General features: G+C 66.3%; 51 protein-coding genes, 1 tRNA gene, 1 pseudogene and 1 riboswitch (1 of these 54 running past the window's edge). Of the genes and pseudogenes, 34 read left to right on the top strand and 19 right to left on the bottom strand.

Annotated features, from left to right (window positions below; all coding sequences use genetic code 11):
• The 7 genes and pseudogenes from ACWRN3_RS14815 to ACWRN3_RS14845 all read right to left on the bottom strand — a co-directional run.
• Positions 1 to 169, bottom strand: a pseudogene (locus ACWRN3_RS14815) (amino acid permease); the annotation flags it as partial.
• Between the two features lie 45 nt (positions 170 to 214).
• Positions 215 to 1,168, bottom strand: coding sequence for a glutaminase (locus tag ACWRN3_RS14820; RefSeq protein WP_255174380.1), 954 nt, complete (start codon positions 1,166 to 1,168; stop codon positions 215 to 217).
• On the bottom strand, positions 1,165 to 2,760 hold the full coding sequence (locus tag ACWRN3_RS14825; RefSeq protein ID WP_476741126.1) for a PucR family transcriptional regulator: 1,596 nt from the start codon (positions 2,758 to 2,760) through the stop codon (positions 1,165 to 1,167). Before ACWRN3_RS14825 ends, ACWRN3_RS14820 begins: the two co-directional genes overlap by 4 nt.
• A gap of 243 nt (positions 2,761 to 3,003) precedes the next feature.
• A complete protein-coding gene (locus ACWRN3_RS14830) occupies positions 3,004 to 3,762 on the bottom strand; it encodes a maleylpyruvate isomerase family mycothiol-dependent enzyme (protein ID WP_324644060.1) in 759 nt (252 codons plus the stop codon).
• Positions 3,762 to 4,589 carry a fumarylacetoacetate hydrolase family protein gene (locus ACWRN3_RS14835; protein ID WP_324644061.1) on the bottom strand — a complete coding sequence of 276 codons (828 nt, stop codon included), beginning with the start codon at positions 4,587 to 4,589 and terminating at the stop codon, positions 3,762 to 3,764. The genes ACWRN3_RS14830 and ACWRN3_RS14835 overlap by 1 nt, the downstream gene beginning before the upstream one ends.
• Positions 4,589 to 5,719 carry a cupin domain-containing protein gene (locus tag ACWRN3_RS14840; RefSeq protein WP_476741127.1) on the bottom strand — a complete coding sequence of 377 codons (1,131 nt, stop codon included), beginning with the start codon at positions 5,717 to 5,719 and terminating at the stop codon, positions 4,589 to 4,591. Before ACWRN3_RS14840 ends, ACWRN3_RS14835 begins: the two co-directional genes overlap by 1 nt.
• A gap of 118 nt (positions 5,720 to 5,837) precedes the next feature.
• A complete protein-coding gene (locus ACWRN3_RS14845; protein WP_476741128.1) occupies positions 5,838 to 6,644 on the bottom strand; it encodes an IclR family transcriptional regulator in 807 nt (268 codons plus the stop codon).
• Positions 6,645 to 6,692: 48 nt separating this feature from the next.
• Between ACWRN3_RS14845 and ACWRN3_RS14850 the strand changes: the two genes are divergently transcribed.
• The 4 genes from ACWRN3_RS14850 (at position 6,693) to ACWRN3_RS14865 (ending at position 11,050) form a co-directional block, all read left to right on the top strand.
• A complete protein-coding gene (locus tag ACWRN3_RS14850; RefSeq protein WP_476741129.1) occupies positions 6,693 to 7,988 on the top strand; it encodes an MFS transporter in 1,296 nt (431 codons plus the stop codon).
• Entirely contained in the window at positions 7,981 to 9,228 is a 1,248-nt protein-coding gene (locus tag ACWRN3_RS14855; protein WP_476741130.1) for an FAD-dependent oxidoreductase, read from the top strand. The genes ACWRN3_RS14850 and ACWRN3_RS14855 overlap by 8 nt, the downstream gene beginning before the upstream one ends.
• 117 nt (positions 9,229 to 9,345) lie before the next feature.
• Entirely contained in the window at positions 9,346 to 10,386 is a 1,041-nt protein-coding gene (locus tag ACWRN3_RS14860) for an LLM class flavin-dependent oxidoreductase (protein ID WP_476741131.1), read from the top strand.
• 37 nt (positions 10,387 to 10,423) lie between these two features.
• Positions 10,424 to 11,050 (top strand): alpha/beta hydrolase, encoded by a 627-nt coding sequence (locus tag ACWRN3_RS14865; protein WP_476741132.1) that lies wholly within the window; start codon positions 10,424 to 10,426, stop codon positions 11,048 to 11,050.
• A 12-nt stretch (positions 11,051 to 11,062) separates the two neighbouring features.
• Here ACWRN3_RS14865 and ACWRN3_RS14870 read toward each other — a convergent pair whose 3' ends face one another.
• From ACWRN3_RS14870 to ACWRN3_RS14890, 5 genes are read right to left on the bottom strand one after another with little or no spacing between them, the layout of a single operon-like run.
• Positions 11,063 to 11,677: a TetR/AcrR family transcriptional regulator gene (locus ACWRN3_RS14870; RefSeq protein ID WP_476741133.1), complete on the bottom strand. Its 615-nt coding sequence runs from the start codon at positions 11,675 to 11,677 to the stop codon at positions 11,063 to 11,065.
• A 58-nt stretch (positions 11,678 to 11,735) separates the two neighbouring features.
• Positions 11,736 to 12,908, bottom strand: coding sequence for an NAD(P)/FAD-dependent oxidoreductase (locus tag ACWRN3_RS14875; RefSeq protein ID WP_476741134.1), 1,173 nt, complete (start codon positions 12,906 to 12,908; stop codon positions 11,736 to 11,738).
• Positions 12,905 to 13,102, bottom strand: a complete 198-nt coding sequence (locus ACWRN3_RS14880) for a ferredoxin (protein ID WP_476741135.1) — start codon at positions 13,100 to 13,102, stop codon at positions 12,905 to 12,907. The genes ACWRN3_RS14875 and ACWRN3_RS14880 overlap by 4 nt, the downstream gene beginning before the upstream one ends.
• Positions 13,099 to 14,268, bottom strand: coding sequence for a cytochrome P450 (locus ACWRN3_RS14885; protein WP_476741136.1), 1,170 nt, complete (start codon positions 14,266 to 14,268; stop codon positions 13,099 to 13,101). The genes ACWRN3_RS14880 and ACWRN3_RS14885 overlap by 4 nt, the downstream gene beginning before the upstream one ends.
• Positions 14,269 to 14,309: 41 nt before the next feature.
• Complete coding sequence (locus ACWRN3_RS14890; RefSeq protein WP_476741137.1) at positions 14,310 to 16,034, bottom strand: MFS transporter; 1,725 nt, start codon at positions 16,032 to 16,034, stop codon at positions 14,310 to 14,312.
• Between the two features lie 202 nt (positions 16,035 to 16,236).
• Between ACWRN3_RS14890 and ACWRN3_RS14895 the strand changes: the two genes are divergently transcribed.
• Genes ACWRN3_RS14895 through ACWRN3_RS14920 form a run of 6 tightly spaced genes read left to right on the top strand, consistent with a single transcriptional unit; the run spans position 16,237 to position 23,062 of the window.
• Positions 16,237 to 17,250 (top strand): phosphotriesterase family protein, encoded by a 1,014-nt coding sequence (locus ACWRN3_RS14895; protein ID WP_476741138.1) that lies wholly within the window; start codon positions 16,237 to 16,239, stop codon positions 17,248 to 17,250.
• A gap of 38 nt (positions 17,251 to 17,288) precedes the next feature.
• Entirely contained in the window at positions 17,289 to 18,242 is a 954-nt protein-coding gene (locus tag ACWRN3_RS14900) for a phosphotriesterase family protein (protein ID WP_476741139.1), read from the top strand.
• A 59-nt stretch (positions 18,243 to 18,301) separates the two neighbouring features.
• Positions 18,302 to 19,444 (top strand): FAD-dependent oxidoreductase, encoded by a 1,143-nt coding sequence (locus ACWRN3_RS14905; RefSeq protein WP_476741140.1) that lies wholly within the window; start codon positions 18,302 to 18,304, stop codon positions 19,442 to 19,444.
• 3 nt (positions 19,445 to 19,447) lie between these two features.
• Positions 19,448 to 20,383: an alpha/beta hydrolase gene (locus ACWRN3_RS14910; protein WP_476741141.1), complete on the top strand. Its 936-nt coding sequence runs from the start codon at positions 19,448 to 19,450 to the stop codon at positions 20,381 to 20,383.
• Positions 20,380 to 21,342, top strand: coding sequence for an MBL fold metallo-hydrolase (locus tag ACWRN3_RS14915; protein ID WP_476741142.1), 963 nt, complete (start codon positions 20,380 to 20,382; stop codon positions 21,340 to 21,342). Before ACWRN3_RS14910 ends, ACWRN3_RS14915 begins: the two co-directional genes overlap by 4 nt.
• Positions 21,335 to 23,062 (top strand): CocE/NonD family hydrolase, encoded by a 1,728-nt coding sequence (locus ACWRN3_RS14920; protein WP_476741143.1) that lies wholly within the window; start codon positions 21,335 to 21,337, stop codon positions 23,060 to 23,062. Before ACWRN3_RS14915 ends, ACWRN3_RS14920 begins: the two co-directional genes overlap by 8 nt.
• 50 nt (positions 23,063 to 23,112) lie before the next feature.
• Here ACWRN3_RS14920 and ACWRN3_RS14925 read toward each other — a convergent pair whose 3' ends face one another.
• A complete protein-coding gene (locus ACWRN3_RS14925) occupies positions 23,113 to 24,144 on the bottom strand; it encodes a LacI family DNA-binding transcriptional regulator (RefSeq protein WP_476741144.1) in 1,032 nt (343 codons plus the stop codon).
• Positions 24,145 to 24,355: 211 nt separating this feature from the next.
• Between ACWRN3_RS14925 and ACWRN3_RS14930 the strand changes: the two genes are divergently transcribed.
• The 14 genes from ACWRN3_RS14930 to ACWRN3_RS14995 all read left to right on the top strand — a co-directional run bounded on the left by ACWRN3_RS14930 (position 24,356) and on the right by ACWRN3_RS14995 (position 43,063).
• Positions 24,356 to 25,198, top strand: a complete 843-nt coding sequence (locus tag ACWRN3_RS14930) for a sugar phosphate isomerase/epimerase family protein (RefSeq protein WP_476741145.1) — start codon at positions 24,356 to 24,358, stop codon at positions 25,196 to 25,198.
• Positions 25,195 to 26,205: a Gfo/Idh/MocA family protein gene (locus tag ACWRN3_RS14935; RefSeq protein WP_476741146.1), complete on the top strand. Its 1,011-nt coding sequence runs from the start codon at positions 25,195 to 25,197 to the stop codon at positions 26,203 to 26,205. Before ACWRN3_RS14930 ends, ACWRN3_RS14935 begins: the two co-directional genes overlap by 4 nt.
• A 146-nt stretch (positions 26,206 to 26,351) precedes the next feature.
• A complete protein-coding gene (locus tag ACWRN3_RS14940; RefSeq protein ID WP_476741147.1) occupies positions 26,352 to 27,881 on the top strand; it encodes an ABC transporter substrate-binding protein in 1,530 nt (509 codons plus the stop codon).
• Between the two features lie 78 nt (positions 27,882 to 27,959).
• Entirely contained in the window at positions 27,960 to 28,901 is a 942-nt protein-coding gene (locus ACWRN3_RS14945) for an ABC transporter permease (RefSeq protein WP_476741148.1), read from the top strand.
• Entirely contained in the window at positions 28,898 to 30,730 is a 1,833-nt protein-coding gene (locus ACWRN3_RS14950) for a dipeptide/oligopeptide/nickel ABC transporter permease/ATP-binding protein (protein ID WP_476741149.1), read from the top strand. The genes ACWRN3_RS14945 and ACWRN3_RS14950 overlap by 4 nt, the downstream gene beginning before the upstream one ends.
• Positions 30,727 to 31,602 carry an ATP-binding cassette domain-containing protein gene (locus ACWRN3_RS14955; RefSeq protein WP_476741150.1) on the top strand — a complete coding sequence of 292 codons (876 nt, stop codon included), beginning with the start codon at positions 30,727 to 30,729 and terminating at the stop codon, positions 31,600 to 31,602. Before ACWRN3_RS14950 ends, ACWRN3_RS14955 begins: the two co-directional genes overlap by 4 nt.
• Before the next feature lie 45 nt (positions 31,603 to 31,647).
• A complete protein-coding gene (locus tag ACWRN3_RS14960) occupies positions 31,648 to 32,508 on the top strand; it encodes a sugar phosphate isomerase/epimerase family protein (protein WP_476741151.1) in 861 nt (286 codons plus the stop codon).
• Positions 32,509 to 32,565: 57 nt separating this feature from the next.
• Positions 32,566 to 33,732 carry a Gfo/Idh/MocA family protein gene (locus ACWRN3_RS14965; RefSeq protein WP_476741152.1) on the top strand — a complete coding sequence of 389 codons (1,167 nt, stop codon included), beginning with the start codon at positions 32,566 to 32,568 and terminating at the stop codon, positions 33,730 to 33,732.
• A 110-nt stretch (positions 33,733 to 33,842) separates the two neighbouring features.
• Positions 33,843 to 34,901 carry a LacI family DNA-binding transcriptional regulator gene (locus ACWRN3_RS14970; protein WP_476741153.1) on the top strand — a complete coding sequence of 353 codons (1,059 nt, stop codon included), beginning with the start codon at positions 33,843 to 33,845 and terminating at the stop codon, positions 34,899 to 34,901.
• A 75-nt stretch (positions 34,902 to 34,976) separates the two neighbouring features.
• The gene (gene uxaC, locus ACWRN3_RS14975) at positions 34,977 to 36,401 is read left to right on the top strand and encodes a glucuronate isomerase (RefSeq protein ID WP_476741154.1); all 1,425 of its coding nucleotides are present in this window, start codon (positions 34,977 to 34,979) and stop codon (positions 36,399 to 36,401) included.
• Positions 36,398 to 37,852 carry a mannitol dehydrogenase family protein gene (locus ACWRN3_RS14980; RefSeq protein WP_476741155.1) on the top strand — a complete coding sequence of 485 codons (1,455 nt, stop codon included), beginning with the start codon at positions 36,398 to 36,400 and terminating at the stop codon, positions 37,850 to 37,852. The genes uxaC and ACWRN3_RS14980 overlap by 4 nt, the downstream gene beginning before the upstream one ends.
• Positions 37,853 to 38,067: 215 nt before the next feature.
• A complete protein-coding gene (uidB, locus tag ACWRN3_RS14985) occupies positions 38,068 to 39,453 on the top strand; it encodes a glucuronide transporter (protein WP_476741156.1) in 1,386 nt (461 codons plus the stop codon).
• 71 nt (positions 39,454 to 39,524) lie between these two features.
• Positions 39,525 to 40,754 carry a D-mannonate dehydratase ManD gene (gene manD, locus ACWRN3_RS14990; RefSeq protein WP_255174400.1) on the top strand — a complete coding sequence of 410 codons (1,230 nt, stop codon included), beginning with the start codon at positions 39,525 to 39,527 and terminating at the stop codon, positions 40,752 to 40,754.
• 29 nt (positions 40,755 to 40,783) lie between these two features.
• Positions 40,784 to 43,063, top strand: a complete 2,280-nt coding sequence (locus ACWRN3_RS14995) for a gluconokinase, GntK/IdnK-type (RefSeq protein ID WP_476741157.1) — start codon at positions 40,784 to 40,786, stop codon at positions 43,061 to 43,063.
• Between the two features lie 69 nt (positions 43,064 to 43,132).
• Here the strand turns inward: ACWRN3_RS14995 and ACWRN3_RS15000 are convergent, their stop codons facing one another.
• On the bottom strand, positions 43,133 to 43,753 hold the full coding sequence (locus ACWRN3_RS15000; RefSeq protein ID WP_476741158.1) for a Rho termination factor N-terminal domain-containing protein: 621 nt from the start codon (positions 43,751 to 43,753) through the stop codon (positions 43,133 to 43,135).
• 457 nt (positions 43,754 to 44,210) lie between these two features.
• On the opposite strand from ACWRN3_RS15000, the gene ACWRN3_RS15005 reads away from it, so the two are divergent.
• A complete protein-coding gene (locus tag ACWRN3_RS15005) occupies positions 44,211 to 44,774 on the top strand; it encodes an SRPBCC family protein (protein ID WP_476741159.1) in 564 nt (187 codons plus the stop codon).
• An 11-nt stretch (positions 44,775 to 44,785) separates the two neighbouring features.
• Here ACWRN3_RS15005 and ACWRN3_RS15010 read toward each other — a convergent pair whose 3' ends face one another.
• Positions 44,786 to 45,172 (bottom strand): DUF7793 family protein, encoded by a 387-nt coding sequence (locus tag ACWRN3_RS15010; protein ID WP_476741160.1) that lies wholly within the window; start codon positions 45,170 to 45,172, stop codon positions 44,786 to 44,788.
• A gap of 188 nt (positions 45,173 to 45,360) precedes the next feature.
• On the opposite strand from ACWRN3_RS15010, the gene ACWRN3_RS15015 reads away from it, so the two are divergent.
• Both ACWRN3_RS15015 and ACWRN3_RS15020 read left to right on the top strand, forming a co-directional pair.
• Entirely contained in the window at positions 45,361 to 45,897 is a 537-nt protein-coding gene (locus ACWRN3_RS15015; protein ID WP_324644082.1) for a GNAT family N-acetyltransferase, read from the top strand.
• Positions 45,898 to 46,075: 178 nt separating this feature from the next.
• Complete coding sequence (locus ACWRN3_RS15020) at positions 46,076 to 47,110, top strand: zinc-dependent alcohol dehydrogenase family protein (RefSeq protein ID WP_324644083.1); 1,035 nt, start codon at positions 46,076 to 46,078, stop codon at positions 47,108 to 47,110.
• A 117-nt stretch (positions 47,111 to 47,227) separates the two neighbouring features.
• Here ACWRN3_RS15020 and ACWRN3_RS15025 read toward each other — a convergent pair.
• Positions 47,228 to 47,317: transfer RNA gene (locus tag ACWRN3_RS15025), tRNA-Ser, on the bottom strand.
• A 110-nt stretch (positions 47,318 to 47,427) separates the two neighbouring features.
• Here ACWRN3_RS15025 and ACWRN3_RS15030 point away from each other — a divergent pair.
• From ACWRN3_RS15030 to ACWRN3_RS15045, 4 genes are all read left to right on the top strand, one after another.
• On the top strand, positions 47,428 to 48,966 hold the full coding sequence (locus tag ACWRN3_RS15030) for an HNH endonuclease signature motif containing protein (RefSeq protein ID WP_476741161.1): 1,539 nt from the start codon (positions 47,428 to 47,430) through the stop codon (positions 48,964 to 48,966).
• Positions 48,967 to 49,036: 70 nt separating this feature from the next.
• Positions 49,037 to 50,077, top strand: coding sequence for a zinc-dependent alcohol dehydrogenase (locus ACWRN3_RS15035; RefSeq protein ID WP_476741162.1), 1,041 nt, complete (start codon positions 49,037 to 49,039; stop codon positions 50,075 to 50,077).
• Between the two features lie 3 nt (positions 50,078 to 50,080).
• Positions 50,081 to 50,476, top strand: a complete 396-nt coding sequence (locus ACWRN3_RS15040; protein WP_476741163.1) for a 6-pyruvoyl trahydropterin synthase family protein — start codon at positions 50,081 to 50,083, stop codon at positions 50,474 to 50,476.
• Between the two features lie 2 nt (positions 50,477 to 50,478).
• A complete protein-coding gene (locus tag ACWRN3_RS15045) occupies positions 50,479 to 51,561 on the top strand; it encodes a glycosyltransferase family 4 protein (protein ID WP_476741164.1) in 1,083 nt (360 codons plus the stop codon).
• Here the strand turns inward: ACWRN3_RS15045 and ACWRN3_RS15050 are convergent.
• Entirely contained in the window at positions 51,518 to 52,066 is a 549-nt protein-coding gene (locus ACWRN3_RS15050) for a nucleoside deaminase (protein ID WP_255174410.1), read from the bottom strand. The genes ACWRN3_RS15045 and ACWRN3_RS15050 overlap by 44 nt on opposite strands.
• Before the next feature lie 55 nt (positions 52,067 to 52,121).
• Here ACWRN3_RS15050 and ACWRN3_RS15055 point away from each other — a divergent pair, with 55 nt between their 5' ends.
• The 3 genes from ACWRN3_RS15055 to ACWRN3_RS15065 are packed head-to-tail and all read left to right on the top strand — an operon-like array spanning position 52,122 to position 54,058.
• On the top strand, positions 52,122 to 52,946 hold the full coding sequence (locus tag ACWRN3_RS15055; RefSeq protein ID WP_255174411.1) for a phosphatase PAP2 family protein: 825 nt from the start codon (positions 52,122 to 52,124) through the stop codon (positions 52,944 to 52,946).
• Between the two features lie 12 nt (positions 52,947 to 52,958).
• Entirely contained in the window at positions 52,959 to 53,594 is a 636-nt protein-coding gene (upp, locus tag ACWRN3_RS15060; protein ID WP_141158139.1) for a uracil phosphoribosyltransferase, read from the top strand.
• Positions 53,595 to 53,638: 44 nt separating this feature from the next.
• Positions 53,639 to 54,058 carry a glyoxalase superfamily protein gene (locus ACWRN3_RS15065; RefSeq protein ID WP_476741165.1) on the top strand — a complete coding sequence of 140 codons (420 nt, stop codon included), beginning with the start codon at positions 53,639 to 53,641 and terminating at the stop codon, positions 54,056 to 54,058.
• Positions 54,059 to 54,280: 222 nt separating this feature from the next.
• On the opposite strand, the gene ACWRN3_RS15070 is transcribed toward ACWRN3_RS15065, so the two are convergent.
• Together ACWRN3_RS15070 and ACWRN3_RS15075 are read right to left on the bottom strand one after the other, a co-directional pair.
• Positions 54,281 to 54,976, bottom strand: coding sequence for an aggregation-promoting factor C-terminal-like domain-containing protein (locus tag ACWRN3_RS15070; RefSeq protein ID WP_476741166.1), 696 nt, complete (start codon positions 54,974 to 54,976; stop codon positions 54,281 to 54,283).
• A gap of 5 nt (positions 54,977 to 54,981) precedes the next feature.
• Positions 54,982 to 55,142: riboswitch (cyclic di-AMP (ydaO/yuaA leader) on the bottom strand.
• Positions 55,143 to 55,371: 229 nt separating this feature from the next.
• A protein-coding gene (locus ACWRN3_RS15075; protein ID WP_476741167.1) for an ArnT family glycosyltransferase crosses the window boundary here: on the bottom strand, positions 55,372 to 56,921 show its 3' portion. Its footprint extends 577 nt past the window's final position; 1,550 of the gene's 2,127 nt are visible here — the last part of the coding sequence; its start codon lies off the right edge, out of view — the gene reads right to left on this strand; its stop codon occupies positions 55,372 to 55,374.

The raw sequence follows: 56,921 nt of genomic DNA on the forward strand, positions 1-56,921 counted from the left end.
ACAGGCCGGTACCGATCGCACCGCCGATCGCGATCATCTGGATCTGCCGCGGCTTGAGGTTCTTGTGGTAACCCTTGTCCTCCGCGTGCAGGGAGGTCTCGGACGCATGCGCGTGACCACCATCAATAACGTGGTCGAACTCAACCTCTTCATTGGGGTTGTTGGGCATGGGTATTCCTTTCGATCCGGGGAAGATCTTGCTGGATGGGGAAACTTAGAAGACTGACCAGCCGGTGCGGTCGGAGAGGTCGGCCAGGGCGGCGGTGCCGGCAAGGGAGTTGCCTTTGGCGTCCAGGCGGGGGCTCCAGACGCAGATGGCGCACTGGCCCGGGACGATCACCAGGATCCCGCCACCTACTCCGCTCTTGCCGGGCAGGCCCACCCGGTAGGCGAACTCGCCGGCGGCGTCATACATGCCGCAGGTCAGCATGATGGAACCGATCCGCTTGGCCTCGCTGGGGGACAGCACCCTGCCGGTTGTTCCCTGGCCGTCGTTGGCGAGGAACAGGCCGGCCCTGGCCAGCTGGACGCAGGTCATCATGATGGAGCACTGGCGGACGTAGTTCTCCACCACTGCCGCGGCCGGCTGGGTGAGGTTGCCAAAATCCTTGAGGAAGTGCGCCAGGGCCAGGTTGCGGCTGCTGCTGGCCAGCTCGCCGGCAGCAGCGGCTTCATCGATGAACGGTGCGCGGGAGCCTCGCTCCGCCTCATGGCTCCCCGCTTGTTCGGTGAGGAACCGCAGGAGCTGCGTGGCGGCGTCGGGCGTCTCTTCCAGTAGGTGGTCGGTGACCACCAGGGCGCCGGCGTTGATGAACGGATTGCGGGGGATGCCCTTCTCGGCTTCCAGCTGGACCAGCGAGTTGAAGGACGTTCCGGAGGGTTCGCGCAGCACCCGGGACCAAAGAGCGGTGGATCTGCCGCCCTGCAGGGCCATGGCCAGGGTGAATACCTTGGAAATGCTTTGGATGGAAAAGGGAACGCCGGCGTCCCCGGAGCTGAAGACCTCGCCGGAGGTGGTGGCGACAGCGATGCCGAAGCGGTCGAACGGGACCGTGGCAAGGAAAGGGATGTTTCCGGGAACGCTGCCGGCGTTCTGCCTGGGCCGGTGGCGCCGGACGATGTCCTCAAGGAGGACGCCCAGGGGCGGTGCGCTGAGTATGGTGCTCATTTCCTGCCTGAATTGTCGGTGGAGGCGGCCCACTCCTGGAGATGGAGCAGGGCCACCAGTGAGTCGCGGGGGTTGCCGAAGTCCAGGCCGGTGACCCTGGCCGCCTTGGCAACGCGGTAGTAGACGGTGTTTTTGTGCAGGTTCATGTGTTTGGCGCATTCGGAGACGTCGAAGCAGGCGTCGAAGTAGGCCTGCAGGGTTGCTGCGAGTTCGGCATCCTCCTGGAGCAGCGCCGCCATGCTGCGGTGCCGGAAGGGTGAGCTGTGGAAGTTACGTACGGCCTCGCGGTAGAGGATTTCCGCCTCGAAATCGTCAACGGTGGCCACCGTGCCCGGTGTGGCGTTCCGCACGCAGGCCAGCAGCGCTTCAGTGATGCCGGTGACCCCGTGGATGGACAGCAGGTCCGGCGCCAGCGGTCCGACGGCGGCGAAGGGAATGATGCCCAGGTGCTTGCGGGCATCCTTGGCCACCGCTTCGGCAAGTGCCCTCAGCCCCGCTTCCGCCGTGCTGGACTGCAGGTCCGGCAGGATGATGGCCGTGTCACCGTTGAACTGGCCCACGACGGCGGATGCCTTGTACGCGGCGGCGTGGATGGAGGCCAGGTTGGCCAGCTCGCCGTGCTTGAGCGCGGCGTCGTCAGCCCGGGAGTCGGCGTCGGACATACCGATGAGGAGAAGCGCCGCGGGACGTTCGGAGGGGATCTTTCCGCTGTGGGCGCTGGCGGCGGCCTCGGCGGGACCTGACAGGATCCGTGCCACCCGGTCCTCCCGCATGTGGACGGACTGCTGGTTGCGGTAGCGGATCAGTTCGGCGGAAACCCTGGCTGCGGATCCGGTGAGGACGTACTCCACGTCCGGGCCGAAGCCTTCTCCGGTCTCCTGGAGCCAGATGTAGCCCATGATCCGCTCCCCGGCGAAGAGCGCGATGGCCACCCGTTCACGCAGCCCGTCCTGGGGCCGGGCAGGCACGCGGACCGGCTGCCGGGTGCGGTGGAGTTCGCGGTAAGCACCCAGGTCCTTGAGCAGCAGCTCGTACTTCCGGGGGCCGCGGCGGGACAGGATGGACGCTTTGCGGAGCTCGTCGATGTCGTTGGTGACCGTGGAGTACGCCAGGACCTTGTTGGCCGCGTCCTCGATCAGCACGTGGCTGGAGGTGAGCCGGGCCGTGGTCTGGGCGATGGCGAACAGGTCTTCCTCGAGCAGGGTGAGGACTTCGCTCTCGTAGCTGCGCGGCTGGATCCGGTCCTTTGCGATGGACAGCAGGCGGTCCCAGTCGGCGCCCGGATCGACCAGCAGGAGGCCCGAGCCCGCCGCCTGCAGGAGCTCTTCCGCTTCGGCGAGGTCTTCCCGGTTGCCCTTGACGGCTACCACCGGGGGCGGGTCTTTCAGGAGCCGCCGGAGCGCCGGCAGGGCGGAGCGGCCGCGGACACCGATGAGCAGGACAAACGCGCCGGCAGCCTGGACCGACTCGTCGTCGGCGTCGACAATAAGGAACCGTTCAATGGCCGGCGCCGACGGGGCTGGGCGGAGGATGAGGCTGGCGAAGCCAAGGGGGAGATCCGAGAGGATGTCATCCACCGTAACCGCGGCCATGGGTTTTCCTTTTGCGTCGATCCCGCCGGACGGCTCTGTCCGGTCACCCCATGCTATCCAGCGGCCGCCGTCCCGATTATGGACCCGGTCCCAAACGAGGGGATGGATTTTTGGTTTGCAGCCCGAGGCGAAGGCCGGCCGCGTGGGAGGAGTCCGGAGGGCAACGGCAAAGGCGGGCCAGCGTATGCTGGCCCGCCTTTGGTGCGGTGTGGCACATGGCTTGCCCGGGTGCTCGATTTATAGCTAGATCCAGGCCGGCGCCGGGGGCGCGGGGGTGACCGATCCGCCGTCGTGCTGTGCCGTGGTGCCGTTCGTGCCGCGGCCGGTGGCCCACTGCGCAATGGCGGCCAGGGAGCCGGACACCACGGTGGGGGAGGTGGCTGCCGTGTCACCGAAGACCAGCGCAGAGGGCTGCCCGGTGACCTCGACCACCAGGTCCTTGTCCGTCCCGCGGGCGTGCCAGGCGCCGGTGATGTCTGTCAGGAGCCGTTCCAGGACGGGTGCGGGGATGTCCTGGAACGTGGCGCCGTTGTCCAGGTCAACGGCGTGCACCCACACTTCCCTGGTGCGCATCCAGACGGTTTCTTCGGCGGGGACGGTCCTGCCCTGGACGGTCTTGACCTTGTGATGCCAGTTGTCGGCGGGCAGGTCGCGCCACTCGACGTTCAGGTGCACGGCGGAGTGGTCGAACAGGTTCCGCAGCGCGATGGGACTGAGCGTGGCGCCGAAGTCGATCTCGTGGTTGCGGACCTCCACCGAGGGGTACATGGGGGTCTCCACGCCGGTGGCTGCCCATTCGACCAGCCGTGCCACGGCCCGCGCGTTGTAGCCCACGTGGGCTACAACGTGGCGGCGGGTCCAGCCCGGCAGGAGCGAGTCCCCGTCCAGTTCCGCGTCCGTGAGCTCGTTGAGCTTGCGGGCGAAGAACGCGGTGCCGCGCCGGGCCTGCAGGAGCCCGTCGAGCAGGACGGGATCGGTGGTCTGGTCGTGCCGGGCAACCATCAGGCTTCCTTGACCACGCGGTTGGTCAGCTGGCCCAGGCCCTCGATGGTGGTGACCAGGACCTGGCCCTCCTGCAGGTAGCGCTTGGGGTCCTGGGCGTGGCCCACGCCGCCGGGGGTGCCGGTGGCGATCACGTCGCCCGGGTTCAGGGTGATGATGGTGGAGATGTAGGAGACCAGGAACTCCGGGGTGAACACCAGGTCCGAGGTGGGGGTGGACTGCTGGACTTCGCCGTCCACGGCGGAGGTCATCAGCGGGGCGGCCGTGAACTCGTCCTTGGTGACCAGGGCCGGCCCGAACGGGGTGGACTTCTCCCAGGTCTTGCCCTGCAGCCACTGGATGGTGCGGAACTGGTAGTCGCGCATGGAGACGTCGTTCAGCACGGAGTACCCGGCGATGTGCTCAGCGGCTTCGGACTCGGGGATGCGGCGGCCGGCCTTGCCGATGACGACGGCGAGTTCGGCTTCCCAGTCCACGGTGTCCGATTCCTGCGGCAGGGCCAGGTCGTCATTGGGGCCGATCAGGGACTCGGCATACTTGGCGAACAGGGTGGGGTGCTCGGGAACCTCCCGGCCCATTTCCTTGATGTGGTTGCGGTAGTTGTGGCCCACGCAGATGATCTTGCCGGGGGCGGGGACGACGGCGGCAAGGTCGGCGCCGTCGAGCGCATGCGTTGCGCCGTTGCCCGCCTTCGCCGTGGCTTCCCAGTTGGGGTCCTTCAGCAGGGCCCCGACGTCGGGGAAGCCGGGAATCTCGGTGAGGGTGTCGCCGTCCTGGCGGACTGCTGCGGTGCCGCCGTTGTCGAGGCGGAGGGTGAGGAGTTTCATTACTTGGTGCGTCCTTCGATGTAGGTGCGGTTGAAGTTCAGGCGCTCAAAGATGGGTGCGTCGCTGAACCGGAACAAATCAAACTCAGTCTCGGCCTGCAGGGACCAGGCTGCCCAGGACGGAACCACGAACAGGTCGCCCTTGGCCAGGACACGGGTTTCGCCGTTAAGGGTCACGGTGCCGGTGCCTTCGAAGACCTGCCAGACGCTGGAGCCCACCTCGCGGACGGTCTCGGTCCAGGCGCCGGCCCGCAAGCGGTGGAACTCCGCGCGGATGGTGGGCATGACATCCCCGCCGGTGGTGGGGTTGGTGTACCGGATGGCGGCGTGGCCCTGGGACACGGTGGCGGGATGGCCCTCGTCCTCCAGGAGCAGTTGCTCGCGCAGGGCGGCGTCGGTGTACTTCCACCGGTACGCGGCAATGGGGGAGTTCGTGGTGTTCTCCAGTCCGGAGAGGGGGCGCAGGCCGGGGTGGGCCCACAACCGCTCGGAACGGGAGATGTCCGGGGTGGCCTCGTCCGTGACGCGCTCGGTGCCGAATTCGAAGAACCCGGCATCGGCGTAGTGGACGAACGGGATGTCCAGGCCGTCGATCCAGGCCATGGGCTCATCGGTGTCGTTGTGGTGGCCGTGGAAGTTCCAGCCCGGGGTGAGCAGGAAGTCGCCGCGGGACATGCGGACGGGATCGCCGTTCACCACCGTCCACACGCCTTCACCTTCGACGACGAAGCGGAAGGCGTTCTGGGAGTGGCGGTGCTCCGGAGCGGTTTCGCGGCCGCCCAGGTACTGGATGGCGGCCCAGAGCGTGGGCGTGGCGTACGGGGTCCCGGCCAGGCCCGGGTTGGCCAGCGCGATGGCACGCCGTTCGCCGCCGCGGCCCACAGGCACCAGGTCGCCGGCGCGGGCAGCCAGCGGGTAGAGGTCATCCCACCGCCAGACGTGCGGGACTGCATTGGGCGACGGGACCATGGGCATCAGGTCCGCGATCTCCGTCCACAGCGGAATCAGGTTTTCCTTGTTGAAGTCCTTGTACAGCTGCTCCAGCTGGGCAGCCTCCTCGGGGGTGGGCTCGGGAACATGGTGTTCCTGTGCCACGGATTCGTGCGTTAGGTTTTCAGCGCTGATCGACACTGGCCTTCTCCTTGCGTGCGGACTGACTGCGACGTGGATTCGACCCTAGGGAAGGCAGGCTGTGACCTCCAGCATATTCTGGCTGACAGAATTCTCCCGGCGGCCTTCCGGATAAGCGTCAGGGGTGCTGCGCCCCATCCACCGGATTGGCCGCGATGTCCATCTCCAGCTGGCGCCGGGTTTCCATCATCACGCCGACCAGCCCGGCGTCGAACAGCGGCCGGAACCTGGCCACCGGAGTGGCCACGCTCAAGGCGCCCACCACCATGCCTCTGCCGTTGTGCAGCGCCATCCCAAAGGCGCTGATGCCCTCCTCGGTGCCCTCGAAGTTGGCGGCGAATCCGTTGGCCCGCACCGACTCAAGCTCGCGCAGGAACGCCGGGTACTCGGCGTCGGGAATGTAGTCGCCGGCCAGCTCCGCGTTGGGGCTGCGGAACAGCTGTTCCAGCGCGGCCGGTTCCAGCTCGGCCAGGATGGCCTTGCCGCCGGACGCTTTGTGCGCCGGCAGCAACGTGCCCTGGCGGTCGCCGACGCGCAGGATATTCGAGCTTTCCACCGTGTCCAGGAAGCGGACCTTGGTGCCCACCCGGATCATCAGGTTGACGGTCTCGTTGGTGCGGGCGCACAGGACTTCCATGTGGGGCCGGGAGATGTCCCGCAGCTGCCGGGTCCAGCTGAACCCGGCGGGACCCGCGCCCATCGCCGGGCCCGGCACGTACCGGCGCGTTTCGTCCTGCACCGCGAAGCCCCGGTAGACCAGCATGGCCAGGAGCCGGTGGGCGGTGGACGGAGCCACACCCAGTTCCGCGGCGGCGTCCTTGAGCCGCAGGCTGCCCACGTCCCGCAGGAGCTGCAGCAACTGCAGGGCGTTGTCCACCGCCTCAATGGAGTAGGTGGGCTTCCGTCGGGCCGGAAGATTCTGCATAACAGAATCTTATGGGCGGAGCTGTATGGCTGCCAGCACAGTGGTGGGATGAATCACACAACTTCCGCTGCAGCGCCGCAGCGCACGGCCGCCCCCGCTCCGGGCGCCGGCCGTTCCGGGTTTCCCCGGCGTTCCGTGCTTGCCGTCCTGGTGTGCTGGCTGCTGGTCGTTTTCGACGGCTATGACCTGATCGTCTATGGGACGGTCCAGGGCTCGCTCATCAGCGATACCGGCTGGGGCCTGACCAAGGCCACCGCCGGCACCATCGGGTCGATGGCCTTCATCGGCATGATGATCGGAGCGGTCTTCGCAGGCCGCATGTCCGATACCTGGGGCCGGCGGCGCACCATCATCGGCTGTGCCGTCGTGTTCTCCCTCTTCACCATCCTTTGCGCCTTTGCCCCCAACGCGCCGGTCTTCGGCGGCCTGCGTCTCCTGGCAGGCATTGGCCTGGGAGGCCTGGTGCCCTCGGCCAACGCCCTGGTGGCAGAACTCGTTCCCGAAAAGTGGCGGTCCACCATCGCCACGCTCATGATGTCCGGCGTCCCCATCGGCGGCTCCATCGCAGCCCTCGTCGGCATCCCGCTGATTCCTGCCTTCGGCTGGCCGGTCATGTTCCTGGTCGCCGTCGTCGCCCTGGTGGTGGTCATCCCGCTGGGCATCCGCTACCTGCCGGAGACGCTGGCACCCGGCCCCAAGGGCGCAGCCCAGGGCAGCACCGCCAAGGACGCCGTCGGGTTCGGGTCCCTGCTTCGCGCGCCCTACCTCGGCACCAGCCTGCTGTTCGCCATCGGCACCCTGGTGACCCTCTTCGCCTGGTACGGGTTGGGCACCTGGCTGCCCAACCTCATGCAGCTGGCAGGCTACAACCTCGGGTCCGCCCTGACGTTCGCACTGGCCCTCAACCTGGGCGCCGTGGCGGGCTCGGTGCTCACCGCCTGGGCGGGCACCCGGTTCGGCCCCATCCCCACCGCGATCGCGGCAGCGGCCGTGGCTTCCGCCGCCCTGGTGGTCCTGGTGACGGGGCCGCCCGTCGCCGTCGTCTACCTCATGCTGGTGCTCGCCGGCGTGGGCACGCACGGCACCCAGTGCCTGATCATCGCCGCCGTGGCAAGCCACTACCCGGCACACCTGCGCGGCACCGCCCTTGGCTGGGCGCTCGGCGTGGGCCGGATCGGGGCCGTAGCCGCCCCGCAGGCTGGCGGGCTCCTGCTCGCAGCGGGCCTGGGCGTCAACTCGAACTTCCTGGCATTTGCCGGAGCAGCCGCAGCAGCAGCAGTCCTGCTCGCAGCCGTCGGTACCAAAATCAAGAAATCAACAGCAGTAGGAGTTTCCAATGTCTAACCTCAAAGGGTCCACCGACGTCCTGGTAGTGGGCGGCGGCATGGCCGGGCTTGCCGGAGCGCTGGCGCTGCGCGAAAACGGCGCCGACGTCACCCTGGTTGAAGTGGCACCCGCCTTCGGCGAAGTCGGCGCCGGCCTGCAGATGGCCCCCAACGCCTCCCGCGTCCTCAAGCGCTGGGGCCTGCTGGAAAAGGCGCTGGAAATCGGCGTCCAGCCCAAGCACCTGGTGTTCCGCGACGCCATCACCGGCGAGGAACTCACCCGCCAGACCCTGGGCGGCGAGTTCGAGGAACGCTATGGCGCCCCCTACGTCGTGATCCACCGCAGCGACCTGCACCGGATTCTGCTCGAAGCCTGCCAGGAAGCCGGCGTCACCCTGGTGAACGACGTCCTGGTGCAGAAGGTGGAGACCGACGGCGACCGCGCCCGCGCCTACACCGCCAAGGGTGAGGTGTTCGAGGCTGACGCCATCCTGGCAGCGGACGGGCTGAAGTCCACCCTCCGCGCCACCGTTGCCAACGACGGCCCCGTCAACTCCGCCTACGTGGCGTACCGCGGCACCGTGCCCATCACCGAGGAAACCCCCGCCGCGGACCTGGAGGACGTCATCGTCTACCTCGGCCCGAACTGCCACCTGGTCCAGTACCCGCTCCGCAAGGGCCAGCTGCTCAACACCGTGGCAGTGTTCAAGTCCCCGTCGTTCGAGCGCGGCGAAGAGCAGTACGGCGGCGTGGACGAACTCCAGGCGGCCTACAAGGACTGCGTCCCCGCCGTGCAGAGAGCCCTGAAAAACCTGGCCACCGGCATCCGCTGGCCCATGTATGACCGCAACCCGATCGAGAACTGGGTTTCCGGCCGCATGGCACTGATCGGCGATGCCGCGCACCCGATGCTGCAGTACCTGGCCCAGGGCGCCTGCCAGGCGCTCGAGGACGCTGCAGTGCTCCAGGACGCCGCACAGAACAAGGTCTTCACGCCCGAAGGCATCGACGCCGGTGCGTGGGAGGATGCCTTCCGCGAGTTCAACGAAACCCGGGCGGCCCGCACCGCACGCGTCCAGACCACCGCCCGGATCTGGGGCGAGTCCTGGCACGTGGACGGCGTGGCACGCGTCCTGCGGAACATGCTGTTCAAGAGCCGCGGCGACAACAACTTCCAGTACAACGACTGGCTGTACGGCCGCAACGCGCCGGGTGCCCCGGCGGAGGTTCCTGCCGGCGCCAAGCTCGTGGGAGCCTAAGCACCCCGATCCACAGGCGGGCGTACGACGGCGGGCGGCTCCCGGCGTCGTACGCCCGCCTCTTGGGTGGAAGGGAGGGTGCCGGAATAGATCAACACAGTTGAATGTTCAACCAATATGGACTTCGGCATTTTTACCTTTGGTGAACTATCCCGCGACGGAATAACCGGACGCGCCCAGTCGCCGCACCAGCGGCTGGAAGAGATCATTGGGCTGGCCAAGCTTGCTGACCAGGCGGGCCTCAGCTTCCTGGGCCTGGGCGAGCACCACCGCCTCGACTTCGCCTTGTCGGCACCCGAGATGGTGCTGGCCGCGGTTGCCCGCGAGACCACCAACCTGAGGCTGGGCACCGCCGTCACCGTACTGTCCACCCAGGATCCGGTGCGGCTGTTCGAACAGTTCGCCACCCTGGACCTGGTTTCCGGCGGCCGCGCCGAGATCATCGCCGGGCGCGGCGCGTTCATCGAGTCCTACCCACTGTTCGGCTACGACACCGCCGATTACGACGCCCTCTTCGACGAAAAGCTGCGCATGCTGCTGGAGCTTCGGGACAACGCCACCCTGGACTGGCAGGGTACCTTGACCCAAACCATCCCCGGCATGGACATTGCCCCGCGGCCGCTGCAGGAAAAACTTCCCGTCTGGGTGGGGGTCGGCGGCACGCCCGCAAGCTTCGCCCGCGCCGGACGGCTGGGCCTGCCCTTGTTTGTCGCGTTGCTGTCCGGACCCGAAAGGTTCCGCCGCCTCGTGGAGCTGTACCGGCACACCGCGGCCGAGGCCGGGCATGACGGCGCCGCCCTGCCGGTGGGTGCCGGCGGCCACTTCTACGTGGCCCCCACCTCCCAGCAGGCACGCGACACTTTCTACCCCTATTACCGGGCGTATTTCGAGCAGAACATGCCCCGCCCAGTGGACCACTTCCCGCGCTCAACCTTCGACGACTGGTCCGAACCCGGCGGCGGCCTGCTGGTAGGGAGCCCACAGCAGGTGGTGGAGAAGATCCTCGCCATCCACGAGGCACTGGGCACCAGCCGCTACATGGCCCAGATCGGACTGGGCGGGCTGCCGTTCGCCGAAACAGCGCGTTCCATCGAGCTGCTCGCCACCGAGATCATGCCCGCAGTCAACCGGGAAATCGGGGCCCCCGCCCCTGCCTGACCCAAGCCATTCCCACCACCAACACCAAGGACACGATATGCACGCACCGTTCGCCGAACCCACCGTCGCCTGGCAGAGCCCCGACGATCCCAACCGCCCGCTCGTGGTGCTGCTGCACGGGCGCGGATCGAACGAATCAGGAATCATCGGACTGGCTAACCACCTTCCCGCAGGCCACTCTTACGCAGCTGTCCGGGCGCCAATCCCGGCAGGGGGCGGATTCGCCTGGTTCGCGAACCGGGGGACTGGGCGGCCCGTGGCCGAGTCCCTGGCCCAGACAATGGAATGGTTCCGGACCTGGCTGGACCCGATCGCCCCGGAAGGACGGCCGGTGATCCTGGTCGGCTTCAGTGGCGGTGCGGCGTTCGCGGGCGGGTTGATGCTGGCTGCTCCGCAGCGTTTCGCGGGCACTGCCATCCTCTACGGGACGCTGCCGTTCGAGGCTGGTGTGCCGACGTCGCCGGACCGTCTCTCCGGGGTTCAAGTGTTCCTGGCCCACGGCGAAACGGACACTGTCATCCCGGCTGACCTGCTGGGCCGCACCTGGGACTACCTCCTGGGGGCCTCCGGGGCGGACACCCACGCCCGCAAGGACCCGGGCGGACACTCCCTCACCGCGGAAACCGCCGCCGAACTTGGTGCGTGGATCTCCGAACGGGCCTAGCTTCCGCTGCCCTCAGCCTTCGTCGCAGAGCAGGTGGTACCAGCTGTCCGCCAGTACTTCCAAGGCGTGCTCGCGGTTAGGCTCCATCTTGCGGCGGGTCCACAGCGTGGCCACGTAGTCGAGCTGCGTGAAGGCCAGGGTGCCGCGGATGTGGCGGGTTTCCCCGGCGAAGCGCCCGGCGAGCTGCATGCCGCGGACCATGTCCGCGATGACTTCCTCATGCCAGCGCTCCACCATAATGCGCACCTCGGGGTCCACCGCCGCCGCCTCGTCCAGCACATCCAGGTAGGGCCGGAAGACCGGCCACAGGGCTGCGCGGGATTCGAGCCAGGCGAGGATGCCGGCCAGGGTGCCGTCCCGCACCACCTGCACCAGGTCGGGGGCTGTGGACCCACTGTCCGGGCCGTCGGCGCGCTCCAGGACGGCGTTCACCCGGGCCATGAAGTCCCGCATCAGGTCTGCCCGCGTGGGGTAGTACGCGTAAAAGGTCACACGGGTGGTTCCAGCCGATGCGGCGATTTCATCGATGGTGGTTGCGGCGTAGCCCTTTTCGGTGAAGAGCTCCAGCGCCCGTTCCACGATGGTGTCCCGCGTGAGCTGTTTCTGGGCTTCGCGCAGCGATGGCATAGCGTCAATCCTAACGTGGCGTCCGGGCGCTGGAGCCGAGGGCGGCGGCCTCAGGCCGTCACCGGCTGGCACCACGGGCCACCTGTGGGACCGTGGCGGCCAGCCGCCGCAGCTTGGGGACGGGGATGCGGTAGTTGATGGCCGCGGCCGTTCCGGAACCATCTGCGTGCTCCCACCGCAGAAGTGCCGAATCGTTCCCGGCGCCCTGTTCCCGGAAGTCCGGCGCTCCTTCCACGGGCGTGAATCCCACCGCCTTGAGCGACAGTCCAAAGGCTTCCGTCCAGAAATAGGGCTGGAATTCCAGCGGCGGTGCTTCATCCCCGAGGAGGAGGCCGACGGCGGCGGCCTTGGCCTGGTCGATGGCACTGGTCCACAGCGGTACCCGGCTGAGTCCCCGCTGGGTGGGGAAGAACGCCACGTCGCCGGCCGCAACGGCATCGGGACGCACCCGGCCCCGGGAATCGGCCCGGAGGACCCCACCGGTGAGCAAGCCGGAGCCTGCCAGCCATTCGATGTTCGGCTCGTCGCCGACGGCGCTGACCAGCAGGTCCGCCTCCAGGACCGTTCCGTCGGCCAACGCCACCTGCGGGGTGGTCCCTGACCGGATGAGCCGGGCCTTGGAGCCATTGACGATCCGCAGCCCGCTCGTGCGCGCCGCTGCGGTGAAAATGCCGGACAGGTAACTGCCCAGCTGCCGCACCAGCGGTTCGCCGTCGGTGACCAGGGTGACGTCGCAGCCGCTGTGGAGGCAGCCGGAGGCTACTTCCATGCCGAGCGGGCCACCGCCCACCACGATCACCGACGGCCGGCCGGCCACCATTTCCTTCAGCCGGACGGCGTCCTCCAGGGTGCGCAGGGTCAGCTCGCCGTCGAAGCCTGCCTCTGCGCTCCCTGCCAGCCGCTTGGCGCGGGAACCCGAAGCGATCACCAACCCGTCGTACGGCAGGATCCCGCCGCCGTCGAGAATCACCGCCCGTGCGCCGGCGTCGAGCCCTGTGGCGCTGACCCCCAGCAACTCGTCCGCGCCGTGCGTCGGTGCGGGGAGTTCGTGTGCCGTTAGCCCATCACCGCCGTGGAGCAGCGCCTTGGACAGGGCCGGGCGGCTGTAGGGGGAGTGGCGTTCGGCGCCCACTACGGTCAGCTCGCCGTCGAAGCCGGCTGCCCGCAGCGAGTCGCAGGCAGTCAGGCCGGCGATGCCGTTGCCGACGACGACGATCCGGCGTGCCGTCACGCCGCCACCAGTTTCAGGGCTGCCACGGGGCAAACGCGGACCGCGGCCTTCGCTGCCGCTTCAGCCTGGTCCCCCTCCACGTCCGGGACGTCGATGACCAGTTCGCCCTCGTCGTCCAGGTGCATCAGCGCCGGCGCTGCTTCCTCGCAGAGGCCGTGGCCCTCACAGCGCGGCCGGTCCAGTTCGATCTTCATGCTGCTTCCACCTCCAGTACCTGGAGCTGTTCGAAGCTCCTGGTGATATTGCTCGGCACCCGGTACCCCTCGTCCAGGGACAGTGATTTCACCCGCCGGGCCAGGGCTTCAACGATGGCGTGCCCTTCCAAGCGTGCCAGTCCCTGGCCGGCGCAGCCGTGCGGACCGTAGCCGAAGGACAGGTGGTCCACCGGGTTCCGCGTGACGTCGAAGGTGTCCGGGTTGTCATAGTGCCGCGGGTCCCGGTTGCCGGCACCCGGGAGGATGCCGAGCTGGGCGCCCGCCGGAACGGTCACGCCGTCGAGCTCCACCTCGCGGGTGGTGGTCCGGCCCCAGACGTGCAGGGGTGTCCAGTAGCGCAGCACCTCGGCAAACGCCGCGGGAACCAGCTCGGGGTTGTTGCGGACCAGCTCAAGCTGCTCCGGGTGGCGGCCAAACATGGCCACGATGTTGCCGATGGAGGCGATGGTGGTGTCGACGCCGGCACCCAGGTATTGGTGGATGATGTGGCCTGCCGAGCCCTCGGGGATCTCCCCGCGGGCTTCGGCGTCGAAGATGCCCCGGCCGATGGAGCCGGGCGCCAAGTCCTCGGCTGTGACCGACGAGCACCAGCCGTAGAGCTCTCCGGCGATGGGGAAGCTCTCCTGGGTGCGGTGGTTCAGCGGGCCGATCACTTGCATGGCGGCCTGCCCCCAGCGCAGCATGTTCTCCTTGACGTGGCCGCCGAACCCGATCAGGTCCGCCACGATGTCCAGCGGGAAAGCGCGGGCCAGGGAATCAATGGCCTCAAACGAGCCGCTGGACACCAGTTCGGCCACCAGCTTGTCCGCCTTCTCGTCAATGGTCACCTTCAGGCCGCGGAGGGCACGGGGTGTGAGGTTCGCGGACAGAGTCGCCCGCAGTTGGGTGTGCATGGGCGGATCCGAGGCCAGCGACGTGCCCTGCAGTGCCTCGTTTACCATCGGGTTGAAACCAAGCGTGGTGGAGGAGAAGGACTCCGGGTCCGCCAGGACGTCCCGGATGAGGTTGTACCGGGTGACGGCGTACAGGTTGTTCTTTGGCAGGTGGACCACGCCGCCCAGCTCACGCAGCGCGGCGTAGGTGGGGTACGGGTCCACCGTGATGTCGTCATCCCAGATGTCGATATCGGATTCGATGGGGTGCACTGTTGTCTCCTTGCGGATTGTTGGGTTTTTTGGCCGAGCATTTATGCCTGGACGGCCTCGGCGTTGGCTTCTGTGGTTTCGGCGAGGGCATCGGCCGTGGGTGCCGATGAGCGGGAGCTGATGAAAAGGGTGAGGACAGCCGACAGGACGGCGGCGGTGCCCGCTGCGAGGTAGACCGCCTGGAAACCCTGGCCCAGGGACGTCCCCGCGACGCCCTGGATCTGAGGCTGGACGGAGGCCAGGGCTTTGGCCATTCCGTCCACAGCCTGGGCGGGGGCGCCGCCCGCAACGGCCTGGCTGGAGAACTGGGCAACGACGCCGTCCCAGCCGGACAGGTAACCCAGAGGTGGTACGTGCGAGAGTCCGGCCACGGCCTCGGCGGGAAGGCCCGCTCCGCCGAGGATTCCTGCCAGGGGGCCGGCGAAGGCGGTTGCACCGACGCCGAACGCGATGGCTGATCCGATCACCGGGCCCAGGGCGAAGCCCAGGTCGCGCAGCAGGTTGGTGGTGGCCGACGCCATGCCGATGTGCTGCGGCGGCACGGTGTTGATGGCTACGGCGGTGATGGAGCCCACCGTGAGCGCGAAACCGATGCCCAGCAGGAGCAGCGGCGGGATGAAGGCGGTCCACGGTGTCCCGCCGTATGCTTCGGGCGTTCCCAGCGGGATGGTGGACAGCCAGAAGGCGGAGGCTGCCATGAAGGCGAACCCTGCCGTGAGTACCCAGCGTGGTGCCACGTGGTGGATGAGCCAGCCCACCACCGGGATGAAGGCGAACGCCGGGCCCTGGATGAAGACGAACAGCACGCCCACCTTCCAGGCCTCGGCGAGGGCAAGGCCGCCCACGGCGACGCTGGTGCTGTAGCAGACGGCCAGGAAGGCGAACATGCCGGTCACGGCCACGATTCCGGTGATGGAGTAGGCGCTGTTTCGGAACAGGGACAGGTGGACCAGAGGCTGGTGCGTCCGTGTCTCAATGACCACGAAGGCAACCAGGAGGACAGCACCCACCACATAGCTGGCGATGACCTCGGCGCTGCCGAATCCGGCGTCGACCGCCTGCACGGTGGCAAAGAGTACCGCAATCAGGCCCAGCGCCAGGGTGGCCTGCCCCGGCACGTCGAGCTTCCGCCCTTCAGCGGCAGCGGAGTCCTTCGCCCGGGTGGCCATGACCAGCACGGCGACGGCGATCGCGGCGGCGATGTAGTAGGCCACCCGCCAGCCGCTGAAGGCGTTGGGTGCGCCGGCGGCCGCCCCCGGCACGGTGAACGCCTGCGAGGTCAGGCCCGCCAGCATGGGCGAGATGACCGCGCCGAGGGACAGGAAGCCGGCCCAGGTGGCGATGACCTTGGCCCTCGCCCGGTGGTCCGGGGTGATGGCCGCGATCATGGAGAGCGAGATGGGAAAGAGGATGCCGGCGCCGATGCCGCCCACGGCCTGGGCCGCGATCATCATTTCCGTGTTGACCGCCAGTGCCGCCAGGACGGATCCGGCAATGCTCACGGCCGCGCCGGCGTACAGCAGCTTCCGGCGGCCGAACAGGTCGCCCAGCAGGCCCCAGCTGAGCTCGAATACCATGATGCCCATCATGAACATGCCGGCGATCCAGGTCAGTCCCGCCCCCGAGGTGCGGAATTCGACGGCGAAGGTGCCGTTTAGTGCGCCGGGAAGGGCGTTGGTGATTTGCGCCAGGGTTACGGCGCTGTAGGCCGCAACGAACGTTGCCCGTGCCGAGCCGCGGCTCGAAACGGTGGGGGTCAGGCTCATCGATGAAACTCCCTTGTTCCAATGCGAGGTTGAGTGTTGTTCCCAACAGTCTGTAGTGATCCATTACGTAGTGTCAAGGAAACAATTTGATGAAAGTTTTCTTGACGTCGTGTAAAGAATTATGTGATGCTGGCTGCACCGCAACGAAGCGAGGGCTCGGCGGGACCCCTAACTCAAGCACCCGGATTCAAGGGAGAACTTTGTGAGCAACCATGCGGCCGCCGATTCCCACGGCGCCCCCGTCTTTACCCCGAAGCAGGGCACCGTCAACACGGTGCTGGGCCCAATTCCCGCATCTGAGCTGGGCGTCGTCGCGGTTCATGAAGCGCTGCTGTCCGTCCTTCCGGGGGCCCAGTACGCCCCCGATATCTCCATGGACCGCTCGGAAATCTTCGCTGCGCTCGCCGGGAAGCTCGCCGATTTCCGGCGGCACGGCGGCCAGACAATCGTCGACAGCACCGGCATGTTCCACGGCAGGGACCTCAAGCTGTACGAGGCACTGTCCCGCTCCACCGGCGTCCATATCGTCGCCTCCACCGGCCTCGGGCCCGAGGAGGAGCTCGGCGGCTACTTCCTGACGCCGCAGACTAACCCGCCCACCCCGTGGCCGGCCGAAAAGTTCAGCGATCTCTTCGCCAGGGAAGTCACCGACGGGATGGTGGTCCCCAGGGTTGAACGCCGCGCCGCGGCCGGGATGATCACCACCGCCGCCGACCGGGCCGGCATGACCCCCACCGAGGAAAGCCTGTTCCGCGGATCCGCGCGGGCTGCCCGGGAAACCGGAGTGCCCGTCTCCATCCGCTTCGGCGCCGATGCCCTCCATGACCTGGACATCGTCCTGGACGAGCAGCTTCCCGCGGACCGCGTGCTGGTTGGCGGCCTGGACCGCGTCGACGCCGCCGGAGCCGCCGGCAAGGTAGCCGAGCGCGGCGCCTTCGTGGGCATCGACCACGTCGGCCTCAACGACCACCCCGACTACCTCACCGACCACGGCCGGGCCGAACTGGTCCTGGAGCTTGTCGTCGCAGGCCACGCGGACAAGGTCATCCTCTCCGGCAATTCCATCGGAGTGGCCAAGGGTCTACCCGAATACAACCTGCCCTACAGCCACGTCCTGGCTACGTTCGTTCCATTCCTTAAAGCCCGAGGCCTGGCCGAAGACGATGCCCGGCGCATCCTCGTGGACAACCCCCGCACCCTGCTGGCCGTCCGCTGACCACGCTTCCATCAGCCCTCCAAACCCGAGGTAGAACAATGACCAAGGTCAACACAGTGCTGGGAACCATCCCGGCCGAAGAACTTGAAATCGTGGCCGTCCACGAACACATCGGTTACGGCATGCCCGGATCCGAGCTGGACACCAAATGGTGGAAGACGCCGGAACAGGCGTACGAGGAAACCGTGCCCAAACTCCGGAAGTTCCGTGAATACGGCGGCGGCACCATGGTGGACGCCACCGGCATCTGCAACGGCCGCGACATCGACTACTACAAGTCCCTCTCCCGGAAGACCGGCGTCAACATCGTGGCCTGCACGGGCTTCGTGGGCGGCGACACCGCGCTTCCCCACTTCTCCCGCGCCACGGCTGATTACCTGGCCAAGGTCTTCATCAACGAAATCACCGTTGGCATCGGTGATACCGGCGCCAAGGCCGGTGTCATCAAGGTGGGCGTCAGCCGCGGCGGACGCATGACGGACCTGGACAAGCGGATCTACCGGGCCGCGGCCCGCGCCGCCGTCGTCACCGGAGCCCCGATCCTCACCCACTTGGCCATCGACCCGGAACCGGCCGTGGCCATCTTCAAGGAAGAAGGCCTTCCGCTGGACCGTGTGCTGTTCGGCCACGCCGACGACGGCCTGAACGCCCCCATCACCCCGCACGACTGGATCTACGGCCAGGGCGGCCGAATTGGCTTCGACACGTTCGGCTACGACCTCGAACTGCCGGACCCGCCCTTCTGGGGCCGCAAGCGCGCCGAGCGCATGGAGCACTTCGTCAAGCTCGTGAACAAGGGCTACGCGGACAAGCTCCTGGTCTCCGCCGACGCAAACTGCAGCCCCCTTGGCTGGCCGGGAGTCAAGGGCCACACCATTAACTACATCTTCGAGGACATGATCCCGGACATGCGCGCCGCCGGCATCGACGACGCCACCCTCAAACTCCTGCTCCAGGACAACCCGGCGGACTTCCTGTCCCTCCAGGCCTGACCGGCCATCCCAACCCGTTCCACCCGGCACCGCCCGGGCTGCAGAAAGAGACCCATCCCATGAAGGCTGAAGACATCAAGAACCTCCGCATCGCCATCGTCGGCGCAGGGTACGGCGGGGCTGCTGCCGCCAAGGCCCTGAGCCTGCTGGGGGCCACCGTCAACGTGTATGAGCAGGCTTCCCGGATGCGGGAGGTGGGCGCCGGCATCGGGCTGCGCCCCGCCACGATGTCCCGCTTCCGCCAGTGGGGAATCTTCGACGCCATCGCAGCGGTGAGCTCACCCAGTGACTACTTCGAGATCCTCAGCGCCACGGGCCACCCCATCATGAAGGACACCTGGCCCGAGGACGGTGACCAGAAGCAGACCCACCTGATCCACCGCGGCGACTTCATTGAAGCCCTGCTCGGCGTCCTCCCCGAAGGCATGGTGCACCTGGGCCACAAGCTTGAGTCCATCACCGACAAGGGGGACTCCTCCGTCCTGTCCTTCGCCGGCGGCACCACCGTGGAGGCCGACCTGGTGGTGGGTGCCGACGGCATCAAGTCCGTGGTGCGCGAACAGCTGTTCAGCGACAAACCGCCGGTCTTCTCCGGCGAACATGCCTACCGGGCCGTGATCTCCGCTGACGACTCCCACGGCATGGTGGTGGATGACAACCTGCGGATGTACATCGGCAAGGGCACCAAGGTCTATCTGCTGCCGCTGCGGCACCGCAACCAGATGTCCTTCGACATCACGGCACTGAACCCGGACGGAACCTGGGCGCCGGCCATCAGCAAGGACGACCTCCTGGCAACGGTGGAAGGCTTCGACGAGCGCATCGTCAGCATCGCCCGCGGCCTGGACACGGACACCGTCAACGTCCGCGCGGTGTACGACATTGATCCCGTGGACACCTGGCACACCGACTCGGTGGTGCTGATGGGAGACGCCGCCCACTCGATGCTCCACCACCAAGGCCAGGGCGCCAACTCTGCCATCGAGGACGCGGGAGCGCTCGCCGACGCCCTCGCAGCGGCCGCCTCGGTCAAGGAGGCGCTGGCCCTGTTCCAGGCCACTCGCAAACCGGTGACCGATGAGCTGCAGCGCATCTCCCGCCAGGGCTGGAGCGAGGAAGAAGTCAACGACGTCTTCCCCGGACAGAAGCCGGCATCCCAAAAACCTGCTTCGCAGGCGCCCGCCGAACCCGTAAAGGCCTGACCCATGACCATCCACCCTGAGATCGCCAAGGTCCTCAGCACCCTGCCCGCCCCGGACGGCTCGCCGCTGGATCCGGAGGCCATGCGTGCCGGCGAAGCAGCCCAGGTCCAGCCAGCGGAAAAGCGCCTGCCGCTCCACGCCGTCGACGACGCCACGGCACCGACCCCGGCAGGTGACGTGCCCGTGCGCATCTACACCCCCACGGACGTGGACACCTTCGGCCTGCTGGTGTACTTCCACGGCGGCGCCTTCTTCCTGGGAAGCCTGGACACCCACGACCACGTGGCCCGCTCGCTCGCCAGGGAAACCGGCCGCAAGGTCATCTCGGTGGGCTACCGGCTGGCTCCGGAGGCGGCGTTCCCGGCAGGGCTGGAGGACTGCTATGGCGTGGTCCGCTGGGCGGCCACCGAGGGCGAAACCCTGGGCTGGAACGGTGACCTTGCCGTCGCCGGCGACAGCTCGGGCGCCAACTTCGCCGCCGCCGTGGCTGCCATGGCACACGATGACGGCTTCACCGGCATCACCCACCAAATCCTGTTCTACCCCTCACTGGACCTGGACTTCGATGCGGACCGCTACCCTTCGATGCGCGAAAACGCAGAAGGGTACGGGCTGGAGACGGCCGGCCTGAAACCGTTCAACGCCTTCTACCTGGACAGCGGGGCGGACCCGGCTGACCCCCTCGCCTCGCCCATCAAGCGCCAGGACCTCGCCGGCCTGCCCGCTGCACTCATCATCACCGCGGAGCTCGACCCCCTGCGGGACGAGGGTGAACTGTATGGCCGGCGGCTGAAGGAGGCCGGTGTGCCCGCCACCGTCAGCCGGTATGCCGGGGCAAACCACGGCTTCATCCAAAACTTCTCCTGGATCCCCGAGTATTACCGGGCATTCGAGGAAACGGCCGAATTCCTGGACACGCCCGCGGGAGCAGCGAAATGACGGCACCCGTCCACCCGCTGGTGTCCCCTTGGGGCAGGTTTGGGCTGTACAGCTTCTTCATCGACGCTCCGGAGCCGGCCATCGTGGACACCGGAATCGCGTCGTCCCCCGCGGAGGGAATGGCGCCGGCACTGGAGGCCATCGGCCGCCGCATCGAGGACGTCCGCTGGATCCTGCTTACCCACGGCCACATCGACCACATCGGCGGCGCGCACGCGCTGTGGGAGCTCACCGGCCGTCGCGCCAAGGTGGTCATCCACGAGGCCGACGCCCCCATGCTCCGCTCACGCCGGTCCCACGTTGAGGAGTACCTTTCCGGCCGGGGCCGGTACCTGCAGGATCCGGAGGGCGAGGCCAAGCAGGTTGCTGCGACAAACGCCGTCATCTCGGGGGAGATGGAGCCGTCCATGCTGGTCCGCGGCGGGGAAACCATTTCCCTTGGCGGCGGCGTCACCGTGTCCGTCCACCCGGTTCCGGGCCACACACCGGGCTCGGTGGCCTACGTCATCGACGGCCAGAACGACGTCTTCGTTGGCGACGCCGTGCAGGTCGACGGCGCGGCCAATGGGTTCCCCGGCTACGTGGACCCGGCCGGCTACCGATCCAGCCTGGAGTACCTTCGCGACGAGGTCCGCCCGCGGCACCTGTACCTGGGGCACCCATACCGCCGCTCGGACGGCACGCCCTATGGTGTGGAACTGGATCAAGACCAGGCGCACGAGGCCCTCACGGAGAGCCTGGCCATCGAGGCCCAGGTGGGCGGGGCCGCCTGCGGTTGCCTGGCCGCCGGCCTCCACCAGACCCAGTCCCCCTACTCGCCGTTCGAGCCTGTTGCCCGGGAGCTTGAATACGACGGCGATCCCACCCTTGAGCCCTCGCCGTTCTTCACCACGATGAACGGCTACCGCACCCAGTCCACCACCACGTCTTTCCAGAGGAGCGTTCGCAACCATGGCTGAATACCAGACCATCGACGCCGGCGGGCAGAAGATTGCCGTCCGCAAGGACCTGCGCGTCCCCATGCGGGACGGGGTTGAGCTTGCCGCCGACGCCTACCAGGGCACCGACGACAAGCCGCGGCCCGCGCTGGTGGCATTGAGCCCGTACGGCAAGGAGCTGCAGGCCCTGGCCCTGACCACCCCGCCGCAGCGCCGGCCCAGCCCCATGTGGGACGGCTGCATCGAAGCCGGCGACATCGCCCGGATCGTCACGGAAGACTACGTCCACGTCATCGGCGACCTGCGCGGTTCCGGACATTCCGGCGGCGAGCACATCGGAAACTACAACGCCGGGGGAGTGTCCCTGGGCCAGGACGCGTACGACTTCATCGAGTGGGTGGCGGACCAGCCCTGGTGCGACGGCAATGTGGGCATGGTGGGCATCTCCTACTTCGGGTCCATGCAGGTCCTCGCCGCCGCCCAACGGCCGCCGCATTTGAAGGCCATCTTCGTCTCCGGCGGACACTATGACTTCTACGAGACCACCTACCATGGCGGCGTCATGTGGTTCATGCCCCGCGCTGCGCGTGAGGGCAGGGGAGGGGACTCCGGCTGGGCCTTCACGGACCGGGTGAAGTCTCGGATGGTGGAGAAGTACTCCCCGGAGGAACTCAAGGAGCTCGTGGCCAAGCGGCTGCAGGACCCGGACGTAGCCGCCTGGCCCAACCTGGTTCATGTCCTGAACTACCCCACGAATCACGAGGCGTGGTTCGACATCGTCATGAACGAGCTCGACGGCGAGTGGTACGAAGAGCGCAATCCCATCACCCTGGCCCCGAACATCGACATTCCGGTGTGGCTGCAGCTGGACCAGGGCCGCGGCTGGACGCTGGATGGCACCATCGAGCTGTTCAACGCGCTCCAGGGGCCGAAGAAGCTGGACATTGGCCCGTACCCGCCCATGCAGTCCCGGCCCTTCATCGAAGAGCACGACAAGATGTTCCGCTGGTACGACTACTGGATCAAGGGCATCGACAACGGGGTGATGGACGAACCCGCTGTGTCCGTCTTCGTGGAAGGTTCCCGGGACGTGGTTACCGCCGAAGCGTGGCCGCCCAAGGACATTGACTACCGGGCCCTCTACCTGCGCCCGCGGCACAAGCTCTCCACCGAACCGGAGTTGATGGGCACCGAACATGCGGCTCCCGACGGTTTCTACCAGGCGCCGCTGACGGTCACCGACCAGGTGCAGATCATCAGCTGGAGCACTGAAACGTTTGAAGAACCCACTGAGATGATCGGGGCTGGCGCCGCCCACATTTTCGCCGAGATCGACCAGCCGGACACCAACTTCATCCTGCGCCTGTGGGACGCCGCGCCGAACGGGAAGCGGCAGCTCATCACAACCGGCTACCTGAAGGCCTCGCACCGCGAACTCGATGACCGCACCACCGAGGGCAACCCCTACCACCCGCATACCCGCGCGGTTCCGGTGGAGCCCGGGAGGATCGAGGAATACGTGGTCCGCCTCTACCCGTTCGCGAATATGTTCAACCCCGGGCACCGGCTGGTAGTGGAGCTGTCCAACGGTGAGCCGCTCGCGGACGAACACAACGCGCTGCTCCCGCCGGACGCCTTCCACCTCCCGGTGGGCAGGCCGGTCACGCACAAGATCTACCGCGACGCGCACCACCAGTCCCGCCTGGTCCTGCCGTTCACCAGGCCAGCTGACCGGACATAGCCGGCTCCGGTTGTTCCGTAGCTGTCGTTCTGCCGCCGGAAAAGGGACAGCTACGGAGAAACCGATGAAGCCGGGGCCTGGGCGGTGGAGCTGCGTACCGTCAAGTGGGTCGGCATCACGGACCGACTCCGGGTGCCGGCACCGCGCAATGGATCCAGTTGGGCCAGGAGCATGGTGACGGCGGTCCGGCCGGCCTGCTCAATGGGGGATGACATGGTGGTCAATGGAGGATTGCAGAAGTCGGCGCCGAAGATGTCATCGCAGCCCACGATGCTCATGTCATCCGGCACCCGCACCCCGCGCTCCCGGAGCCGCTGCAGCATCCCGATAGCGATCAGGTCGTTGAACACGATGCAGGCTGTGGCCCCGCTGTGCACGGCCGTGTCCGCGGCGGCGGCACCGGACTGGGTCTTGGGCGCAAACGGGCCCAGCTTCACCACCTGCACGCCGCGGTCTTTCCCGGCCACGGACAGTGCGTCCCACCGGCGGGCATTTGACTGCGATGAGACCGGCCCGGAAACGTAGGCCACCCTTGTGTGGCCCAGCGAGACCAGATGGTCAAGCGCCTGCCCGGTCGCCGCAGGAGTATCGATGATGACGGCGGGCACTCCCGGCACGTCCCGGTTTATTGCCACCACCGGCATGGCGGCAGAAGCTGCCAGGAGGGCGTCGTCCCCAAGGCGGGACGCTCCCACGATCAGTCCGTCTGCGCTCTTGCGCAATTGCTGGATTGCGCTGGCTTCCACCTCGTCGGATTCCTCCGTGTCCACCAGCAGCTGGGTGTAGCCCGCTGCCTTGAGTTGGAGCTGCGTTCCACGGATGAGGTCGAAGTAGAACGGATTGGTGATGTCCGGAACCAGGACGCCCACGGCCGCTGTCCGACCCGAACTCAGCGCCTTTGCCTGGCTGTTTGGCACGTAGTTCAGCTCGGCGGCGGCGCTCTGGATCCGCTCACGGGTGCGGATGTTCACCCGGTCCGGCGTGGATAGAGCCCGGGAGACCGTCGAGGGGGCCACGCCGCACAGGGCAGCAATGTCGTGGATGGTGGCCGGGCGGCCCACAGAGGCTGGCGGCAGTGCCATGGCGTTCCTCTCTGAACGTACTGGCATGATCGGATGTGACTCCGGACACGCGGCGCTGAAAGCCCAAGGATGTCATGGAAAGCACAGAATGGCAACCGGTTGTCAGAGGGTTGCAGCGCGGCTAATGTGACTCACGGACATGTGACACCAGCCACTGCCTGCCCGGCCCCAGCAGGGGAGGACCAGGCATGCCCAGCATTGGAGGAGAACCGTGAGTGAGCCAGCGACCTGGACCCTGTCCGGATTTGGTGACGAAATAGACCCCGATCCGGCAGTGCAGGCGGCCGTGCTGCTTGCGCTGGGTGCCAGCCATATCGAGGTGCGCAGCGCTTGGGGAGTGAACGTCTCGGAGCTCTCCGAAGACCAGGTGCGGGAGCTCAAAGGCATCCTGGACGGCAAAGGCCTGAAGGTATCGGCCGTGGCCAGCCCGATTGGCAAGGTGGACATCGGCCTGCCGGTTGGCCATGAGGTGGAACGGCTGCGGCAGATCATCTCCGTGGCCAAGGGCCTGGGTACCAAATATGTCCGCATCTTCTCCTTCTACCGTGCAGACGGCCAAACGGCGGACGATATCCGCGACGACGTCATGGCCCGCATGGCCGCGCTTGCCGCCGAGGCCGAGGCCGCCGGCGTCGTCCTCCTCCACGAAAACGAAAAGGGCATCTATGGCGACACTCCCGAGCGCGTCCTGGACCTTGTAAAGACTGTGGACTCGCCGGCGCTGCGCGTGGCTTGGGACAACGCCAACTTCGTGCAAGTGGGAGTCAAGCCGTTCACGGAGGGTTACGCCATGCTGCGGCCCTACCTTGAGTACTTCCAGGTCAAGGACGCTTTGTCCGGCACTGGTGAAGTGGTCCCTTCTGGCCGCGGCGACGGCGAACTGGATGCGACCGTTGCAGCGCTGAAGGAGGACGGGTTCAACGGATTCGCATCCCTTGAGCCGCACCTCGCCAGTGCCCACGAGTTGGGCGGTTTCTCCGGGCCCGTGGCGTTCGGTGTCGCTGCCCGTGCGTTTGCCGCGCTGGCAGCAAAGCACGGAGTGGTCCTCTCGTGACGCTGAAGGCAGCTGTTATTGGTTGTGGCGACGTGTCGTCCGTCCACTTCGAGGCAATCGCAAAGCTCGACGGCGCCGTGCTGGCCGGAGTGTGCGACGCGGACCCTGAGCGGCTTGCGGCGGCCACGGGCGCCTTTGGGGTCCCGGGGTTCGCAGACCACCTCAGCCTGATCGAAGAAGTCCGGCCGGACGTGGTCCACATCTGCACACCTCACAGCGAGCACGCATCCATCGCGGCGGATTGCCTGGAGCGCGGCGTCAACGTCATCGTGGAGAAACCGCTGGCCCACACCCTTGCCGAAGGGCGCAGGCTGGTTGCGGCCGCGGAAGCCGGCACGGCAAAGATCGCCGTCTGCTTTCAGAACCGCTACAACGCCACCTCGCAGGCAATGCACAAACTCCTCACGTCGGGGGAGCTGGGGGCGGTCACGGGCGCCTCGGCAACCGTCATGTGGCAGCGCACGGCAGACTACTACCGGAGCAGGCCGTGGCGGGGCACCTGGGAAGGCGGCGGCGGGGGGCTCCTGATGAACCAGGCCATCCACACCATTGACCTCCTTCAGTGGCTGGCGGGGGAGGTCACCGCGGTCAGCGGGAATGCCTCCACGCGGTTCCTGGGTGGGACCATCGAGGTCGAAGACACCGCCGAATTCGTGGCCGAGCACGCCATGGGTGCCCGCAGCACGTTCTACGCCACCCTGGCCAATGCCTACAACGCCCCTGTGACCCTCGAAGTGGTCACGGAAAAGGCCGTCCTGAGCCTTCGGGGTGACCTCACGGTCACTTACGCCGACGGCACGGTGGACGTGGTCCCCGAACGGCGGAGCCTCTCCGGCGGCCGCGACTACTGGGGCGTTTCCCACGAGCTGCTGATTGCCGATTTCTACGACCGGCTGGACGACGCTGAACCCTTCTGGATCAGCCCTGCCGAGGCCGCCAAGTCATTGGGGATCATCAAGGAAATCTACCGGCAGAGCTATCCCCAAGCGGCCGAAGCCGTGCGCTGACGGCAAAAGGTCCATCGAAGTTGCAATATTTCTGACAACCGGTTGCCAAAGTTGGCAACCCTGCGTACGCTGGGTGCCACAAGCCAATGTGGCCCACGCCACAGGTTCCATCCCACAGCACCACTCCCTCATTCAAGGAGCCAACAATGAAGTTCGGTCCCAAGGCGGCAGGCGCCGCCATTATCCTCAGCGCATCACTGGCGCTGACCGGCTGCGGTGGCGGCGGTTCCGCCGCTTCCGGAAACGGTGGCTCTGCCGCCACGTCGCTGACCATCGCCGAGCTCGGGGACCTGCCCTCATTCGACCCGGTGGACGCGCACATTGGCCACACCATGCCGTACTACCAGGCCGTGTATGACACGCTGCTGATCCGCGACCCGGACGGAAAAGTCAGCCCCATGCTCGCAACTGAGCGGTCGTGGAATGCGGACAAAACCGTCCTGACACTGAAGCTGCGCACCGATGCCAAGTTCACCGACGGCACCCCCGTTGACGCCGCCGCCGTGAAGGCGAACCTTGACCACTTCCAGCAGGCCAAAGGCCGCGACGTCTACCAAGTGGCCTCCATGGCGTCGGTTGCCGTGGTGGATCCCAGCACTGTTGCCATCACGCTCAGCACACCTGATCCCGCCTTCGAGTACTACCTCACCCAGGCTGCCGGATTCATAGCCAGCCCCAAAGCCATCGGAACGCCCGGCATCAAGACCGATCCCGTAGGCTCTGGTCCTTACAAGCTGGACACCACAAGCTCCGTCAAGGGCTCGCAGTACGTCTACACCAAGAACCCGGACTACTGGAACAAGGACCTGCAGAAGTTCGAAAAGATCACCATCAAGAACCTCCCGGACATCACCGCCCGGACCAACGCCCTGGTATCCGGCCAGATCGATGCTGCCCTGCTTGACCCCAAGACCGGCAAGCAGGCTGAAGGCTCGGGGCTGACCCTTACCAAGAGTCAGGTGGACTGGCAGGGCATCATGCTCTACGACCGTGACGGCAAGATCAGCCCGGAACTGGCCAACCTGAAGGTCCGCCAGGCCATCAACTACGCCTTCGACAAGAAGACCATCCTGGACCAGCAGTTCCTGGGCCAGGGAACGCCCACCAGCCAGGTGTTCGGCCCGGAGAGCGGCGCGTTCGTCCCGGAGCTGGAGGACAAATACAGCTACGATCCCGGCAAGGCAAAGCAGCTCCTCGCAGAGGCCGGCTACCCCAACGGTTTCACGTTGAAGATCCCCACCATGGCCGGCTTTGACGCCCTGAACGCTGTGTTTGCACAACAGCTGGGTGACGTGGGCATCAAACTCCAGCTCGAATCGATCCCGCAGGCCAACTACGTGGGCGACATGGCGGCAGGCAAATACGCCGCAGCAACCTTCCAGCTCTACCAGGGTGAGCCTTGGGTGGCCATCAACCAGATGATCTCCACAACTGCCCTTTACAACCCGTTCAAGACCACGAACCCGGAGATTGCTGCCCTGGTGGAAGCTGTGCACACGGGCGGTGACAACAGCGCCGAACTGGCCAAGAAGGTCAACACCTACGTCACCGACAACGCCTGGTTCGCGCCGCTGTACCGGATCAACCAGATGTACTACAGCAACAAGAAGATCACCGTGCAGCCACAGCTGCAGCAGGCCATCCCCTCCATCTACAACTACGCTCCGGCGAAGTAACAGACCGTGCGGGGCCGGCTCTGCCCGGCCCCGCACGCCATCCTGCCTATACACAACCAACGCCCAACGGAGCGCTTCATGGTTCAGTTCATCATCCGGAAGATCGGCGCCGGCCTCGTCGTCCTGTTAGCTATCTCCTTCCTGACCTATTTCCTGCTGTACTTTTCCAGCAGCAATATCGCCCGCAACATCCTGGGGGAGTACGCCAGCCAGGAACAGGTGGCCGCCAAGGAAGCGGAGCTTGGCCTGGACCAGCCGCTGATCACCCGGTTCCTGGACTGGGCCGGACATGCCATCACCGGCGATTTCGGCCGTTCCTGGTTCAGCGGTGAGCCCGTTGCCACGGCCATCGTCAACCGTCTCCCGGTGACGCTCACCCTCGTCATCATCGCGATCCTGCTCATCGCCGTGGCGGCCACCCTGCTCGGAATGGCAGCGGCCGTCAAGCGTGGCTGGATCGACCGTCTGGTCCAGACCGCCGCCGTCGTCGGCGACGCGATCCCCGGTTTTGTCCTGGCCATCATCCTGGTGACCATCTTCGCGATCCAGCTCAAGATCTTTCCGGCCACCTCCAGCATTGCCCCGGACGCCGGCGCGTCGGCGTGGGCGGCATCCCTGACCCTTCCCGCGATCGCCCTGCTCATCAGCGGTGTGACCGGGGGCGCCCAGCAGATCCGCAGCGCCGTCATCAAACAGCTGGAGCGGGACTACGTCCGCACCCTCAGAAGCCGTGGCATTCCGGAGCGGGAAATCCTGTTCAAGCACGTCCTGCGCAGCGCCGCACCCACCGGCCTAACCGTCCTCAGCCTGCACTTCATCGGCATGCTGGGCGGCGTAGTCATCATCGAACAGATTTTCGCGCTGCCCGGCATGGGCAACCTCGCCGTGCAGTCCACCACCATGGGCGACATCCCCCTGGTCATGGGGGTCGTGCTCTACACCGTCATCATCGTCATCATCGTCAACCTGCTGGTGGACCTCATCAACGGCTGGCTGAACCCCAAGGTGCGTGTCTCATGAGCCAGCCTGTCGAGCTCTCCGGCCAGACCGGCGTCGTTGTCCGTTCCCATGTGGTCAAACGGGTCCTCCGCAACCCGATGGGCCTGATCGCCCTGCTGATTCTCGGCGCGGTCATCGTCCTCGCGGTCCTGGCCAACGTGCTGGCTCCCTTCGAGGAAAACTTCGCCGACATCGCCAACACCCTCGCGGCACCTGGCTCCGGACACCCGATGGGCACGGACAGCGTGGGCCGCGATGTCTGGAGCCGCCTTCTCTTCGGCGCCCGCACCACACTGTTGTCCGCACTCCTGTGCGCCGCCGTAGCCATCGGCATCGGTCTGCCCAGCGGGCTGATCGCCGGCTACTACGGCGGGAAGTTCGACGGCGTGGCCAGCTGGTTCGTCAACATCACCATGAGCCTTCCCGGCATTATCGTCCTGCTCACCGTCCGCGCAGCATTCGGCCCCTCGGTCTGGGTCTCCATGGTCGCCTTCGGGATTCTGCTGAGCCCCGGGTACTTCAGGCTCACCCGGACCTCCGTCCAGTCAGTGCGCAACGAACTGTATGTCGACGCCGCGCGCGTGGCCGGCCTGAGCGACGCCGCCATCATCAGCCGGCACATCTTCTCCGTGGTCCGCGCACCCATCATCATCCAGACCGCCATGGTCTGTGGCGTGGCCATCGGCATCCAGTCCGGACTTGAGTTCCTGGGTCTCGGCGACCCGACCGTGGCCACCTGGGGCGTCATGCTGAGCGAAGGCTTCAAGAATGTCTACCTCAACCCCACGCTCCTGCTTTGGCCGGCACTCGCCATCGGCCTCACCATCGGCGCCCTGGTGCTCCTGGGCAATGCCATCCGCGACGCCCTGGAAGACGGCGAAAAGATCCGCCAGCGCAAACGCGCAGCCGCGGCGTCCACTCCCGCAGGCACGACGCCGGGCCCCGCCAAGGTGCGCCAGCCACGGAGCGCCGTGGCCGCCGTCGAGAGCGGAACCGAACACCACCTGGTCAAGGTCACCAACCTTGGCGTTGGCTACCCGCGGGCTGATGGATCCGTCAAGAAGGTAGTGGACGACGTCTCCTTCCATGTGGACCGCGGCGAGATCCTGGGCATCGTGGGGGAGTCCGGCTCGGGCAAATCGCAGACCGCCTTCTCCATCCTGGGACTGCTGCCCGCCACGGCACGGATCGTGGCCGGCTCCATCCAGTTCGACGGCAACTACACGGTGGCCCCGGGCGACGAAAAGGTCAGCCAGGAACGGCTCGGCAAGCTGCGCGGCAAGCGCATCTCCTACATTCCGCAGGAGCCCATGTCCAACCTGGACCCGGCGTTCACCATCGGCTACCAGCTGGTGACCCCCATGGTGCGGGTGCTGGGCATCTCTAAGGCGGAGGCGACCAAACGCGCCATGAAGCTGCTCTCCGACGTGGGCATCGCCAACCCGGACCGCACGTTCCGGGCCTACCCCCACGAAGTTTCCGGCGGCATGGCCCAACGCGTCCTCATCGCCGGCGCCATCAGCTGCGAACCGGACCTGATCATCGCGGACGAGCCCACCACCGCCCTGGACGTCACCGTTCAGGCCGATGTCCTGGACCTGATCCGGGACCTTCAGCGCCGGCTCAACGTCGGCGTCATCCTGGTGACCCACAACTTCGGTGTCGTCGCCGACCTCTGCGACCGCGTGGTGGTCATGCAGAACGGCCGGCTCGTGGAGGAAGGGGCGGTCCGCACCATCCTTCGCGAACCCAAGGATCCTTACACCCGGATGCTGCTCTCCTCCATGCTGGAGGGCAAGGAACCCATGACCATGCTCGTGCCCTCACGCGCCAAGGAGGCCGTCAAATGACCGGCACCGATTTCAAAGACCTGTTGCGGGTGGAAAACCTCAACGTGGAATACCGGGGCAAGGGCTTCCGCGCCCGGTCCTTCCGCGCCCTGACGGACATCAACATCAGCATTGGCCAGGGTGAGACCCTTGGCCTGGTGGGGGAGTCCGGTTCAGGCAAGACCACGCTGGGCCGCGCCATCCTGGGCCTGGCCCCCGTCACGGCAGGCAAGATCCTGTTCGAGGGAAAGGACATCAGCCACGCCACCCGCTTCGGGCGGCGGAAGCTCAGCCGTGACCTCCAGGTGGTCTTCCAGGATCCCTACACCTCGCTGAACCCGGCGCTGGAGATCGGCGACATCCTCGCCGAGCCCCTGACGGTTCAGGGAAAGTCCGCCGCGGAGGCCAGAACCAGAGTACGGGAACTGCTGGACCAGGTGGGACTGCCTGCGGACGCCATCAGCAGGCTGCCCCGCGAGTTCAGCGGCGGGCAGCGGCAGCGCGTGGCTATCGCCCGTGCCCTGGCCCTCTCGCCCAAACTGATCGTCTGCGATGAACCCGTCAGCGCCCTTGACCTGTCCACGCAGGCCGTGGTGCTCGACCTTTTCCTACAGATCCAGCGCGATACCGGGGTCTCCTACCTCTTCGTCTCGCATGACCTGGACGTGGTCCGGCACATCAGCCACCGCGTGGCGGTCATGTACAGGGGGGAAATCGTCGAACAGGGCCCGGCCGGCGTGGTCACCCGGGATCCCGAGCACCCTTACACCCAGCGGCTGCTCCTTGCCTCGCCCGTGCCGGACCCCGACCGCCAGGAGCAGCGTCGCGCGGACCGGCACCGCCTGCTGGAACAGCAGCGGCAGCAGAACGAACAGGCGGCCGCCCTCGCCTAGGCGGGAGGGGCTGCAGGCTTACCAAACGAACAACGGAGGAATAACGTGGCCAAAATAGGCGTACAAGCCATGATGCTCAAGGACAGCTTCGCTGAGATCGGGGCGTTTGAAACCCTGCGCAAGGTCAGTGCGATCGGATACAACGCGGTGGAGATCTCGCAGATCCCCATGACGGCGGAGAACGTGGCCGAACTGGACCGGTCCCGCAGCGAACTGGGCATGGATATCGCCGCGCTGTCCGTCATGGTGGAAAAGCCAAAGGGCAGGCCCGGGGACTCCCTGCGCGAGGACTTCGACAAGATCGTGGATGACGCCAAGCGGCTGGACTCGTCGCTGCTGCGGATCGGCATGCTGCCGTTCCCGGCCATGAAGTCGCTTGACGCCGTGGTGGAGTTCGCCAAGGAGGCCAACGGCTATGCCGAGCGACTGCAGGAGCACGGAATCAGCCTGTACTACCACAACCACCACGTGGAGTTCGCGAAGTTCGACGGCAAGTACATGCTGGACATCATCGCGGACAACTCCCCGGCCATGGGGATGGAAATCGACGTCCATTGGGTGCAGCGCGGCGGCCTGGACCCCGTCCGAACGCTGGAAAAGTACGCCGGCCGCACCTCCATGGTTCACCTGAAGGACTACCGCATCGGAGTAATGCCGGAGTCCTCCTTCGGGCTGCTCGAAAGCGGGGACATCCAAGGCTTCATGGCCGAGTTCAGGAACGTGGTCCAGTTCGCAGAAGTGGGCGAAGGCAACCTGGACTTCCCGTCCATCGTTCCCGCCGCCCAGGCCGCCGGTGCCCGCTACCTCCTGGTGGAACAGGACGAGCTGTACGGCCGCACCGTTTGGGACGCGCTGCAGACCTCCTACGACAACCTCGTCGCCATGGGGCACGCGGACCTTTTCTAGGTTTCGACAGGCTTAACCCCCGGACAGAGAAGCTTTACCAAAGAAGAAGGAAACACAGTGAGCAAGAAAGTACGCTTGGGCATCATCGGCCTGGGTCAGCAGGGCGGCGCCTACGCCAAGTTCATCACCGACGGCCTGGTGCCGAATATGGAGATCGGGGCCATCTGCGACACCGACCCCGCCAAGAAGGAGCTCGCCGCAGCAACCTACCCCGACGTCCCCTTCCACGACGATTACATCGCCCTGCTGGAAAGCGGCGACGTGGACGCCGTCGTCACCTGCGTCCCGCACTACCTGCACCCCGAAATGGGCATCGCGGCCCTGCAGCGGAACGTGCACGCTTTGGTGGAAAAACCGGCAGGCGTCTACACCAAACAGGTCAAGGAGCTGAACGAGTTTGCGGCGTCCAAGCCGGAGCTTTCGTTCGCCATTATGTTCAACCAGCGCAACAATCCGCTGTACCGCAGGATCAAGGAAATTGTGGACAACGGCGAGGTCGGCGCCATCCGGCGCACCAATTGGATCATCACCACCTGGTGGCGTCCTCAGGGCTACTACAACTCCAGCGAATGGCGTGCCACGTGGGGCGGGGAAGGGGGCGGTGTCCTGGTCAACCAGGCGCCCCACCAGCTGGACCTCTGGCAGTGGATCTGCGGCGTGCCCAAGTCCGTCTACGCCAAGGTAGCGTACGGCTTCCGCCGGGACATCGCCGTCGAGGACGAAGTCACCGCCGTGGTGGACTACGGCGAGGGCGCCACGGGTGTCTTCGTCACAGCCACCCACGACCTCACCGGCACCGACCGCTTCGAGATTCTGGGCGACCAGGGCAAAATCGTGGTCGAGGGCTCCAAGACAGCCACCGTCACCCGGCTGGCCAAGCCCGAACGTGAGCTCAGCGACGGCATGGGTATGGACGATGTCCGCAAGCTCTTCATGGGCCAGCTGAAGCCCGAGGAGTACTACACCACCGAGGTCATCGAGTTCGAGTCGGTCTGGGGGGGCCAGCACGCCGGCGTCCTGGAGAACTTCGCGGCCAACATCCTGGACGGCACGCCGCTGCTGGCTCCGGGATCCGACGGCATCAACGGGGTTCGCCTGGCCAACGCCATCCACCTCTCCAGCTGGACCGGCACCGAAGTGGGCCTGGACTTCGACGAGGACGTGTTCCTGGCGGAGCTGAACAAGCGGATTTCCGCCGAAGGAAAGTTCCCCGAGCGGAGCTGACCTCACCCCTGCCCTCCCAAACTGGGTAGCGCCAAGTATGGTTCCGGAGCGTCAATACGACAGCGGCTGCTACTCAGTTGGGCGGGTGTTTTCCTCGTTAGGATGGGGCAGTGAGCGCACCCAGGACGCAGGACCCTTCAGATTCAACCTCGGACGCCCGGAAGCAGGCCCGCAGCGGCAAGCCCAGTGCCACCATCTACGACATTGCGAAGCTTGCCGGCGTTAATCCTTCCACGGTTTCGCGGGCGCTAAGCAAACCGGGCCGGGTCAGCGCCAAGACGCAAAAGCTGATCGAGGACGCCGCCGCCCAGCTCGAGTACCGGGTCAACCCTTTTGCACGGGCACTTCCCACGGGGCGCACCAGCACTCTTGCGCTGATCGTCGCCGACATCACCAACCCCACGTTTTTTGGGATTATCCGCGGGGCCGAGTCCACAGCCACGGCCCGCGACTACACCCTTATGCTCGCCGAATCCGCTGAGTCTCCGGACACGGAACTGAAAGCAGCCAGGCGCATGCTGGCCACCGTGGACGGGCTCATCCTGGCAAGCCCCCGAATGGACGACGCCCGCATCCGTGAACTTGCCAAGGAGAAACCGGTAGTGGTGATCAACCGCCAGGTGGATGGTGTGCCTTCCGTGGTTCCGGATGTGAACAAGGGCATCGGCGAGGCGGTGCGGAACCTGGCCGCCAACGGTCACCGCAAGCTCGCCTATGTTGCCGGTCCACCCCAGTCCTGGATGACCACCCGCCGCTGGGAGGGCGTGAAGGCGGCGAGCGAGTGGTCCCACCTGGAATGCGTCCAGCTCCCGTCTTACAAGCCAACGGTCGACGGCGGCAGGCAGGTTGCGCGGGACGTCGTGGCCAGCGGTGCCACGGCCGTGATGACCTACAACGACCTCCTGGCCATCGGCCTGATGCAGGAGCTCCAGGCGGCCGGAATGCAAGTACCGGACCAGATCAGCATCGTGGGCTTCGACGACATTTTCGGCGCAGATTTCACCACACCTGCCCTCACCACGATCCGTTCCCCCATGGCTGACTGCGGGGCCGAGGCCGCATCAATGCTGCTGGACGTCCTGCATGGCGGGGAGGAGGTTGCGCCCGCGCTCCAGGTGGAAACCGAGCTGGTCCTCCGCGGCTCCAGCGGGAGGCTGCTCGCGGGCTGATCCACGCCGGAAACTCGTATGGCAATTTTTGGCAACCGGTTGACAAAATAGCTGCGAAGCGAGGACGATTGATCTATGTCACAGTCGATTGCTTCCCACCCCGACCGGCTCCTGCCCGCTGACCCCGGAACGCGGAGCATCGCCCGCGACCTGCTGGCGCGGGTGCAGGACCTGCCGATCATTTCGCCCCATGGCCACGTGGACGCGGCCGTCATTGAGCACAACACCGCCTTCCCCGACCCGGCAGCGCTGCTGGTCAGCCCCGACCATTACGTCACCCGCCTGATCCACGCCAGCGGGGTGGACCACGACCTGCTGCGGCCACAGACCGGCGCGCAGGGTGACCCTGCCGCAGTACCGGATGCCCGCACGGTCTGGCGTGAATTTTGCAAGGCTTGGCCGCTGTTTGAAGGCACGGCCTCCGGCTACTGGCTCCGCACCCAGTTCCAAAGCGTGTTCGGCCTGCAGGAAGAGCCGAGCGCGGACAATCCCGATGCCAGCTACGATGCCATCTCGGCCCGCCTGCAGGAACCGGGGTTCCGGCCGCGCGAGCTCTTCAAGGATTTCAACATTGAGGTGCTGGCCACCACCGATGATCCGCTGGACAACCTTTCGAGCCACCAGGCCATCGCCGCCGATCCGTCCTTCCATGGCCGTGTCCTGCCCACGTTCCGGCCGGACCAGTACCTGAACATCGCCCACCCGCAATGGCAGGACAATGCGGAGCGCCTCATCGCCGCAGCGGGCGACGGCGGCTCCGGCTACGCCGCGTACATCACCGCATTGGAGAACCGCCGCCGCTACTTCGTGGAAAACGGTGCCGTTTCCGCTGACCACGGCGTCCGGACACCCCGTACCCTCAAACTCAGCGATTCCGAGGCCGCCCGGTTGTTTGACGTTGCCCGCTCGGGCAAGGCCACAGCGCAGGACCGCGAAGACTTCGAGGCCCACATGATGTACCAGATGGCCCGGATGTCCGTGGATGACGGGTTGGTGATGACCATTCATCCAGGATCCTTCCGGAACCACCACGAAGGCACGTTCAACACCTACGGTGCGGACAGCGGGCACGACATCCCCTTCGCGGTGGACTACACCGAGGGCATTCGCCCGCTGCTGCAGGACTTCGGCACGGCAAAGGACTTCCACCTGGTCCTGTTCACCATGGACGAGACGGTCTTTTCGCGTGAACTGGCACCCCTGGCCGGATTCTATCCGTCCGTCTACCTGGGTGCCCCATGGTGGTTCCTTGACGCGCCCGACGCCATGCTGCGTTTCCGCTCCGCCGTCACTGAGACGGCCGGATTCTCCCGCTCGTCAGGCTTTATCGACGACACCCGCGCGTTCTGCTCCATCCCTGCCCGGCACGATGCTTCCCGCCGGATCGAGGCATCCTTCCTGGCACGCCTGGTCGCCGAGCACCGGGTCAGCGAGGATCGTGCCCACGAGCTCATTGTCGACCTTGTCGACGCTTCACCCAGGAGGGTCTTCAAGCTGTGACCATACAAACCGACGCCGGCACTTCATCGGCCGGCAGTGCGGCGGGAGCCCTCCCGCAACTGACGCGCACCCTGCACCCCGCGCCGAAGCCGCCCGTGCGGATAGTCCATCTGGGGCTCGGCGCCTTCCACCGCTCGCACCAGGCCTGGTACACCCAGCACGCCGGTGATGCGGCCGATTGGGGCATCGCGGCCTTTACCGGGCGGCGCCCAGATGCTGCCACGGCACTCTCTGCACAGGACGGCCTGTACACCGTTGTTGAGCGCGGAGACTCCGGCGACAGCTTCGAGGTGGTTGGCAGCATCGTCGAAGCCGTGGACGGCGCCAACCTCGAACGCCTGGATGCACTGCTGGCCGCCACAGCCACGGCCGTCGTTACGCTGACCATCACCGAGGCCGCTTACGGGCTCGGGACGGACGGCACCCTTGACCGGTCGGCCCCGGACGTCGTCGCCGACCTCGATGAGCTCCGGGCCGGTGCCGCCGGAAGGCCCGCAACCCCGGTGGGGCGCCTGGTCCGGGCCCTGAAGGCCCGCCGCGCCGCCGGTGCCGGTCCGCTCGCCGTCGTCTGCTGTGACAACCTCTCCAACAACGGCACGGTGGCGCGCCATGCCGTGGTAGGTATGGCGGAGGCCTGGGATCCCGGGCTCGCGGCGTGGGTGGCCGCCAGCATCAGCTTTGTCAGCACGTCAGTGGACCGCATTACGCCGCGGACCACCGAGGCCGACCTTGCCGAAGTGCGGAATGCCTGCGGCTACTTCGACAACTCCCCGGTGGTGGCGGAGCCCTTCCGCAACTGGGTCCTCAGCGGTGAGTTCCCCGCCGGACGCCCGCGCTGGGAGGATGCCGGCGCCGTCTTCGTGGACGACATCGAACCGTATGAGAACCGGAAACTTTGGCTTCTGAACGGCGCCCATTCCCTGCTGGCCTACGCCGGCCAGCTGCGGGGCCACTCGACGGTTGCCGGGGCGCTGGCTGACCCGGTGTGCCTGGCCGCCGTCGAACGTTTCTGGGACGAGGCCGAGGCCAACCTCACCGGACCGGCCGCGCGCGGAGCCGACCTGCAAATTCCTGCCTACCGGGAGCAGCTGCTGGACCGGTTCCGGAATGCGCGCATTGCTCACCACCTCGCCCAAATTGCCATGGACGGAAGTACCAAGCTGCGGATGCGCGCGGTCCCGGTGCTGCTCGCCGAACGGCAGCAGGGCCGCTCAGGCGAAGCGTCGGCACTCATGATCGCGGCCTGGATACACTTCAGCCGCATGGTGGTGCGCGACGGCGGCACGCTCCAGGACCCGTTGGCCGCGGACATTGCTGCCGCGGACACCCTGGACGGCAGGGAACGGGTGCGTGCCTTGCTGGCGCTGTTGGGTGGCGAGGCCGCCGGCGACGACCAGGTGGTGGAGCTTATTGCCGGCCTTATCGGACGTTTTGCCACGGCAGATGCTTAGCTGCGGCTCTCCCCGGCGGCCTGGCCGCCTGCACTGCCCGGACCCAACAGCCATGTTGGCCGGGCAGTTTCCGTTTAGGGCTTTGTACACATTTTTCTGCGTTGCAGAATTTTGGCAACCGCTTGCCAAAACATTGCCAAGTGATTAGGATTACAACCAGACTTACTGAAGTTCTGCCGGCCTTTGTCCGCCGGCCTCGGGTAAAGGAGCCCAGAATGAACAAGCTGTCCAAACTCAGCATCCTTGGCTATGGCGCCGGGGATCTGGCAAACAATCTTGCGTTCACCCTTTCCACCACGTACCTCCTGCTCTACTACACGGACGTGGCAGGTATTTCAGCCGCTGCGGCCGGCACACTCTTCCTCCTGGTGCGTTTCTTCGATGCCTTTGCCGACATCTTCGCCGGCCGGATCGTAGACCGCACGTTCCACAAAAAGCTGGGCAAGTTCCGCCCCTTCATCCTCTTCGGTGGCCTTCCCCTGCTGATCATGAGTGCCCTGACCTTCTCGGTGCCCGCTGACTGGAGCCATGACGGAAAGCTTGCCTACGCGTACCTCACCTACGCAGGCCTGGGCCTGGCATATTCCATGGTCAACATCCCCTACGGCTCCCTGGCCGGTGCCATGACGCAGCAGCCGGCCGAGCGCGCCAAGCTGGGTGCTGCCCGCTCCTGCGGTTCGCTCATTGTCGGTTCGGGCCTTCTCTTCTTCATCACGCCCCTCACCAAGCAGGGCGCTGCCCAGCTGCAGCCACTGTTCACCACGCTGACTATCAGTTTCGTGGTGGCCGGCATGGCGCTCTACCTGATGACGGTGTTCACCACCAAGGAAGTGGTCCACCGCGAGGTCCCCAAAGTGACGTTCAAGCAGTCCCTGGCCACCCTCAAGGGGAACCGCCCGCTGCTGATGCTCTGCATGTCCTCACTCCTGATGCTCACTGCCAGCACGGGCCTGTCCACCATCCAGGTCTACTACCTGCGCGATGTGCTGCAGAATGTCAGCCTCGCCCAGCCCATGGCCATCATCAACGTGGTCCTTGCCGTCATCGTCATCGTCCTCACGCCGGCCATGGTCCGCCGTTGGGGCAAGAAGGCCCTGTACCTGGCAGCCGGCACCCTGGTGGTCATTGGCTCCCTGATAATCATGCTCACCCCGCATTCACTGACCTACCTCGCCTTCACCGGCCTCGTCGTCAGCCTCCTGGGCGTCCAGATGATGAACATCGTTGTGTGGGCCCTCGAAGCGGACACCGTGGAATACGGCGAAGCACGTACCGGGGTCCGGACCGAAGGCATCATCTACTCCCTCTTCTCGTTCACCCGAAAGATGGGGCAGGCGCTGGGCGGTGCAGTGATGGCGTACGCCATCGCCAGCGCGGGATACATCCGCTCCGACACGGGCCAAAGTGAGGCAACCATCCAGGGCCTGCAGCTTGCCGCCGGACTGGTGCCGCTGGTTCTCTGCGTCCTGGGCATGGCCATCATGCGCTTCTACAAGCTCACCGATACGGCACACGCGGAAATCGTTGCGGAGATCAAGGCCCGCCAGGCTGTCTCTGCGTCAACAGGCAGCAGGACGGCCATCCACAGCAACCACCGCTGAGCTCCAACAAACACTGAAGCTCCCCCCGCTCCACCACCCCGGCAACCCGCCCGTCTTCGAAAGGACCAGCAGTGAAAATCATTGCCGCCGACGTCTTCGTGACCAGCCCGTCGCGCAACTTTGTTACCCTCCGGATCACCACCGAGGACGGTGTGACCGGCATTGGTGACGCCACCCTCAACGGCCGCGAGCTCGCGGTCGCCGCGTATCTGAAGGAGCACGTCGCACAGCTGCTGATCGGGAAGGACCCGCACCGGATCGAGGACACCTGGCAGTTCCTGTACCGGTCCTCGTACTGGCGGCGGGGCCCGGTGACCATGGCGGCCATCGCTGCGGTGGACATGGCGCTGTGGGACATCAAGGGCAAACTCGCCGGGATGCCGGTGTACCAGCTGCTCGGTGGTGCGTCGCGGAACGGGTTGCGGGCGTACGGGCATGCTTCGGGGGCGGATATTGAGTCGTTGTTTGATTCGGTCCGGGAGCATTTGGAGCTGGGGTACAAGTCGATCCGGATCCAGACCGCCGTCCCCGGCATCAAGGCTGTTTACGGTGTGGCGGCGCAGGCGCAGGCGTCGGGGGAGCGGTATGACTATGAGCCGGCCGGGCGGGGTGCGTTTCCGGTGGAGGAGGACTGGGATACCCGGGCGTACCTGCGGCACCTGCCCACCGTGTTCGAGGCGGTCCGGAACGAGTTCGGTCCGGAGATCCCGTTGCTGCATGACGGGCACCACCGGATGACGCCGATCCAGGCCGCGAAGCTGGGCAAGGCGTTGGAGCCGTATGACTTGTTCTGGTTGGAGGACTGCACCCCGGCGGAGAACCAGGAGGGTCTGCGCCTGGTCCGGCAGCACACCACCACGCCGTTGGCGATTGGGGAGATCTTCAATACCGTGTGGGATTACCAGACGCTGATCAAGGAACAGTTGATCGATTACGTCCGGGCAGCGTCCACGCATTTTGGCGGGATTTCCCCGTTGAAGAAGGTGATGGACTTCGCCGCGCAGTACCAGATCAAGTCCGGCTTCCACGGGCCGACGGACATTTCCCCGGTGGGGTTCGCGGCGCAGCTGCACGTGGGGTTGGCGATCCATAACTACGGGATCCAGGAGTACATGCAGCACTCGGATAAGACCAACGAGGTCTTCGAGCAGTCCATGACTTTCGTGGACGGCTATCTGCACCCGGGCGACAAGCCCGGGATCGGCGTCGAATTCAACGAGGAAGCCGCCGCAGCCTACCCGTACCAGCAGGCCTACCTGCCCTACAACCGCCTCGTCGACGGCACGGTGCATGACTGGTGAGCACGGCCACGACTGGTGAGGCACCAACAATGAGAAAGCACCGCATCATCGTTATGGGTGTTTCCGGCTGCGGCAAGACCACCATCGGCGACCTTGTGGCCCGCGAACTGGGTGTCCCGTTCCTGGACGGCGACTCCCTCCACCCTGTGGAGAACGTGGCCAAGATGGCAGCCGGCACCCCGCTGACGGACGAGGACCGCTGGCCCTGGCTCGCAACCGTGGGTGCGGAGTTGGCCAAGGCGGGCGAGGGCGGACTGGTCCTGGCCTGCTCGGCCCTGCGCCGCAGCTACCGGGATGCCATCAGGGCACAGGCTCCGGACACGGTCTTCCTGCATCTGAACGGCAGCAAGGAGGTCCTCGCGCAGCGCCTTGAAGGCAGGTCGGGCCACTTCATGCCCACCACGCTGCTGGACTCCCAGCTCGCCACTCTGGAACCGCTGCAGGAGGACGAAGCCGGCGTGGTGGTGGACATCGCCGCGCCCGTCCCGGACGTGGTGGCCCAGGCACTCAAGGGGATTGCCGCCGTCGTACGTCCTGCCAACGGTGCCCATGGCACCGCGCCGGGCCGGTTCGACGTCGACCTGGCGGCTGCCCCGTTCAATCTCGACGGCGACGCCATCGCCTGGGTGGAAGGCACCCTGGGTGCCATGACGCTCGAGGAGAAGATCGGGCAGCTCTTCATCAACCACAACAACGACTACTCACCCGGGTATCTGGACGGCGTGCTGGAAAATTACCATGTCGGCGGCATGCGGTACCGCCCGGGTCCCTCGATAGCCGTGCAGGAACACATCCGCTACGCACAGTCCAAAACCCGGATTCCCTTACTGATTGCATCCAACCCGGAGATGGGCGGAGCCGGCAGTTGCGACGACGGCACCTTCGTGTCCACGCACCTGCAGGCAGGCTCGCACCCGGACAAGGCCATCGCCCGGCAGATGGGGCAGGTGGCAGGAGTCGAAACGGCGGCCCTGGGATGCAACTGGGCGTTCGCGCCGATCGTGGACATCCACTACAACTGGCGGAACACCGTCATCTCCACGCGCTCATTCGGGAACACTCCGGAAATCGTGGTGGAGCGCGCCAAGGAATACTTCGACGGCATCAGTGAATCGCCCACGGCCTGCGCCATGAAGCACTTCCCAGGCGACGGAATTGACGAGCGCGACCAGCACGTCGTGACGTCCTACAACACCCTCCCTTATGAGGAGTGGAACCGGACGTACGGCCACGTGTACCGGGAGATGATCGCGCACGGCGTGCAGTCCATCATGGTGGGCCACATCGGGGCCCCGGAGGTTTCCCGGCATTTCCGGCCAGGCCTCTCTGACGCTGAGATCCTTCCCGCCACGTTGTCCCCGGAACTGCTGCAGGACCTGCTGCGCGGCGAACTCGGCTTCAACGGATTGGTGCTCACCGATGCGTCACAGATGGTGGGACTCACTCAGGCGCGGAAGCGCAGGGACCTGGTTCCGGCCACGATCGCTGCCGGCTGCGACATGTTCCTGTTCTTCCGCAACCCGGCCGAGGACTTCCAGTACATGCTGGAAGGCTACAAGTCCGGGATCATCACGGAGCAGCGGCTCCACGATGCGCTGCGGCGGATCCTTGGGCTGAAGGCGTCGCTGGGACTGCACCTGAAGCCCGCTGACCAACTGGTACCGCCTACGGAGGCGCTTGCGGTTATTGGATCCGCTGAGCACCGTTCCGTGGCTGCCGGGATTGCGGACAAGACCGTGACGCTGGTCAAGGACACTGCTGGCAACCTGCCCATCACCCCGCAGACGCATCCCCGGATCCGTTTGTACGGCATTTCCGGCGGCTCCGACTTCACCCGTGCCGATCCGCTGGCTTACCTGGAGGTGGTGAAGGAGGAACTCGAAGCGGCGGGTTTCGAAGTGCACCTGTTCCGCACCGCTGAGCAGCGTGAGGCGGCGGGGGAGATCGGGGTGAACTTCATGTCCATCATTTCGGAGGAAGCCACGGGGGACTACGCGGAGAAGTACGACGCTGCGTTTGTCTTCGCCAACGTCAAAGGCTTCGCGCAGGAGGCAGCCATCCGGATCAAGTGGTCCTCGCCGATGGCGGCGGAAATCCCGTGGTATGTCACGGAAGTTCCCACGGTGTTTGTCTCCCTGAACCAGCCGAACCACCTGATCGACGTGCCCATGGTCAAGACGGCGATCCACGCCCATGCGGGCACCCGGGAAGCCATCCGGGCAGCCGTGGAAAAGATCCAGGGCAAATCGGAGTTCCAGGGCACGTTCAACGACAACGTGTTCTGCGGGTCCTTCGACACCCGGCTTTAGGAACCAACTGAAAGAGGCGTTACCGCAGCAGCGGTAGCGCCTCTTTCATGCGTCAGGCCCGGGTGCCCGCTAGGCGTCTTCACGCTCCGGGTTCTCCAGCCGGAAGAAGTTGGACTGTCTCCCATCTGACCGCTGTTCCTGGTAGATGAAGTTGAGCCCACGGTCGTCAAACGTCTTGAACCACTCCTCCCAGCTGACTTCGCGAAGGTTCGCGTCCTTCTCCCTGAAGTCGATGCGCAGGACGCCCAGGTGGTCCCCGTGTTCCGTGCCGTCAACTGTCGCCGGAACGCCGCCGCGTTCTTCCGCCCACTGCCTGATGACCTCATGGTGTGTGGTCGCGAGGCTGCGTCCTTCGCGCTCGGGCTCCTCCTCGGTGGACGTAATTTCCTGCGAGTACTTCAACGACTTGGACGAGTCGTCGCCATGACGGATCCTGCCGCCGTCGGGGCCGGCTCCCAGGTCTTCCGCGTCGTCTGCCCCGGAGCGGCTGTTGTGGCCTTGGCCGTTATCCGCGTCTCCCTGCCGGGCCTGGGCCACCTCTTTCACCAGTTCTTCCTTGCGCATGCCCGAAGCGCCGGCGATGTGCTCCTTCTTGGCATCCTGGCGGAGTTCGTCCACCTTCTTGTTGCGCAGTTCGGTCTCACTCACATCAGGCGTATTCGGTGTCTGGTTACCCGGCTTGTCACTCATGGCATGTCCTCCTTTTGCGGAACTGTTGTGCAGGATCGAGAAATAATAAGGCTACTTACTTTCTAGCGCGTGCGGGACGGGACCGTCAAGCACTGGGTGCGGGTCAGCCGTGGACTGTGGGCTGAGGGGCCGGTACGGGGGGCTTTGGACTCTGGGTCCCGGGGAAGCCTGCCCATACGCTCCTTGCATCCAAATCCGGAGGAGCGATGCCATGACCAGCCTGACGCCGGGTTTCCTGGCTACCGTAAAAACGTCACAGCGGGGGAACCGGGCAAGTGCTGGTTTCCGCTCGGCTGGCTCGCGCTCGGCTGGCTCGCGCTCTGGTGGTTTGCGCCCTGGTGGTTTGCGCCCTTGGTTGCCGGCGGTTTTCGGCATTGCCGCCGCGGCCGGGTTCATTACGCATGGCCTCATGCCCCGGGCCTTGGGCACCTGGGGAGCGACGGAGCCGGAAAGATCGATGCCCCTTCCCGGCGACGAACTGATTCCCGCTCCGGCTGAAGTGCAGACCATGGCGGTCACCGTCCATGCCCCGCGGGAGGAAGTCTGGCCGTGGCTCCTGCAGATGGGGGTGGACCGTGCGGGCCTGTATTCCTACACCTGGGTGGAGAACGGGCTGCTCCATTTGGGCGTCACCAATGCGGACCGCATCCACCCCGAGTGGCAGGACCTCCAGGTGGGAGACATTATTGCCTTCATGCCGGAAGGTTATCCGGGCGGACGCAGTGGGCCGCGTGTGGTGGATATCGAGAGCTGCCGCCATCTGGTCCTGGACTTGAGCCCTGGTGCGCCGCCGGGGACGGTCACCGGGACCTGGCAGTTTGTCCTGCAGGATGCCGGTGGTGCGGGGACCAGGCTGCTGCTCCGCACCCGGTCCGGCCCCGGACGGCCGTGGGGTCTTCGCCTGATGGATTTCGTCCTTCGGCCGGGCTACCTCGTCATGGATCGTGCCATGCTGCTGGGGATCAAAAGACGCGCCGGCAGGGACGCACAAAGGAAGCCGCCGCCGTCGGCGCAGCAGTGACAGCTACGCTCTCAGCGCTCAGTGCGAAGCGCCTTGCCCGGCGTGCCGGCCCGGTTGCCCTGCTCCGAAAGCCAAAGCAGGGCATCGGGGGCGTTGGTGAAATATGCCGTGGGAGTCAGGGACCGCCGGGAAAACGCCGCCACGACCTTGCCCATCGGGCCATCCCCAATGAGGGCGACGGCGGAGAACCCCCGGTAGGCATTCATGCCGGCCCTGGCCTCGGGCGTCAATCCCGCAACCCCCGCGAGGTCAACAAGAAGAGGCAGGATCCGGCCGCCGCTGAGGCCTTCCAGGACCCGCGCCGCCCGTACGGCAATGTCATAGGTTATGAGGACTTCCGGGCTCCACTGCAAACGCAGCACGCCATTGTCGAAAGAGGCAGTAAAGAATTCGTTCATTCCCGTCCTGGATTCTCATTGAGGACTTGTATTCCAGAGCTTGGACTAATTCAGGCCCATTCTGCCTGATGGTGACGACAATAGGTGCAGCGGCAGCCAGGGACTCATTGCTGGCCAGGGCAAAGTGCCGGTCCGGGACAAACGGTGGGCCCCGGCTGCGCGCTTTTCCGGCTGTGTAGCCTGAAGCAGTGGACCTCTCATGTGAACTCGCTGACGGCATTATTCTCCGTCCCGTACAGGCTGCCGACGCAGGGCCGCTGGCTGAGGCGCTCCAGACCAACCGTTCCCACCTTGCCCCGTGGGAACCGGCCAGGGCGGAGGAGTTCTACACCGTCGAAGGCCAGCGCGAGGTGATCAGGAGAAGGCAGACTGACCTTGAATCAGGCGCAGCGCTTTCCATGGTGCTGACTGGCGGGGACGGCATTCTGGGACTCCTGACGCTCAGCTCGATCGTCCGGGGCGCATTCCAAAACGCCCACGTCGGCTACTGGATCGCCCAGTCTGTCCAGGGCCGGGGGCTGATGACAGCAGCGGTGGCCGCGGCCGTCGGCATCGCGAAAGATGGACTCGGACTCCACCGCCTCGAAGCAGCCACCCTGGTGCGCAATGCGGCATCGCAGAGGGTGCTCGAGAAGAATGGTTTTGAGGCCTACGGCACGGCGCGCGCCTACCTTCGGATCGCCGGCCAGTGGCAGGATCACCGCATCTACCAGCGGCTTCTCTAACCGCCGCGCCGTTTGGACGCGCGGTTTGGAACAGGCCCGACGACGGTCCCAGGCATTACGCAGCGGCCCGGGCACCCTCTTGGGAAGGTTTTTCAGCGCATCGGCGCCACGTGGGAAGATGTCTCGGCCGGAGCCGCTCAAGCATGTGCGCGGCATAACGTCGATATGTGGAGGTCATATGCGCGCGATTGTCTTGGATCAGATAGCAGGCCCGCTCGCCGTCCGGGAGGTTGGAGAGCCTGAGGTGCCGATGGGCGGCGTCGTCATCAGCGTCGTTGCCACGGGGCTCTGCCGCAGCGACTGGCATGCCTGGGCCGGACATGACGACATAGCGCTGCCGCACGTCCCGGGCCACGAGTTCGCCGGAGTCGTTGCCAGTGTCGGTCCGGGAGTGACGAAGTGGACGGCCGGCGACCGGGTTACCGCACCATTCGTCGAGGGCTGCGGCACCTGCCAGTGGTGCCTCGGCGGCAACGCGCAGGTTTGCCCGGAGCAGCAACAGCCTGGCTTCACCCACTGGGGTTCGTTTGCCGGGCAGGTCGTGATCCATGCGGCGGACACCAATCTCGTGGCCATTCCCGAGGGCGTCAGCTTCGAGGCAGCCGCCAGTCTGGGATGCCGGTTCGCCACTGCCTACCGTGCGCTGACCGGCCGGGCGGACCTTAATGCCGATGAATGGGTTACCGTCATCGGGGCAGGCGGCGTGGGGCTCAGCACCGTCATGATCGCCAAGGCACTCGGCGGCAAAGTGATCGCTGTTGACCGGAACCCGGCCGCCCTTGAGGTGGCTGCGCGCCTCGGCGCAGACCACGTCCTGGTTGCAGACGGTTCAGACATTCCGGCGCAGGTGCAGGCCCTCACGGGAGGGAGCCATGTCTCCGTCGACGCCGTCGGCAGCGAGCAGACGTGCGCCGACGCACTCTTGAGCCTGCGCCGCCGGGGCCGGCACGTCCAGATCGGTCTCCTGCCGCCGGTGGAAGGCCACCCCCGTGTGCCCATGGCGCGGGTGATTGCGTGGGAACTGGACGTCTTTGGAAGCCACGGGATGGCCGCGGCGGACTACCCCGGAATGCTCGCCTTGATTGAGTCGGGAGCGCTCGAACCGCAGAAGTTGATCGAACGCGTGATTGGTCTGGAGGAGGCTGCCGAAATGCTGCCCCGGCTTGATACCGCCAATGTTGCGGGCATGACGATGATCGATCCCACCCGCTGAGGCTTTCGTTGCCAACAGGTGGGTAGTCCACATCCTGGCGTCACTTGGAGGCACCTTTTCCCCGGGATGAAGAAAGGCCCTGCTTCCCTTTTGCAAGGGAAGCAGGGCCTTTCTACATGGCGGTGACGGTGGGATTTGAACCCACGTTGGCTTTTACACCAAACAACATTTCGAGTGTTGCACCTTCGGCCGCTCGGACACGTCACCAACCTCAATAGGGTACCGGAGCAAGGCCTGCATCCCCAAAACGTGCGTAAGCCAAGCCAGTGCTTCGGCGGCCGGTATTGATTGTCAGACCCCCTTGTCATGATGGGTTTATGGGGAAATCGGCGGTGGTGAAGGCGTTTGGGGAGATCCGTGCTGCCCTTGCTGTGCTGAATGCAGAGGTTGATGCCGTGGTGGAGGGGGCCGGTGCGGTGCCTTTTTCTGCGGCGGACCCGTTGGCTGGTTTGGCGGATGGTTGCCTGGAGATTTTGGCCGGGTCCCGTGACGTGGAGGCCCGGATCGCAGGTTTGAAGGCGAAGGCCGCCGTTGGGTATGCGGAGAGCGCCGCGGCTGTTGCGGGCCCGGATGTTCCGGTGCAGGCGCAGGAGATGGCGGCCGCGGCGGAAATCGGGTGCGTTTTGGCGCTGGGGCCGCGGGCGGCGGGTTCGTTCCTGGCCACCTCGCACGCTGTCACGGCGACGTTGCCGCGGACGTTGGAGGCTTTGCAGGCCGGGGTGATCTCCTGGCAGCACGCGGTGGTGATGGCCGATGAGACAGCGTGTTTGGATGCCGCGGGGGCGGCGGCGTTGGAAGCCCATTTCCTGGACCCGGACGCACCGGACCCGGCGCGGGGGTGCCCGGTGGGGCAGCTTCCGGCGCACCGGTTCAAGGCTAAGGCCCGCACCTGGCGGGAACGCCACCAGGCCGGGTCCATCGAACAACGCCACGCCAAAGGGGTGGTGGACCGGCGGGTGGAGTTCCGGCCGGACCAGGACGGGATGGCCTGGCTGTCCGCCTACTTGCCCGCGGACCAGGCCCAGGCCGGGTGGAACCGGCTCACCGCGTCCGCCCGGGCCCTGCAGGGACCCGATGAATGCCGCACCATGACCCAACTGCGTGCGGACACCTTCGCCAACGCGATCCTCACCAACGGCACACCAAACGACAGCGACACCCGCGGCAGTGACAGCACCAGCGGCAGCTCCAGCGACGGTGCGGGTGCGATCCGGGTGCAGTCGCCGATCCGGGCGCAGGTGCTGGTCACGGTCCCGGTGTTCTCCCTGATGGGCCTGACGGATGAGGCGGCGATGCTGGATGGGTACGGTCCCATCCCGCCGTCAATGGCCCGGGAACTGGTGGCCTCCGGTGCGGGGTCGTTCTACCGGGTGCTGGTGGACCCGCGGGATGGGGCACCATTGGAAATCGGCCGGACAAGCTACAGGGTCACCGGGGTCATGCGGGCGTGGTTGCGGATGCGGGACGGGAAGTGCCCGTTCCCGGGGTGCAGCAACAATTCCTTGGACAACGATGCCGACCACATCCTCGCCTGGGCCAAGGGCGGTACCACCGGAATCAGCAACCTGGGACAGCCCTGCCCGAAACACCACAAACTCCGCCACACCACGGCCTGGAAACCCACACCCGCCACCAAGAACGAACCACCCGGCTGGACCTCACCCACCGGCCGCCACTACCAAAGCGAACACCAAGACTGGGACCCACCACGCTGGCCTTCGGGATTCCTGCAAGGTGAAAGGTGCATGCCAGGTGGGCAAATCATGCCGGGCGAAGAGCTGGTGCCTGGAGAGCTGAGCCTTGCCAAACAGCGCAGCATCCTTGAAGAAGCGCTCCGCCAACACCTTGTCTCTTGAAACAATGAACCCCGCCACGCGCCGTCGGACTTTCCCCGTCCCTGCGCGTCCGGTTAGATTCATCAGCAAGATGACAAATTCACAGACTCCGATCCACGCAACCGCATACTGGACCACTGCCAAGGAGCACGGCGAGCTCAGAACCGAGGACGTGCGGGCCCCGGGGCCCGGTGAAGCGCTGGTCCGTGCCCTCTACTCCGGCATCAGCAAGGGCACCGAAATGGTGGTCCACGCCGGGGCAGTGCCGCCGCGGGTCGCGGAGGAAATGCGGGCCCCGCACCAGGAAGGCCAGTTCCCCGGGCCGGTGAAATTCGGCTACCTGTCTGTCGGCATCGTGGAGGAAGGGCCCGAGGGGTGGAAAGGCCAGCGCGTCTTTTGCCTGAACCCGCACCAGGACCTCTACGTGGTTCCGGTGGAGTCCTTGACCAGGATTCCCGACGACGTCCCCTCCCGGCGTGCGGTCCTTACCGGAACGGTGGAAACAGCAGTCAACGCCCTGTGGGAAGCCGGGCCGCGGCTGGGGGACAGGGTTGCGGTCGTGGGTGCAGGCCTGGTGGGCGGCATGGTGGCCACGCTCCTGCGCACTTTCCCGCTGCAACGCCTTCAGCTGGTGGACCTCGATCCCGGCAGGAAGCGGCTCGCGGACACCCTGGGCGTGGACTTCGCACACCCCGACGACGCCCTGGCCGACTGCGACATCGTGTTCCATTGCTCGGCCTCGCAGGAAGGCCTCGAACGCAGCCTGCAGTTGGTCGGCGATGACGGCGACGTCATCGAGATGTCCTGGTACGCCAACCGGGAAGTCACTGTCCCGCTGGGGGAGGACTTCCACGCACGGCGGCTGTCCATCAGGGCCAGCCAGGTAGGCATGGTGGCGCGTGCGCGGCGCCACCGCCGCACCAATGCGGACCGCCTGGACCTGGCAGTGTCGCTGCTGAAGGATCCCGTCTTCGACGCATTCCTGACCGGCTCTTCCAAGTTCGAGGACCTGCCCGGCGTCGTCCAAAGCCTGGCCGACGGCACCCTTGAAGCCCTGTGCCACGTCGTCGAGTACCCCGCCACCAACCAAGCACCCACCCCAGCCGCCCACGACTCCGAAAACTTGAGGTAACCCATGTTCAGCCTGACAGTCCGCCGCCACTTCATGATCGCCCACAGTCTTCCCCGTGAAGGGTTCGGCCCGGCCCAGGGACTCCACGGGGCAACCTTCGTCGCCGAGGTGACCTTCCGTCGTCGTGCCCTGAACGATGACGCGATCGTCCTGGACATCGGCGCCGCCGGAACCATCATCGAGGAAGTGCTGGCCGGCCTGAACTACCGCAACCTCGACGAGCACCCGGATTTCGAAGGCAAGCTCACCACCACGGAAGCGCTCGCCCAGTACATCGCCCAGGAAGTGGCCGCCAGGATCAAGGACAGCGACGACGGCCGCGAACTCGCAGGCCTCGACGTCACGCTGCGCGAGAATCCGGACGCGTGGGCCGCCTATTCCCTGGACCTCACCGCCTGACCGTGCGCCACATCCGGCTGCTGGTCCCCGGCAACATCCGCCACAGCTCAGGCGGCAACGTCTACAACGCCCGCCTGGTTGAAGGGCTGCGGGAACTTGGCGCCGCGGTGGACGTGATCAGCGTTGAGGGGGACTGGCCGCAAGCCGGCGCCAGGGAACAACGCCGGCTGGGCGCCTTCCTCGAAACAAGCGAACCTGTGGCGGGTCCCGGGCGGCCAGTGGCGATCGTTGACGGGCTGGTGGCCGTTGGTGCCCCGGCTGAACTGGAAGCCGCGGCCAGGACGGGACAGGAAACATGGGTGCTGGTGCATATGCCGGTGCCGGAAAGTTCAGGCGCATCAGCCCTTGCAGACGAGGCCAGGGCCCTCAGGGCAGCAGCGGGTGTGATCTGCACCAGCACCTGGGCGGCGTCTGTCCTGATCGAAAGAGGGCTTCCGCAGGCACACGTCGCCCTGCCCGGAGTCGACCCCGCAGCCCAAGCCGGCGGTTCCACGCCTCCGCACCTGGCAGTGGTCGCCGCCTTGCTGCCCAATAAGGACCAGATGCTGGCTGTGGAAGCACTCGCCCTGGTCCAGGACCTTCCTTGGACCGCGTCCCTGGTGGGCTCGGACCAGGCAGACCCCAACTACGCGCGGGAAGTCCGGGCTGCCATCACGGAGAACGCGCTGCAGGAACGGGTGCGGTGCACCGGTGAGCTCGCCGGCGAAGCGCTGGAAGCTGAATGGGCGCGGACGGATCTCAGCCTCCTGGTGTCCCGGCAGGAGGCGTTCGGCATGGCCGTCACCGAGTCCCTGGCCCACGGCATCCCGGTCCTGGTCCGTGAAGGGACAGGGGCGGTTGAGGCGCTGGGGCTGGCGGGATTAACAGCGGCCGACGGCGGACCCCGGCTTCCCGGGGCAGCTCTGCCACTTCCGGAAGGTGGTCAGGAGAGCCCAGGCCTGCTGGCCGGCGTCCTGCGCCACTGGCTTCAGGACCCGGACACCAGGGAAAGCTGGCGCGCGGCAGCGCTGGAGGCGCGGACACGCCTTCCGGACTGGAGTACTACGGCAAGGGGAGTGCTGGCCCTGCTGGCGGAACAGGACTAGAGGCTGCTCCGCGGTGCCCGGCGAAAAACCCGCGCAGCAACAAGGCGCACTCATCCTCGCGGACTCCCGGGTACACCTCAACCCAGTGGTTGAGCCGGCGTTCGCGGAGGACGTCGAACACCGAGCCTGCGGCGCCGGCCTTCTCGTCCCAGGCCCCGAACACCACCCGCGGGATCCGGGCCAGGACAATTGCTCCGGCACACATCGCGCAGGGTTCCAGCGTGACCACCAGCGTGCAGTCGGACAACCGCCAGCCGTCGCCGCGGCCGCCGTCGAGCCGTGCCCGTTCCTGCAGCCGCCCCGCCGCTTCGCGGATAGCCACCACCTCGGCATGGGCCGTAGGATCGCCCAGTTCCTCCCGCTGGTTCCGGCCGGAACCCAGCACCCCGCCGTCGGGCCCTATCACCACGGCGCCGATGGGAACATCCTCCGTGGCGAGTGCCCTGCGTGCTTCCGCCAGGGCAAGGCCCATCCAGGCATCATATTTCTTTTCGGGCAACGGCATGGCTCAATGATAGTTTCGGGGATACTCAGGTTACTTACGGATGCCGGGAGGCACCATGGACACTCTTCGGGATCGGCTAGGTCTCTGGTTCAAACCTTACGCGGCGCTCGTCCTCACCATCCTTGTGGGCGGCGTCATCATCGTGTCCCTGGCATTGCTGGGCGCCGAGGTGTACGACAACGTGGTGGATTCTGCCGGCCTGGCCAACCTGGACAAGCCGGCCCTGGCCCTGGCCGAGAGCCTGCGCAGCCCCGGACTTGATGCGTTCGTTACCGGCTTCACCAACATCGGCGGCGGCATCGGCATGCCCATCCTTGCCAGCATCCTCACCGCCTGGCTGACGTTCCTCAGCCGGAACTGGCGACCGCTCGTCCTGATCGGCGGTGCGGCGGGGGTCTCCATCATGGCCACCACCTTTGGCAAGAAACTGGTGGGCCGCACCCGCCCGGACCATGCGGACGCGGTGCCCCCTTACGAGGATTCACCGTCCTTCCCAAGCGGCCACACCCTAAATACCACCGTGGTGATCAGCCTGGTGGCCTACCTCATCTGCCTCCAGTTCAACACCATGCTGGTACGGGTCACCGCCATCACGGCCGGCGCGCTCTTCATCATCGCCATGGGGCTGAGCCGCGTCTTCCTTGGCCACCACTGGCTGACGGACGTCATGGCCGGGTGGCTGCTGGGCCTCACCTGGGTGGGCGTGGTGATCCTGGCGCACAGGCTGTTCCACCTGGTCCGCAGGCGGGAGCACGCCGGTGCGGCTCCGTCGTTCGACCGTCCGATCGTCCGGGATGTGGTGGCCGAGGAAGTGCACCACCACGGCGACGGCGGCAAGGAGCATGCCCGCGGCAGCCACAACAAGGACACCGCCGGATGATAGTTTTGGGGGATGCGTACTCTCGTTGTTGACCACCCCCTGGTCGCCCACAAGCTCACCGTCCTGCGGGACAAGAACACGCCGTCGCCGGTCTTCCGCCAGCTGACGGAAGAGCTGGTGACCTTGCTGGCCTACGAAGCCACGCGGGAGGTCCGCACGGAGCCCGTCACCATCGAGACGCCTGTCAGCACCACCATCGGCACGGCGTTCACCAAGCCCACCCCGCTGGTGGTCCCCATCCTGCGCGCGGGGCTGGGCATGCTGGAGGGCATGACCAAGCTGGTTCCCACCGCCGAGGTGGGCTTCCTGGGCATGGCCCGGGACGAGGAGACGCTGGACATCATCACCTACGCGGAGCGCCTGCCGGAGGACCTGACCGGCCGCCAGGTGTTCGTCCTGGATCCCATGCTGGCCACCGGCGGCACGTTGCGCGAGGCCATCAAGTTCCTGTTCAAGCGGGGCGCGTCGGACGTCACCTGCATCTGCCTGCTGGCCGCTCCCGAAGGCCTGGCCAAGCTGGAGGAGGAACTGGGCGACGCAAACGTGCACATCGTCCTGGCCTCCATCGACGAGAAACTCAACGAGAAGTCCTACATTGTTCCCGGCCTGGGCGATGCAGGCGACCGCCTGTACGGCATCGCAGGGTAGTTTTCACCCTTTTTTGAAGCCGTCCCCGCCGCTAGCCTGTGCGGATGGACTGGAAACTCGAACTTGTCTATGTCCCCGTGTCCGACGTTGACCGGGCCAAGGATTTCTACGTCAACAAGGTGGGCTTCAACGCCGACTACGACGAGCGGCCTTCGGACGACATCCGCTTTTTGCAGTTGACCCCGCCCGGGTCGGCCTGCTCCATCTGCATGGGCGAGGGGCTCCTGGACGCCCCACCCGGCACGGGAACCACGCTACAGATGGTGGTGGACGACATCCAGGCAGCGCACGACCACCTGAGGAACAACGGTGTGGACGTCAGTGACATCGAGGTGCTGCCGTGGGGCCACTTTGTCTACTTCGCCGATCCGGACGGAAACAAGTGGTCCGTCCAATACATCCCGTGGCGGAACGCTGGGACGGACGCAACCCCAAGCACCGCAACCCCAAGCACCGCACCATGAGGCACTGCAGCTGAAGCACCCTGAGGTTAAGGCACTCTTGGTTAGAGCACCACGGCCCGCATCCCTATGGATGCGGGCCGTAAATGACGCTGCAATTCCCTGCTGTGGCCCTGCCCAAGGCGTACGACGGCGGGGAGCCGGCACGCGCCGTCGGCCGCGGTCAATGCAGGGAAGGCTCCGCGGAAGGTGGTCCTTCGGCGCGAAGCCGCAGGGGAGCGGTGGCTAGTACCAGTTGTGCGCCAGGTGGAAGTTGAGCGCACCGCACGGGGAGGCATAGCTGAGCTTGATGTAGTTCAGGCCCCAGTTGATCTGCGTGCGGTAATTGGTGAGGTAGTCGGCGCCGGAGCTGGCCATCTTCTCAGCAGGGAGGGACTGGACGATTCCGTACGCACCGCTGCTGGGATTGGTGGCCGTAGTGGTCCAGTCCGATTCCTTGGTCCACAGCGTTTGGAGGCACTGCATCTGGTCCGGACCCCATCCGTACGTGGCCAACTGGCTGGCGGCGTAGGCCTGGGCGCCGGCGGGGTCGTTGATTGCGACGGCGGGTGCCGGCTCCGGAGCCGGGGCGGGCTCGGGTGCAGGTGCAGGTGCAGGCGCCGGCGCGACCGGCGCGGGAGCGGGCTCCGCCGCCTGTGGTGCCACTGCGATTGCAGCGGGAGCGGGGCTCGCCGCCGGGTTGGAACGGATCTCACTCTTCTCGATGCTCATCTGGGCATCGGACGCTGCCTGGGTTGCCTGGGTTGATGACACCGGGGCCATGCTGCTGGTGGCCTGGCCGGCTGCGCCGACCCCAACCAGCACCGCGCAGGATGCTGCGAGGATTCCGGCCCGGCGGCCCAGGGTGGTTTTCTTTGCCTGCTGCGTGGCCTTATGTTTAGCCTTGGCATGCAGGCGTGCTTCTGCCGTGTTTTTGAACATGATTGATCGCCTCTCACACCTGCGGAGTTAGCTGTCGGGTTCGGATGAGGGCATCCGGCCGTACGGAAAATCACGTACTGGCTTAACCCCAAGGGCGTTCATTGCCCGGGACGGTGGGTCCCCCGCCTCTGCCGTTGCTCAATCGGAAATCCGGGGAAGCGGCAGAGCTTGGCGTCAACCCGGGATATGCGGCCCGAACGGGGACCGCACCCAATCGACGGTACAGGAAGATCAAGTGAAAGTCACATTTAGGTAACGGAAGTCACGGGCGGCAGCGCGTCGGGTTGCCCGGCTGCGACGGGGAGTATCCGGGTGGGGACCTGCCCGGCCGGGCATCATGCAGCCCCGGCACTCGCGTGCCAAGCCATCATGCAGCCCGGGACGGGGCGTCCTCGTCAGTGGCCGGTCAGTTCGTAAACCGTAGTGCCGCCAATGCTCTGCGACGTGAAATTGGCTGCCACCCACTCCGCGATCCGGCTGGCAGCGTCGGAACCGCTGTTGGAGCGCATGGCTCCGCCGCCGATGAAGTAATGGATCTCTCCCAGGTCTACCAGGTCCTGGAACTGCGCCAACGTGGGGGAGGGGTCGGTACCGTTGAAGCCGCCCACCGCCATGACCGGCAGCTCCGTTGCCAGTTGGTAACCTGCGGCGTTGTTGGAGCCCACCACGGCCGCGGCCCAGGTGTAACTCGAGGCGCTGCTCTTGAGCGCGGCGACCAGATCAGCCGACGGCGTGGGCGCACGCAGGAGGCCGCCCGCGCCACCCCCGCGGCCGCCGGCGAAGCCCGTGCCGCCCTGGGCATTCGGCTGCCGGAAGCCCTGCCCCGTATTGCCCTGTGCCGTACTGCCCGGGTTTGTGTTGCCCCGCCCCGCAATACCTGTAGGGCCGGTGCTGTTCGCGCCGGAGCCGTTCCGGCTGTTCCGGACGCCGGCGGGGGCACCGCCTGGCCCTGCGCCGAATCCGGAAATGGGGCCGGCACTGACAATTGCCCCACTGTGCGCTGTGGACGCGGTGGAGATGGAGAAGGCCAGCGGCCCGGCGAGCGTTGCAGCGATGGCCAGCGCCGCCGTCGTCCGCTGCACCGAACGCATGCCCAGGAACTGGCTGAAGCCCGCGCCTGCTGCCCCGGCCAGCCCGCCTGCAAGGACCACCCACCGCAGCCACGGACCGTAGGCCGAGGTGGTGCCCAGCAGGAAGAACGCCGTCAGGGCTGCCGCGGCCACTGCAGCCGCGAGCCCGATTGCGGCGGCCGCCTGCTGCCTGCGCTGCCACAGCAGACCTGCACCCAGGCCGGTCAGCCCGGCGATGCCCGGCGCCAGCGCCACCGCGTAGTAGGGGTGGATGATGCCTGCCATGAAGCTGAACACCAGGCCGGTCACCAGCACCCAGGAGCCCCAGACCAGCACGGACGCCCGCACCGGATCCGTCCGCGATGCACGCCGGCCGACCCACAGCAGGCCGGCCGCAAGGATCAGGGCGGAGGGCAGCAGCCAGGCGATCTGGCCACCGAACTCATTGTTGAACATCCGGAACAGGCCGGGAACGCCCCAGCCGTTGCCGCCACCCACGCTGCCCGTTTCGTCGCCCGTCAGCCGGCCCAGTCCGTTGTAGCCAAGGGTCAGCTCCAGGATGGAGTTGTCCTGCGAACCGCCAATGTAGGGCCGCATGTTGGCCGGCGTCAGCTGCACGGCCACGAGCCACCAGCCCGCGGAAACCACCATCGCCGCCCCCGCCGCGGCCAGCCGCAGCACGCGCCGGCCCAGCCTGCCCGGCCCCGCAACCGTGTAGGCCACGGCAAAACCGGGAACCACCAGCAGGACCTGCAGCTGCTTGGCCAGGAATCCAAAGCCCAGGAACACCCCGGCCAGCAGGAGCCAGCGCAGCCGGTCCTCCTGGACCGCGCGGAGTACCGCGTACGCGGCCGCCGTCATGAGCAGCACCAGCA

Source organism: Pseudarthrobacter sp. rb (genome assembly GCF_056389225.1).

Excerpts from the sequence above, each read along its gene's own strand:
- ACWRN3_RS15035 (WP_476741162.1), top strand. The coding sequence starts at position 49,037 with ATGACAAATTCACAGACTCCGATCCACGCAACCGCATACTGGACCACT.
- uxaC (WP_476741154.1), top strand. The coding sequence starts at position 34,977 with ATGTCACAGTCGATTGCTTCCCACCCCGACCGGCTCCTGCCCGCTGAC.
- ACWRN3_RS14865 (WP_476741132.1), top strand. The coding sequence starts at position 10,424 with ATGCACGCACCGTTCGCCGAACCCACCGTCGCCTGGCAGAGCCCCGAC.
- ACWRN3_RS14915 (WP_476741142.1), top strand. The coding sequence starts at position 20,380 with ATGACGGCACCCGTCCACCCGCTGGTGTCCCCTTGGGGCAGGTTTGGG.
- ACWRN3_RS14905 (WP_476741140.1), top strand. The coding sequence starts at position 18,302 with ATGAAGGCTGAAGACATCAAGAACCTCCGCATCGCCATCGTCGGCGCA.
- ACWRN3_RS15030 (WP_476741161.1), top strand. The coding sequence starts at position 47,428 with ATGGGGAAATCGGCGGTGGTGAAGGCGTTTGGGGAGATCCGTGCTGCC.
- upp (WP_141158139.1), top strand. The coding sequence starts at position 52,959 with ATGCGTACTCTCGTTGTTGACCACCCCCTGGTCGCCCACAAGCTCACC.
- ACWRN3_RS14890 (WP_476741137.1), bottom strand. The coding sequence starts at position 16,034 with ATGAGCCTGACCCCCACCGTTTCGAGCCGCGGCTCGGCACGGGCAACG.
- ACWRN3_RS14835 (WP_324644061.1), bottom strand. The coding sequence starts at position 4,589 with ATGAAACTCCTCACCCTCCGCCTCGACAACGGCGGCACCGCAGCAGTC.
- ACWRN3_RS14855 (WP_476741130.1), top strand. The coding sequence starts at position 7,981 with ATGTCTAACCTCAAAGGGTCCACCGACGTCCTGGTAGTGGGCGGCGGC.
- ACWRN3_RS14995 (WP_476741157.1), top strand. The coding sequence starts at position 40,784 with ATGAGAAAGCACCGCATCATCGTTATGGGTGTTTCCGGCTGCGGCAAG.
- ACWRN3_RS15020 (WP_324644083.1), top strand. The coding sequence starts at position 46,076 with ATGCGCGCGATTGTCTTGGATCAGATAGCAGGCCCGCTCGCCGTCCGG.
- ACWRN3_RS15070 (WP_476741166.1), bottom strand. The coding sequence starts at position 54,976 with ATGTTCAAAAACACGGCAGAAGCACGCCTGCATGCCAAGGCTAAACAT.
- ACWRN3_RS15000 (WP_476741158.1), bottom strand. The coding sequence starts at position 43,753 with ATGAGTGACAAGCCGGGTAACCAGACACCGAATACGCCTGATGTGAGT.
- ACWRN3_RS14950 (WP_476741149.1), top strand. The coding sequence starts at position 28,898 with ATGAGCCAGCCTGTCGAGCTCTCCGGCCAGACCGGCGTCGTTGTCCGT.
- ACWRN3_RS14820 (WP_255174380.1), bottom strand. The coding sequence starts at position 1,168 with ATGAGCACCATACTCAGCGCACCGCCCCTGGGCGTCCTCCTTGAGGAC.
- ACWRN3_RS15055 (WP_255174411.1), top strand. The coding sequence starts at position 52,122 with ATGGACACTCTTCGGGATCGGCTAGGTCTCTGGTTCAAACCTTACGCG.
- ACWRN3_RS14900 (WP_476741139.1), top strand. The coding sequence starts at position 17,289 with ATGACCAAGGTCAACACAGTGCTGGGAACCATCCCGGCCGAAGAACTT.
- ACWRN3_RS15065 (WP_476741165.1), top strand. The coding sequence starts at position 53,639 with ATGGACTGGAAACTCGAACTTGTCTATGTCCCCGTGTCCGACGTTGAC.
- ACWRN3_RS14860 (WP_476741131.1), top strand. The coding sequence starts at position 9,346 with ATGGACTTCGGCATTTTTACCTTTGGTGAACTATCCCGCGACGGAATA.
- ACWRN3_RS14940 (WP_476741147.1), top strand. The coding sequence starts at position 26,352 with ATGAAGTTCGGTCCCAAGGCGGCAGGCGCCGCCATTATCCTCAGCGCA.
- ACWRN3_RS14925 (WP_476741144.1), bottom strand. The coding sequence starts at position 24,144 with ATGGCACTGCCGCCAGCCTCTGTGGGCCGCCCGGCCACCATCCACGAC.
- uidB (WP_476741156.1), top strand. The coding sequence starts at position 38,068 with ATGAACAAGCTGTCCAAACTCAGCATCCTTGGCTATGGCGCCGGGGAT.
- ACWRN3_RS14920 (WP_476741143.1), top strand. The coding sequence starts at position 21,335 with ATGGCTGAATACCAGACCATCGACGCCGGCGGGCAGAAGATTGCCGTC.
- ACWRN3_RS14830 (WP_324644060.1), bottom strand. The coding sequence starts at position 3,762 with ATGGTTGCCCGGCACGACCAGACCACCGATCCCGTCCTGCTCGACGGG.
- ACWRN3_RS14955 (WP_476741150.1), top strand. The coding sequence starts at position 30,727 with ATGACCGGCACCGATTTCAAAGACCTGTTGCGGGTGGAAAACCTCAAC.
- ACWRN3_RS14870 (WP_476741133.1), bottom strand. The coding sequence starts at position 11,677 with ATGCCATCGCTGCGCGAAGCCCAGAAACAGCTCACGCGGGACACCATC.
- ACWRN3_RS14910 (WP_476741141.1), top strand. The coding sequence starts at position 19,448 with ATGACCATCCACCCTGAGATCGCCAAGGTCCTCAGCACCCTGCCCGCC.
- ACWRN3_RS15005 (WP_476741159.1), top strand. The coding sequence starts at position 44,211 with ATGCCCCTTCCCGGCGACGAACTGATTCCCGCTCCGGCTGAAGTGCAG.
- ACWRN3_RS14880 (WP_476741135.1), bottom strand. The coding sequence starts at position 13,102 with ATGAAGATCGAACTGGACCGGCCGCGCTGTGAGGGCCACGGCCTCTGC.
- ACWRN3_RS14845 (WP_476741128.1), bottom strand. The coding sequence starts at position 6,644 with ATGCAGAATCTTCCGGCCCGACGGAAGCCCACCTACTCCATTGAGGCG.
- ACWRN3_RS14945 (WP_476741148.1), top strand. The coding sequence starts at position 27,960 with ATGGTTCAGTTCATCATCCGGAAGATCGGCGCCGGCCTCGTCGTCCTG.
- ACWRN3_RS14850 (WP_476741129.1), top strand. The coding sequence starts at position 6,693 with ATGAATCACACAACTTCCGCTGCAGCGCCGCAGCGCACGGCCGCCCCC.
- ACWRN3_RS15050 (WP_255174410.1), bottom strand. The coding sequence starts at position 52,066 with ATGCCGTTGCCCGAAAAGAAATATGATGCCTGGATGGGCCTTGCCCTG.
- ACWRN3_RS15010 (WP_476741160.1), bottom strand. The coding sequence starts at position 45,172 with ATGAACGAATTCTTTACTGCCTCTTTCGACAATGGCGTGCTGCGTTTG.
- ACWRN3_RS14825 (WP_476741126.1), bottom strand. The coding sequence starts at position 2,760 with ATGGCCGCGGTTACGGTGGATGACATCCTCTCGGATCTCCCCCTTGGC.
- ACWRN3_RS15040 (WP_476741163.1), top strand. The coding sequence starts at position 50,081 with ATGTTCAGCCTGACAGTCCGCCGCCACTTCATGATCGCCCACAGTCTT.